Origin of the sequence: Mesorhizobium sp. M0500, assembly GCF_040321165.1 — a bacterium.
Taxonomy (GTDB): Bacteria; Pseudomonadota; Alphaproteobacteria; order Rhizobiales; family Rhizobiaceae; genus Mesorhizobium.
Genome location: NZ_JAMYRB010000009.1, coordinates 1 through 57671, shown reverse-complemented (window position 1 = coordinate 57671; position 57671 = coordinate 1). Strand labels below are relative to the sequence as shown.

Annotated in this window: 50 protein-coding genes and 2 pseudogenes (1 of these 52 running past the window's edge); 16 read left to right on the top strand and 36 right to left on the bottom strand. The window is 61.9% G+C overall.

What is annotated here, in order from left to right:
- From NKI70_RS18125 to NKI70_RS18115, 3 genes are all read right to left on the bottom strand, one after another.
- Positions 1 to 138: the start of a glycosyltransferase gene (locus NKI70_RS18125; protein ID WP_352448862.1), read on the bottom strand. 585 nt of this gene lie to the left of the window's left edge; the window shows 138 of its 723 coding nt (coding positions 1-138); it begins with the start codon at positions 136 to 138; its stop codon lies off the left edge, out of view.
- A gap of 108 nt (positions 139 to 246) precedes the next feature.
- Entirely contained in the window at positions 247 to 1020 is a 774-nt protein-coding gene (locus NKI70_RS18120) for a glycosyltransferase family 2 protein (protein ID WP_352471919.1), read from the bottom strand.
- A gap of 113 nt (positions 1021 to 1133) precedes the next feature.
- Entirely contained in the window at positions 1134 to 2297 is a 1164-nt protein-coding gene (locus NKI70_RS18115; protein WP_051406084.1) for a glycosyltransferase family 4 protein, read from the bottom strand.
- Here NKI70_RS18115 and NKI70_RS18110 point away from each other — a divergent pair.
- Positions 2265 to 3503: a glycosyltransferase family 2 protein gene (locus NKI70_RS18110; RefSeq protein ID WP_198023530.1), complete on the top strand. Its 1239-nt coding sequence runs from the start codon at positions 2265 to 2267 to the stop codon at positions 3501 to 3503. The genes NKI70_RS18115 and NKI70_RS18110 overlap by 33 nt on opposite strands.
- 30 nt (positions 3504 to 3533) lie before the next feature.
- On the opposite strand, the gene NKI70_RS18105 is transcribed toward NKI70_RS18110, so the two are convergent.
- From NKI70_RS18105 to NKI70_RS18055, 11 genes are all read right to left on the bottom strand, one after another.
- Positions 3534 to 4229 (bottom strand): sulfotransferase family protein, encoded by a 696-nt coding sequence (locus NKI70_RS18105; RefSeq protein WP_352568665.1) that lies wholly within the window; start codon positions 4227 to 4229, stop codon positions 3534 to 3536.
- 14 nt (positions 4230 to 4243) lie between these two features.
- Positions 4244 to 5038: a sulfotransferase domain-containing protein gene (locus NKI70_RS18100; protein WP_352568666.1), complete on the bottom strand. Its 795-nt coding sequence runs from the start codon at positions 5036 to 5038 to the stop codon at positions 4244 to 4246.
- A 301-nt stretch (positions 5039 to 5339) separates the two neighbouring features.
- Complete coding sequence (locus NKI70_RS18095) at positions 5340 to 6518, bottom strand: glycosyltransferase family 9 protein (RefSeq protein ID WP_352646114.1); 1179 nt, start codon at positions 6516 to 6518, stop codon at positions 5340 to 5342.
- Entirely contained in the window at positions 6508 to 7695 is a 1188-nt protein-coding gene (locus tag NKI70_RS18090) for a glycosyltransferase family 9 protein (protein ID WP_352568668.1), read from the bottom strand. The genes NKI70_RS18095 and NKI70_RS18090 overlap by 11 nt, the downstream gene beginning before the upstream one ends.
- Positions 7696 to 7704: 9 nt before the next feature.
- Positions 7705 to 8886 (bottom strand): glycosyltransferase family 9 protein, encoded by a 1182-nt coding sequence (locus NKI70_RS18085; protein ID WP_352646116.1) that lies wholly within the window; start codon positions 8884 to 8886, stop codon positions 7705 to 7707.
- Positions 8887 to 8892: 6 nt separating this feature from the next.
- Positions 8893 to 10680 carry an ABC transporter ATP-binding protein gene (locus tag NKI70_RS18080; RefSeq protein WP_198023529.1) on the bottom strand — a complete coding sequence of 596 codons (1788 nt, stop codon included), beginning with the start codon at positions 10678 to 10680 and terminating at the stop codon, positions 8893 to 8895.
- 237 nt (positions 10681 to 10917) lie between these two features.
- Complete coding sequence (locus tag NKI70_RS18075) at positions 10918 to 11460, bottom strand: class I SAM-dependent methyltransferase (RefSeq protein WP_352568671.1); 543 nt, start codon at positions 11458 to 11460, stop codon at positions 10918 to 10920.
- 465 nt (positions 11461 to 11925) lie between these two features.
- Positions 11926 to 12180 (bottom strand): DUF6894 family protein, encoded by a 255-nt coding sequence (locus tag NKI70_RS33985; protein ID WP_023674976.1) that lies wholly within the window; start codon positions 12178 to 12180, stop codon positions 11926 to 11928.
- Between the two features lie 113 nt (positions 12181 to 12293).
- Entirely contained in the window at positions 12294 to 12518 is a 225-nt protein-coding gene (locus NKI70_RS18065) for a hypothetical protein (protein WP_352568673.1), read from the bottom strand.
- A 263-nt stretch (positions 12519 to 12781) separates the two neighbouring features.
- Entirely contained in the window at positions 12782 to 12949 is a 168-nt protein-coding gene (locus NKI70_RS18060; RefSeq protein WP_352593649.1) for a hypothetical protein, read from the bottom strand.
- A gap of 1170 nt (positions 12950 to 14119) precedes the next feature.
- Positions 14120 to 14422: a DUF982 domain-containing protein gene (locus NKI70_RS18055; RefSeq protein WP_084640966.1), complete on the bottom strand. Its 303-nt coding sequence runs from the start codon at positions 14420 to 14422 to the stop codon at positions 14120 to 14122.
- 255 nt (positions 14423 to 14677) lie between these two features.
- On the opposite strand from NKI70_RS18055, the gene NKI70_RS18050 reads away from it, so the two are divergent.
- From NKI70_RS18050 to otsB, 4 genes are all read left to right on the top strand, one after another.
- Positions 14678 to 15739, top strand: a complete 1062-nt coding sequence (locus NKI70_RS18050) for a glycosyltransferase family 4 protein (protein ID WP_023674971.1) — start codon at positions 14678 to 14680, stop codon at positions 15737 to 15739.
- A 47-nt stretch (positions 15740 to 15786) separates the two neighbouring features.
- Complete coding sequence (locus tag NKI70_RS18045) at positions 15787 to 17949, top strand: amylo-alpha-1,6-glucosidase (protein WP_023674970.1); 2163 nt, start codon at positions 15787 to 15789, stop codon at positions 17947 to 17949.
- 179 nt (positions 17950 to 18128) lie between these two features.
- Positions 18129 to 19910, top strand: a complete 1782-nt coding sequence (locus NKI70_RS18040) for an alpha,alpha-trehalose-phosphate synthase (UDP-forming) (protein WP_352636744.1) — start codon at positions 18129 to 18131, stop codon at positions 19908 to 19910.
- On the top strand, positions 19907 to 20668 hold the full coding sequence (gene otsB / locus NKI70_RS18035) for a trehalose-phosphatase (protein ID WP_352593655.1): 762 nt from the start codon (positions 19907 to 19909) through the stop codon (positions 20666 to 20668). The genes NKI70_RS18040 and otsB overlap by 4 nt, the downstream gene beginning before the upstream one ends.
- 17 nt (positions 20669 to 20685) lie before the next feature.
- On the opposite strand, the gene NKI70_RS18030 is transcribed toward otsB, so the two are convergent.
- The 3 genes from NKI70_RS18030 to NKI70_RS18020 are packed head-to-tail and all read right to left on the bottom strand — an operon-like array spanning position 20686 to position 23612.
- Entirely contained in the window at positions 20686 to 21357 is a 672-nt protein-coding gene (locus NKI70_RS18030; RefSeq protein ID WP_352593657.1) for an ABC transporter ATP-binding protein, read from the bottom strand.
- A complete protein-coding gene (locus NKI70_RS18025; RefSeq protein WP_352593659.1) occupies positions 21354 to 22595 on the bottom strand; it encodes an ABC transporter permease in 1242 nt (413 codons plus the stop codon). The genes NKI70_RS18030 and NKI70_RS18025 overlap by 4 nt, the downstream gene beginning before the upstream one ends.
- Positions 22596 to 22601: 6 nt before the next feature.
- Positions 22602 to 23612: an efflux RND transporter periplasmic adaptor subunit gene (locus tag NKI70_RS18020; protein WP_502898067.1), complete on the bottom strand. Its 1011-nt coding sequence runs from the start codon at positions 23610 to 23612 to the stop codon at positions 22602 to 22604.
- A 145-nt stretch (positions 23613 to 23757) separates the two neighbouring features.
- Between NKI70_RS18020 and NKI70_RS18015 the strand changes: the two genes are divergently transcribed.
- From NKI70_RS18015 to NKI70_RS18005, 3 genes and pseudogenes are all read left to right on the top strand, one after another.
- The gene (locus tag NKI70_RS18015) at positions 23758 to 24441 is read left to right on the top strand and encodes a TetR/AcrR family transcriptional regulator (protein ID WP_502898068.1); all 684 of its coding nucleotides are present in this window, start codon (positions 23758 to 23760) and stop codon (positions 24439 to 24441) included.
- 27 nt (positions 24442 to 24468) lie between these two features.
- Positions 24469 to 24861 carry an MmcQ/YjbR family DNA-binding protein gene (locus tag NKI70_RS18010; RefSeq protein ID WP_352568681.1) on the top strand — a complete coding sequence of 131 codons (393 nt, stop codon included), beginning with the start codon at positions 24469 to 24471 and terminating at the stop codon, positions 24859 to 24861.
- Between the two features lie 187 nt (positions 24862 to 25048).
- Positions 25049 to 26499, top strand: a pseudogene (locus NKI70_RS18005) (NCS1 family nucleobase:cation symporter-1).
- A gap of 30 nt (positions 26500 to 26529) precedes the next feature.
- Here the strand turns inward: NKI70_RS18005 and NKI70_RS18000 are convergent.
- The 5 genes from NKI70_RS18000 to tpiA form a co-directional block, all read right to left on the bottom strand.
- Entirely contained in the window at positions 26530 to 27069 is a 540-nt protein-coding gene (locus NKI70_RS18000; RefSeq protein WP_352724791.1) for a DUF1697 domain-containing protein, read from the bottom strand.
- An 11-nt stretch (positions 27070 to 27080) separates the two neighbouring features.
- Positions 27081 to 28709 carry a CTP synthase gene (pyrG, locus tag NKI70_RS17995; RefSeq protein ID WP_023674960.1) on the bottom strand — a complete coding sequence of 543 codons (1629 nt, stop codon included), beginning with the start codon at positions 28707 to 28709 and terminating at the stop codon, positions 27081 to 27083.
- Between the two features lie 147 nt (positions 28710 to 28856).
- On the bottom strand, positions 28857 to 29978 hold the full coding sequence (locus NKI70_RS17990) for a L,D-transpeptidase (RefSeq protein ID WP_352724790.1): 1122 nt from the start codon (positions 29976 to 29978) through the stop codon (positions 28857 to 28859).
- Positions 29979 to 30177: 199 nt separating this feature from the next.
- On the bottom strand, positions 30178 to 30630 hold the full coding sequence (secG, locus tag NKI70_RS17985) for a preprotein translocase subunit SecG (RefSeq protein WP_352568683.1): 453 nt from the start codon (positions 30628 to 30630) through the stop codon (positions 30178 to 30180).
- Positions 30631 to 30793: 163 nt separating this feature from the next.
- Positions 30794 to 31561 carry a triose-phosphate isomerase gene (tpiA, locus tag NKI70_RS17980; protein ID WP_023674957.1) on the bottom strand — a complete coding sequence of 256 codons (768 nt, stop codon included), beginning with the start codon at positions 31559 to 31561 and terminating at the stop codon, positions 30794 to 30796.
- 142 nt (positions 31562 to 31703) lie between these two features.
- Between tpiA and NKI70_RS17975 the strand changes: the two genes are divergently transcribed.
- From NKI70_RS17975 to NKI70_RS17955, 5 genes are read left to right on the top strand one after another with little or no spacing between them, the layout of a single operon-like run.
- Positions 31704 to 33596, top strand: coding sequence for a SurA N-terminal domain-containing protein (locus tag NKI70_RS17975; RefSeq protein WP_352593663.1), 1893 nt, complete (start codon positions 31704 to 31706; stop codon positions 33594 to 33596).
- The gene (gene trpD, locus NKI70_RS17970; RefSeq protein WP_352621814.1) at positions 33593 to 34603 is read left to right on the top strand and encodes an anthranilate phosphoribosyltransferase; all 1011 of its coding nucleotides are present in this window, start codon (positions 33593 to 33595) and stop codon (positions 34601 to 34603) included. The genes NKI70_RS17975 and trpD overlap by 4 nt, the downstream gene beginning before the upstream one ends.
- A 4-nt stretch (positions 34604 to 34607) precedes the next feature.
- Positions 34608 to 35420: an indole-3-glycerol phosphate synthase TrpC gene (gene trpC, locus NKI70_RS17965; protein WP_352699014.1), complete on the top strand. Its 813-nt coding sequence runs from the start codon at positions 34608 to 34610 to the stop codon at positions 35418 to 35420.
- 2 nt (positions 35421 to 35422) lie between these two features.
- Positions 35423 to 35929, top strand: a complete 507-nt coding sequence (gene moaC, locus NKI70_RS17960; RefSeq protein WP_352448833.1) for a cyclic pyranopterin monophosphate synthase MoaC — start codon at positions 35423 to 35425, stop codon at positions 35927 to 35929.
- Positions 35929 to 37134 (top strand): molybdopterin molybdotransferase MoeA, encoded by a 1206-nt coding sequence (locus NKI70_RS17955; protein WP_352724789.1) that lies wholly within the window; start codon positions 35929 to 35931, stop codon positions 37132 to 37134. The genes moaC and NKI70_RS17955 overlap by 1 nt, the downstream gene beginning before the upstream one ends.
- A 7-nt stretch (positions 37135 to 37141) precedes the next feature.
- On the opposite strand, the gene NKI70_RS17950 is transcribed toward NKI70_RS17955, so the two are convergent.
- Together NKI70_RS17950 and kynU are read right to left on the bottom strand one after the other, a co-directional pair.
- Positions 37142 to 37972, bottom strand: a complete 831-nt coding sequence (locus NKI70_RS17950; protein WP_352507314.1) for a hormone-sensitive lipase — start codon at positions 37970 to 37972, stop codon at positions 37142 to 37144.
- Between the two features lie 96 nt (positions 37973 to 38068).
- A pseudogene (kynU, locus tag NKI70_RS17945) lies at positions 38069 to 39317 on the bottom strand (kynureninase).
- 442 nt (positions 39318 to 39759) lie between these two features.
- Here kynU and lexA point away from each other — a divergent pair.
- Positions 39760 to 40494, top strand: coding sequence for a transcriptional repressor LexA (lexA, locus tag NKI70_RS17940; RefSeq protein ID WP_352724788.1), 735 nt, complete (start codon positions 39760 to 39762; stop codon positions 40492 to 40494).
- On the opposite strand, the gene NKI70_RS17935 is transcribed toward lexA, so the two are convergent.
- Positions 40488 to 42953 carry a ComEC/Rec2 family competence protein gene (locus tag NKI70_RS17935; RefSeq protein WP_352724787.1) on the bottom strand — a complete coding sequence of 822 codons (2466 nt, stop codon included), beginning with the start codon at positions 42951 to 42953 and terminating at the stop codon, positions 40488 to 40490. The genes lexA and NKI70_RS17935 overlap by 7 nt on opposite strands.
- 96 nt (positions 42954 to 43049) lie before the next feature.
- Here NKI70_RS17935 and gltX point away from each other — a divergent pair, with 96 nt between their 5' ends.
- Together gltX and gltA are read left to right on the top strand one after the other, a co-directional pair.
- Positions 43050 to 44471 (top strand): glutamate--tRNA ligase, encoded by a 1422-nt coding sequence (gltX, locus tag NKI70_RS17930; protein WP_352724786.1) that lies wholly within the window; start codon positions 43050 to 43052, stop codon positions 44469 to 44471.
- Between the two features lie 179 nt (positions 44472 to 44650).
- The gene (gene gltA, locus NKI70_RS17925) at positions 44651 to 45979 is read left to right on the top strand and encodes a citrate synthase (RefSeq protein WP_352568691.1); all 1329 of its coding nucleotides are present in this window, start codon (positions 44651 to 44653) and stop codon (positions 45977 to 45979) included.
- Between the two features lie 104 nt (positions 45980 to 46083).
- Here the strand turns inward: gltA and lpxB are convergent, their stop codons facing one another.
- The 11 genes from lpxB to pyrH form a co-directional block, all read right to left on the bottom strand.
- Positions 46084 to 47250 (bottom strand): lipid-A-disaccharide synthase, encoded by a 1167-nt coding sequence (gene lpxB / locus NKI70_RS17920; RefSeq protein WP_352724785.1) that lies wholly within the window; start codon positions 47248 to 47250, stop codon positions 46084 to 46086.
- A complete protein-coding gene (locus NKI70_RS17915; protein ID WP_352724784.1) occupies positions 47240 to 48142 on the bottom strand; it encodes an LpxI family protein in 903 nt (300 codons plus the stop codon). Before NKI70_RS17915 ends, lpxB begins: the two co-directional genes overlap by 11 nt.
- A 6-nt stretch (positions 48143 to 48148) precedes the next feature.
- On the bottom strand, positions 48149 to 48982 hold the full coding sequence (gene lpxA, locus NKI70_RS17910) for an acyl-ACP--UDP-N-acetylglucosamine O-acyltransferase (RefSeq protein WP_352474276.1): 834 nt from the start codon (positions 48980 to 48982) through the stop codon (positions 48149 to 48151).
- Positions 48983 to 48995: 13 nt separating this feature from the next.
- Positions 48996 to 49460 carry a 3-hydroxyacyl-ACP dehydratase FabZ gene (gene fabZ, locus NKI70_RS17905; protein WP_023674942.1) on the bottom strand — a complete coding sequence of 155 codons (465 nt, stop codon included), beginning with the start codon at positions 49458 to 49460 and terminating at the stop codon, positions 48996 to 48998.
- Positions 49453 to 50511, bottom strand: coding sequence for a UDP-3-O-(3-hydroxymyristoyl)glucosamine N-acyltransferase (gene lpxD / locus NKI70_RS17900; RefSeq protein ID WP_352448823.1), 1059 nt, complete (start codon positions 50509 to 50511; stop codon positions 49453 to 49455). The genes fabZ and lpxD overlap by 8 nt, the downstream gene beginning before the upstream one ends.
- A gap of 179 nt (positions 50512 to 50690) precedes the next feature.
- Positions 50691 to 53054 (bottom strand): outer membrane protein assembly factor BamA, encoded by a 2364-nt coding sequence (gene bamA / locus NKI70_RS17895; RefSeq protein ID WP_352625621.1) that lies wholly within the window; start codon positions 53052 to 53054, stop codon positions 50691 to 50693.
- A 217-nt stretch (positions 53055 to 53271) separates the two neighbouring features.
- Positions 53272 to 54414, bottom strand: coding sequence for an RIP metalloprotease RseP (gene rseP / locus NKI70_RS17890; RefSeq protein WP_023674938.1), 1143 nt, complete (start codon positions 54412 to 54414; stop codon positions 53272 to 53274).
- Between the two features lie 104 nt (positions 54415 to 54518).
- Positions 54519 to 55352, bottom strand: coding sequence for a phosphatidate cytidylyltransferase (locus tag NKI70_RS17885; protein WP_352474281.1), 834 nt, complete (start codon positions 55350 to 55352; stop codon positions 54519 to 54521).
- Between the two features lie 3 nt (positions 55353 to 55355).
- Entirely contained in the window at positions 55356 to 56078 is a 723-nt protein-coding gene (locus NKI70_RS17880) for an isoprenyl transferase (protein ID WP_352700815.1), read from the bottom strand.
- A 32-nt stretch (positions 56079 to 56110) separates the two neighbouring features.
- A complete protein-coding gene (gene frr, locus NKI70_RS17875; protein WP_084640965.1) occupies positions 56111 to 56665 on the bottom strand; it encodes a ribosome recycling factor in 555 nt (184 codons plus the stop codon).
- A gap of 91 nt (positions 56666 to 56756) precedes the next feature.
- Positions 56757 to 57479, bottom strand: coding sequence for a UMP kinase (pyrH, locus tag NKI70_RS17870; protein ID WP_023674934.1), 723 nt, complete (start codon positions 57477 to 57479; stop codon positions 56757 to 56759).
- Positions 57480 to 57671: the final 192 nt, after the last annotated feature.

Genomic DNA, 57671 nt, shown 5'->3' with positions numbered 1-57671 from the left:
GGCACGCATCTCGTCCTGTTTGATCGGAATGACGGAGACAGGCGCCGACGCATGTTTGAGCAGCGAGTGTCGCGCGACGTCGTACGCGATCGGCTCACGGCTGTCCCATCCGATAAATACCCTAAACGCATCAGTCATATTCACTACCCTGGCTTTCGATTTTTACGGTCGTACACTAACTAGTTGGCGATGGCTCGGCAACAATTGCGGTCAACCAAGCCGGTTTCTCACAGATTTGTCCTGGCCTCAGCGTTGCTTTTTTGGGTGGACCGGGCCTCGCATTCCCAATGCGACACGGGCCCATTTCTGATAGGTGTAGCTGGCCGAATACGCGGCCACCATCGCACCAATGGAACCGTCCAGAAATCCCAGCCGGAAAATATAGCTGCGCACATAGGCCCAGACCGAGCGCAAAACCGCCTTGCCTATCGAGCTTTTTTTGCCCTCGGCAAGCAGTTGCGCGGCGGACGCTTCTGCGTACCGGCCGATCTTGTCGTGGGCATCTGCCAAGTCGGTAATGGAATCGTGCTCGATCGGCTGAGACAATCGGCTGACCTTCCCGTTCACCAATACCTTCTCGTGCACGGTGTCGTCGCTGAACCGCCCGGAGCGGCGACGGAAGAGCCTGAGCACCAGATCGGGCGACCAGCCGCTATGGCGGACAATGTGCCCGCAAAAGCGCGATCTTCTCGGTATTTCGAAGCCGTCATTGGCTTTTGGGTCGGCGATTGCGGCCCTTATTTCCGCGCCGAGCGGCGCCTCCACCCACTCATCGGCATCCAGCGAGAGGATCCAATCCCCCGTTGCCGCGGCCAGCGCACGGTTTTTTTGCGCACCAAAACCGGGCCAATCAACGGTCATCAGAACCTTTGCTCCCAGAGCACCGGCAATCTCCCTGGTTCTGTCGCTGCTGTTGTTGTCGAGAACGACGATCTCATCGGCAAAATGGACCGACCGAAGGCATTGCGCGATGGATGCCTCCTCGTTGCGGGTGATGATAATGACCGAGAGCGCCGGCACGGTCAGAATGCTCCGGCATCAAAGCTGCCACTGTCATTCGAATGCATCTGCAGCATCGGCTCCCGGCCCGTTAGCACACTGAGGGTACTAACCTAATTCAACAAAGTCGAAAATCATTTCAGATCAAGGCCTTCATACAGCGCCATCATTCGCTTGATCATGACATTGAAATCATAGTGTTCGGCCGCCGCTCTCACCCGGGCTGCGGTCTCAGGTCGTGACGACAACTGCAGCGCGTGCGCGAGCGCTGCAGCGAGGTCGCTTTCGCTGGCCGCATCGCAAACGAGCGTCGGCTCGAACCGCTCGACAAGCTCGCGCGCTCCACAGCCGGTGCTTACCACGGCGGGCAAGCCGCTGGCCATCGCTTCGATGACCACTGTGCCGAAAGGATCATAGATGGAAGGCAGCACGGCAATATCGGCCGCGCCGTACCACGGCAGCATGTCTTTCTGCGGCCCCAGCATCTTGAGCCGTGCGCCGAGACCGAGCCTGTCACCGGCCTGCCTGAAGGCGTTGGCGCGCGAATCATGGCCGATGACCCACAATTCAGGCTCGCCATCGAGCCTAGCGACCGCCTTCATCAGTGCAAGAAGTCCTTTTCGCGCAAAGCCCGAGCCGACAAACAGGACGACCGGCCTGTTTTCGTCGACGTCGAGCCGCGCGCGGATTGTCGCCCGATGCTGCTGGCGCAGCTGCGGGTTGAAGCGGTCGAGATCCACCCCGTTGGGAATATGGTGCACATTTTCCGCCGGATAATCGTAGTGACGGACAATGTCCTCTGCCACCATCTTCGAAATGGCAATGACAGCTTTGAGCCTCGGGCTGGCGTAGGTTGCACGTTCAAGGCGCAGCGTCTGGCGGTGAAAGGGGCTCAGCGCCATTGCCGCCCTGCCAAGCCGCGTCTCGAAACGCCGCCGCTCGGCAAGATAGGCGGCATGAACGCCCTCCCCGGCCCGGAAGACATCGCAGCACGGGAGGCGATCGTTGCTCTGCACCAGCGCCGGCGGCATCTCGGCGATCTTGCGGCAGGCAGCTTGGGCAAAGGACGTCGCCCGCAGCGAACGCGGAAACCGGCGGCCGGCACAATGGATGAACTCGATGCCTTCATAACGCGGCCAGTCGCCGGACAGCACGGCCACCCGCCGCTGACGCGCGGCGAATGCGGCCATGATGTTTTCCAACATGATCTCGCCGCCACCGAAAGGCGCATAACGCTGGCGCACGAACAGGAGCGGCCTGTCGAATTGAATTTCGGTGCCACGAATGCCGGCGTACATGGGGTCTGGGCTCCGGCCTTGTTGCCATCTGACGATGTCTATAGAGGCCAGCTCGCATCGGCAACACTTGGAAAGCTCACCCGCCGGAACTCAGAACAGGCCTGTGTCCATTGTCCGCAACTGCTTGCGATTTGCCTAACGGTGCTGCATGTAGAAATTAACTGCAAACAGCGGATCAGCGCCAGCTCCAGCCGGGCGGTGACCGCCATGAGGGGAATCGATGGCTTGAGCAAAGCAACCTGGCCCGCCATTGTCCGCCGGACGATTACCGACACCGCCATATATCGGCTGAGACACACCTTCGGAAGACGGGCAGAAGTGTCATCGCTGCGGCCGATAACGCCCCTTAAAGCGAATGACCTGCCTTTGATCCTCGTCATCCGCAACGAGGCGGACAGGCTACGCCCGTTCCTGAAGCACTATCGCGAACTCGGCGTCACCAGATTCGCCGTCCTCGATGACCGCTCGACAGACGGAACAGCTGAGCTTCTGGCCGAGCAGCCAGATGTCGATCTATTCAGCTCGCCGATCACCTATTCGCAGTCGGACCTGGGAAACCTTTGGCGTCAGCGGATTGTGCAGATCTATGGTCAGCCTCGCTGGTATCTGACCGTGGATGCGGACGAATATCTTGTCTATGACGGTATGGATCAGCATCCGCTCGGTGCGATGGCCGACTGGCTCAAGCGGCGCGGAATGACACGCCTGCTGGCGCCGATGATCGACATGTATCCGAGCGGAAACATCTGGGACGTACCCTTCGATCCCATCGTGCCGCCATGGCAAGTTGCGGACCATTTCGACGGCAGCGGCTATGAGGTGACGAGGAGCCCTCGGCATCTCAAGATCACAGGCGGCCCGAGAACCCGGCTTTTCGCCAGGCAGCACAAGTTGACCAAGTTTCCTCTGATATATGTTGATCGCCAGACGATTTTTACGTCGATTCACTCACCGCTGCCCTACTGGCGAAACTATATAAAGGGATTGGCTGGCCTGCTTCATTTCAAGTTCTTCGCCGATTTCAACGACAAGGCGCAGGTCGCGGTGGCGGAAGGTCAGTATTGGAACGGCGCTTCCAAATATCGCCAGTATCATGAGGTATCGAGCGGTAAAGCCGCTCTCAGCGCGATGAGCGAACAGTCAATGCTGTACGAAGGAGCTCACAGCCTGTTCAAAACGGGTTTGATCGACAAAATTGATTGGTAGACGGCATTTCAAGCAGATGCCGAACCGACATCATGCATAACCGAATGCTTTCATAAGCTGGGCACCTCGTCCTTGGACCAGGTCCTGTAGCTCGGCGTTTCCAAGTTCGGAGCGCCATCTTCCGCTCCCGTCATAGATCGGCTGATTGACCTGTTGGTTCCGGAGCACCGCATGCGGCGTCTCGCCGCTGGCGTCGGTCGGCTTGAACCACTGCTGCGGGTTCTTGTGATAGTCGAGGAGATCCGGGCTGAAGGTTACATCGAGAAAGCCGCATATCTGCTCGACGACTTTGGCCGGATTCTCGACCAGGTCCTCATAGCGATAGATCAGCACATCCGGCTTTCCCCGTTCCGCAAGAACCAGCGCATTGTCGTTGATCCAGCGGTCGAGAGCCTCCGTTGGGTCGCCAAGTCGTTTGATCAGGGACGCTACGACGTCGCGCCCATCTCGCACCGGCATGACGAAACGCGCACCGGGCACGAGCCGGCGAATGCGGGCGACACGGCGGATATGCCGCGGTGTCTTTTCAAGCAGCAGGTTCTTTCCAGCATCGAGCGCCGCCCGCTTCAGTTTCCAGAAGCGGAACATGGCCAGTGGCGTCCACTTGAAGAAAATGTTGGTTTCCTGGAGCGGCAGGTAGACGTCGGGATGCGACGCAAGGATCGTCGCAATCAACGTCGTCCCGCTATGGCCGCAGCCGCAAATGAATCCGGTCCGCATCACCATGTCGGCAATGCTCCCTAACCCAAGGCGACCCGGGCGCGGTTATCGACGCGAGCGTAGCACAAGCCGTTCGTGCTAAAAACCTTGTCCAGCTTCTCCCAATATTCGAACTTAGCCAACTGCTCGTCACAATAGGCCACGTCGTCCTCGGAAAGATATTCCCCGTAACCGCCTATCTTGCCCTTGCGCACCTTGAAGCTTTCGGGATCATTCGCATCGCGCGGCTGTAATATCTTGCCGTATCGATCGGACAGATCACCGGTCGATTCACTCACTTTCATCTTGTCGAACGTTCGGTTGTTCGCCACCTCGACAAGCGTCCGATCGTCAGCCTGCTGGTTCAGGAATCCAAGGATCGCGCGAAGGACACCAGCCGTATCCCGATGCATATCTTCATATTGAAGATACCGGATTTCGCGCATCCGGGGCATGGCCGCGAACCAATGCAGATTAAATCTGATGATCTTTTCAATCCCATGATTGTCGCTTCTGATAAAATCGCTGAACGATCCCGCTGGAAGCATGTGGCGCTTCTGAACCTGAAAGTACCCTGAGACCACCGTATCTCTTGGATCGCGAACAAGCATTATTGTTCTTCTCTTCTTGTATCGAGATTTATTCTCCTTGAGGCCCGATATCGGTCGAAGTAACTTGTGGTCGGTTCCGTCGTGAATGTATTGAACTTCAACTCCGAGATCGTCCAGCATGACACGCAGCCACGTGCGCCCCGATTTTGGAAAGGATACGATAAGAGGAAGAGGCGGCTCTTTGGCCTGGAAAAATTTTAGAAAGGACATGTTTAGAAAGGACATGGAGAGACCTCCTTTAGATTATCAGAGCTGGCGCCCGAACCGCTGCCGGCCAGACCAACCCCATTACTGGGCGCCTAAGCCTACGGCTAATTCGAACACAAGGCAGAAATGCCGGCAAGAATTGCGATCCTCTGCGGGGCGAATTGGCCTTTACTATATCCCGGTTCGGAATGCCTTATGTTTTTTGGCCTGTTGCGACGACTGTTCGACACGGGCGCTCCATTCCGCGGTCCGTCGGCCGAACTCCTTAATGCGCATCGCGTCGAAGCGTATTCAGTGACGCGCTTTTGGACGACATGCATTAGCCACTCACTTTTGTGAGCCATGGCGCCAGAATGGACTCGGCCTCGCCCATCACCACGGACCAGGGGCGTTCCCGTTTCGAGACCAGCACGGCCGATGGATAGTAGGGCGTGCGGTCGCCCTCGACCGGCCAGGAGCGTTTGAAGCCGTCGCCCAGAATGAAAACCGAGGGGATGCCGAGCGCGCCGGCCAGATGCGCTCCGGTATTGCTGATGGTCACCACGGCGTCCATCGCGGCAACCTGCGCGGCGAAAAGATCCATGTCGACGAGCTGATCGACCGATCTGTCATGAAGAATTCGCTCCGGCTCACCGTCGGTCAGGATCTTCAGATCGGTCTCGATCTGGCCGTACTGCAGCGAGACGAACCGGAGGTCCGGTCGGCCGATCAGGTTTCGCCAGGCGGCAAGCGGCGGCAGGTCTTTGCCGGGATTGGAGCTGCCCCATGCGATACCGACCAACGGCCGTCCTTCCTTCCGGTAGCGGGCGCGAAGTTCAGCGACCCGGGCCGGATCCGGCTTAAGGGGCACGAAATGCTCGCGGATCGTCGCCTCGTCGGTTTCGAAAACGGCAGTCAGATGCTGGACGCCGGCGAAGGCCTGCGCCTCGGCATAGGCGGCCTTGCCGCCAGCGCCGACCGGCCGCACATCGGCGGTCGGAAAAGTGCGCTGAAAGAGCGGTACCAGGCGGCGCTCGACCAGCACGATCGAGCGGGCGGCGCGCTCCAGGGCACAGCCGACGGAACTCGCATGATGGATCGCGGTGGCCAGACCCTGCTTTTCGGTTTCCATCAGATCAATCAGCAGTGTCTGGCCAGAAATATCCTGGCCCAGCCACTCGCCATCGACGCGGCCGTTGACGATGTGGCGTCGGGCGATCCTGAGTTCGGCGGCTGCGCCATAAGCGCCCATCCGCATCAGCGCCTTGCTGAGCTCGTCGATCAGGTGGACCTCGCCCCTCGACTTCGCAATGGATCCAAGAGCCAGGGCTTTCGGCAGGGCCGCCGGCCAATCGCGGGACTCGACGCTTCGCCGATAATCCGCCATCTGATCGGCAATGTCGCCGTCGCGCCAGCGAAGGAAGAGCTGCCGGCGGTGACGTCGGAACCAGACCTTGTATTTGTAGCCTGCAAGCGCGACAGCGCGGCGCAACCGGCCGAGAAGTAGGCTACCTTCCATCGCCAGCTCCGCTGATGATTTGCATGACCCGTCCGCCTGCTTCCTGCACTGCCGACGCCCAGGCTCGGCCGCCTTTTCGGGCCAGTCGAACGCTCGGATATGCGGCGACGGTCTCGCCGAAGGCAGGCCAGGACAGTCGAAACCCGTCGTCGAGCATGACAATCGTCGGCACGCCGAGCGCTCCGGCCAGGTTGGCGCCGGTATTGCTGATCGTCACCACCGCGTCGAGCGCCGCAATTTGGGCGGCAAAGCGGTCCATGTCCGTCAACTGGTCGACGGAAGCGTCATGGATGATGCGCCCCGGCGCGTGGCGCTCGAACTCGGAGAGGGCCGGCCCGACATCGCCATATTGCAAGCTGACGAGGCGCCCCGGCAGACTGCTGAACAGCGTCCGCCAATCGTCCAGGGCCGGCAGATCCTTGCTCTTGTTGAGGCTTCCCCAAGCAAATCCGATCAGGGGACCTGGGCCGCCATCGAGATAGGTGCCGCGCAGCTCGGCAACCAGTCGGCGGTCCGGCTCCAGCGGAACGAAGGGCGCGCGTGCCGCCGGGTCGTCCGGCCAGAAATGCTTTGCGAGCGTCTCGAAACCGGCAACGACATCGGCGTCCACCGCCGCCATGTCCTCTTCCCCTTCAATCCTGACATCGAGCGCAGGATATGTTCTGCGATAAAGCGGTGCCAGTCGCGGCTCGACGAAGACGATGCATCGACCGGCAGCCGCAGCTGCTGGACCAAGCAAAGACGCGAACTGGAAAAAGATCGCCAGGTCGCCTTCGCGACGATCGACGAGAAGCGTGCGACCCGCAAGATCACTGCCATCCCAATCGGGCCTGCCGCGCAGCTGCTTGCTCGCCGCCATCAACTGCCAGATGCGATTTCCTCCGTCGAGACGCCTCAGTCCACGCCCCGCTTTCTTGATCAGGCCGAGATCGCCAAGCTGCTCACCAAGCACGCCAAGCGCCAGTGCATGGTCGCGAGCAGTTTGCCAATCACCACGCTGCACGCTTTCCTCCATCAGCCTCATATGCCGTTCGGCGCTTTCGTCGGCGTGGCGCGAAGGACGTCTAAGAAGTTCCTTTGCCCGCTCGAGAACCTTCTGCAGCCGCTTGCCGACGGCGCCTTGCGGGCGCAGATCGGCGGTTTTTGCCTTCTGAAGGATGGTTCGTCTGTTCTGCACGGCGATGTTCTATCGTCCCCGGGGAGCGTCGGAAAGCGTCGTCAGGATCGACGAGAGCCGCCGGCCGGCCTCGTCGAGCACCAGCGACCAAGGGCGCCCCTCCTTGCGAATGACAATGCCCTTCGGATACCAGGGTGTCCGGTCGCCAGTCACTGGCCATGCCGTCTGAAAATTATCGTCGATGAGGAAAACAGTCGGCACGCCAATGGCTCCCGCAAGATGGGCCGCCGTATTGCTGATCGTCACGACAGCATCGAGTGCGGCGAGCTGTGCGGCGAAACGGTCCATGTCGACCATCTGGTCGACGCTGTCGTCAAAGATCAGACGCGCGTCGTTGCCGTTGCGAAGGCGCCGCAACGCCGGCTTGATCTGCCCGTACTGGAGCGAAACGAATGTCGCTGGCGTCTGGGCGATGAACCGTGCCCATTCAGGAAAATCAGGCACGTCCTTGGTATGGGACTTGCTGCCCCAGGAGAGACCGACCAGCGGCAGATCCGTCATCGCCCGATAGCGCTTGCGGAATGCCTCGACGAGTTCAGGATCTGCCCGCAGCGGTACGAAGTCGGCAGCAAGCTTTTCGGCGTCGCGTCCGAACACCCAGGCGAGATCTTCGAAAGTCGCGTGTTTGTCGCCGACCACATCCCGCTGCGCCGGGACCACGGTCGCCTTCGGGAACGTTCGCTGCAGAATTGATACCAGGCGCGGCTCGACCCGAATTGTTGCACTTTGGGCATAGGCAGCGGCAGCGCCGGCCAGTCGCGCGTGGCGGATAACCCGGCCAAGGCTGCGCGGGTCATCCTCCACAAGATCGATCAGCAGTGTATCCGATCCGAGATTCTCGCCGGTCCACTCGTTGGCGCTCTTCCCTTTCCGCAGCCGGCGAGCGGAAAGCCGAAGCTCAGCTGCCCGCGCAAAGTTGCCAAGGCGTTCGAACGCCTGGCCCGCCTTCTGCATCAGCTCCGGGTCGCGATTATGATCGGCCGTGACAGCCATCTCATTGGTACCGGCTTCAAGGCCTTTCCAGTCCCTGCGCACGATCAGGGCCTCAACCTTGGCCTGTAGCTCAAGAATGGAACGAGGCTGCTTGGGACTGAAAAACAACCTGCGCACCGCCTTTTTGTACCGGCGCACCTGAAGGCCCAGTCCACCAATCACATACCGGACATAGGAACCGTGATAAAAGCTGGTCATCGGCCTTCAGCGCAATACGCTCTGCCGCAGCTTTTTGCCGCTTTCGACCATCGGATCGGGCGTCTCCAGGTGGAATATCGAACGATATATCTCGCTGTGCTTGGCAAGCTGGTCATGCGTTCCAGCATCGACAAGCTGTCCGGCGTCAAACACGAGAATACGATCGGCCGCCTTGATTGTAGACAGCCTGTGCGCAATGCAGATCACCGTGCGCTGAAATGTGTTGTCGAAGGCTGCCTCCATGACCGCCCGTTCGTTTTCACCGTCGAGCGCGGATGTCGCTTCATCATAGACGATTACCGCAGCATTCTTGAGCAGGGCGCGTGCGATGGCAACGCGTTGTTTCTGCCCGCCCGACAGGTTGGTGCCGCTCGGCCCGACAAGCGTGTCGAGCCCGTTTTCGAGCGCAGACGCAAAGCTGGTGACCCGGGCGAGATTCGCAGCGGACTCGATTTCCTGATCGGTGGCGTTTGGGCGACCGTCGCGAATGTTGTCGCGGATCGAGCCTTCGAACAGGAAGACGTCCTGAGATACCAGTGCGATGTTATCGCGAACGTCGGCCAGGCTGATCTTCGAAATGTCCTTTCCGTCGATCAGGATCCTGCCCTTGTCCGGCTCCATCAGGCGCAGGATCAGATTGACGATGGTGGTCTTGCCGGCGCCGGAGCGGCCGACGATCGCCAGCTTCTCACGAGGTCGCACGTCGAAGGAAACACCCTCGAGCGCGGGGCTGTTGCCGTCATAGGAAAAGGCCACATCTTCAAAGCGGATACCACCATCGACGTCGGTCAGACGCTCGCCCGCAATCGCGAGTCGCCGTTGCTCGGGCGTGTCGATCAAATCATACATCTGCTCGACGGCGACCATTTGCTTCTGGATGTCGACATTGACCCGGGCCAACCGCTTGGCAGGCTCATAGGCAAGCAGGAACGCGGTAATGAAGGCCATGAATTCGCCGGGCGTCTTGCCGTTGCCGAGGGTCTGCCAGCTGGCGTACATAACGAAAAGCCCGATGATCACGCCGCCGCCGGTCTCCATCAATGGGCTCATCAATGCTGACGTCCGGTTGATCTGGATGCCACGTCTTTCCATCTTGCGGACGGCCTTTGCAAAGCTGGCAACCGCCTTGTCCTCGAGCTGGAAGGACTTGATGGTGCGGATGCCTTCGACGGCTTCCGTGCCGATCGACTGGACTTGTGCGGCCAATTCCGTCTCGCCCCTCGCCAGCGCCTTGAGCTTCCTTGTTATCGCGCCGACTGACAGGAACAGCATCGGCAGAACCGCCACGGATATCAGCGACATCACCGGGTCCTGCTTGACCATGACGCTGGCCAAGGCAATCAGGGTCAGCAGATCAGAGACGGCGCTGCTCGTGAGGGTGAGAATAACGGTCGCCCCGGCGCGCGCGTTGAACATGATTTTGGAGATGAATTTTGCCGGATGCTGGTTCGCGAAACGGCTGATGTCGAAATACACCATTCGGGAAAATTGCCGGTTTTGCAGGTCCGAAACGATAGCCCGGCGAATCTTTCCCGTCGTGATGGTCTGGCAGTAGGCAGCTATGCCCTTGACCAGGAAAATGCCGATGATGACGGCGCTGATACCCGATACAGCGGCAGCGTCTCGCTCGACATAGATGGTGTTGATCATGACTTTCATGATCCAGGCCGCCGCGCCGGTCGCCGCAGCAGCGGCGATCGAGCACAGCAAACCTGTCACATACAGCATCTTGTGCGGCGGCAGATTTTCGCCAATCAGACGCTTGATCAGCGGATATGCTGGGGCCGTTGACACTCGTTTCTTTGTAATCATCTCGTCGCCGCCCGTTGCGATCCCGTCCGGTCTTCACGTTATCTTGAAGCGCGAGACGGTTTCGATCACCTGTCTGTGGCTTCGTTCCCGACCGCAGTCAATGCCGAACCGGATCCTTGCACGTCATCGGCCTATGACCGTCGGTTCCTCGCATGCGAGCATAGCGGACCCCAGCCACGCGGCTCTTGCGCCATTCGTCGTCGGCCGCGCTATGCCTGGTCAGTGTTTCGCGAGGACCATGAGATGGCTTCCAAGAGGCGATGTGTGATTGCTTTTGATTGAAAAGCCCACATCCGAAAGCACCGCGATCATCTCCTTATCCTTGCCAGGAGGGACGCGGGCAACGATCGTTTGAGCACGCCCGGCGATATCGCACAGCACGCGTCGCGCCTTGTCCGCGCCGAGGCTCCACTGCATGTGATGGTAGACCGCCAGCAGCATGACGATGTCGTACTGCGGTTGGAGAACATTTTGCAGCTTCCGGCTGCCAAGATCGAGACAATCGAACCGGCTTTGGACCGGACAACCCAGGAAGATCATCCTGGCCGTCTCGATATGCGGCTTGAGAATGTCGATCCCATGGATCGAACTCGGTCCTAGCTTGGATATCTCATAGGCGACAACACCCATGTTGCAGCCAACATCGAGAATGGATTTCCCGGCGTAGTCGACCTCTGCTGAGAATAGGCCGTCCAGTCGGTCGTCCCACGTTCCCTTGAATCTCTTTTGCTTATTTGACCACCACAAATCATTGTTCTCCAAAAACGGCGCCGGACTGGTTACCTTGACGGAGGGGGACTGTGCGCCCGGCCTAACTCGGTCCAGTTGCTGGCGCGCAAACGACACTGTCCTGAGCGTCCTGTAAACGCAACCGCGGGAGAAAGGAACTCCTGATCACAGCATCCTGCGAAGACGTTTCGGTAAGTTGACGAACACCCGGCCCGACAAATCGACATACTGGTTGGAAATGGCAACGTCGCTTGGTGCCCCCTACCCGTGCCTGCCCTCGAGTTCCTGAAACGCACGATAGCCCGGGCCGGCACACGCAGGGACATAAGTAATGCCCCGTAGGCAAGGCAAGCCCATATTTGTTCTTGCTTTGTGCCGGCAGCTATGCTACTAATTTGCCTATGGTGCTGATTTGCACCAACGACCGTCTTGCCGCGACATGCGGTTTTTCAGCCAGGCTCGATCAAAGCTCGCCCGCATCGCGGGGCTTTTGGCCAATCACGGCCGAGTGCCGGCCTTTTCGGCAGCTTCCGAGAATGGAAATCGGAAAAGCAGGTTCCGGTTCTCGTCGCAGATTTCGAAGGAAAGGCCTGTCAGGACCGGGCTGCCGCTGAGCAGGCCCTCGGCCAGGATTTCCTTGGCCGAAGCCATTGCGTTATCCTGAGCCGCGGACAAACCGTCCAACTCCTGACCCTCGAAATCTTCCGTCAAGCGGCCGTCATTGTTTCGGAAATGAAAAAAATATCTCGGCATGCCTGCTCCGGTTGGTTGATTTATCTAGTCGCAAGCGGTCTCAGGAACAGCGTCGGATTTGTGCACGACAGCACCGTGCGATTTTGGCGTTGGGATTCATGGCGTTTAGGCCTTCATGCGTCAGGTCGATCGAACAGTACCCCCAGCCCGTGTTCGAACGCACATGCCGCAATCATGTCGTCCAGGGCTTTTCCGGAGGCCGGGCAATTCGGCATGACAGCCCTGATCGCGATCTCAGCCGCTGCGGTGGAAACCGCATCGTGGCGCCTCTTCCTGGTCTCCATGTATTGCTCGAGCTGACTTTTCAGGCGCCGCGCGGCAATCTCGTCAACGACCATCGTTCTCCCTCGATTCGGCACAATGTCCGTCTTCCGGGTCTGTCCTCCGGATAAAGGTCCGCTGCCATCGGGTAGCAGCGGACCACTCGGCCGGGTGAGCCAATGACCCGAGGCGGGGGTGTCTCGGACCGCCACCACAATAGCTTCGGCAGGCCACTCGTTCCACAGAACGCTGTCGTTGGTAATTTTCGTACACTGAGCATTGCCGCAGACAGTCTGCGACCGTGGGATTTTTGCGCTATGCCCGTAGCCTGATAACTGGATCAGCTTCGGCTTCGATCGACATAGCTGTAGATGCCCGCGCCGATCGCGACCGCTCCTACAGTGATCAGAATCGATGGCACCCCCATCGACGTGGCGACGATCCCCCAGACAATGGCGACGGCAATTGCGCCGGCCGTTCCCAGCACCAGTCTAAGCCGTTTCGACATTATCCATTCCCCCAAAAGTGCATCTTTGGCCTTTTCCGGTCGAAATACCGCAATGCGGCACCATTGTCTGCGTTTCGTCCAACTTTTTATGCCGCCCCTGAGCCCCGACCGCTGAGGCGTAAGCGATCCGTATGCGGCCTTGTCGCAAACATCCACTCGACAACGAGGAAGCTTGGGCGCGAGCCCGAGAAGCGAGGCGTCAGAAAGCGAGGTATCTATGCAAAATTTTCGGAATTTACTCCGGTTCACGATCACGGGCATGGCGGCCACGACAACCGCACTAGTCATCACGGGCCTTACCCCCGAGACAACCGAAGCGACGTTGATTTGCCATGGGTTGGTCTGCCAGAAGGCGAGCAATGAAGGCAGTGCCTTCGGCGCCAAATATCAGCGCAAATGCACCTGCGAAAATGTAAGCGAGGGCGCTAACAATCATCCCTCCCCGCACAATGTCAACAAGGGGCCCATCGGCGGCTCAAGCAGCAGAGCGGATCGAGCGGCGCCAGCGGCTCAAGCGGTACTACCAGTTCGAGCGGCAGCAGCGGTTCGAGCGGCAGCAGCGGATCCAGTGGCGGCAACGACGGAACAAGCAGCGGCGGGTCTAACGGCAGCGGCGGAGTGTAGCGGCTGCTCAAGCGGCTCCGGTGGCGGCGCCACTCGAGTTGAACCGTGGCGGCGACCACGCGGCCGGCAACGACGATCGATCCTCACGACAACGGGAGTAGTAGTATGACGCTCCGACCGAAATCGGCGACCGCGCCCCTCACTGGCCTTGCAGGATTGCTTGGTCTTGCGCTCACCGTCGCGATGCTCGCCGACAGAAGCTGGCCTGTGCATTTGCAGGCCATGACTGTCATTGCAGCTACTACTGCAGCAATGATCGCGGTCGACACGGCTTATTTCCAGACGTTTCGAAGGCGTTCAACGGGATTGCAGGCGAAGCCGATGCGAGCGCTTGAAGTCGAGCGTGTCGTGCGCAAGCTCATCGGCTTCATCGTTACGCTCACGACCATTGCCGCAGTCTACTGGATAGTGCCGGAATACCGGCGTGAGTTTTACGCCCCCTACTGGGCAGCGCTCTACGACACCTTGCCGGCGCTGCTCGTCGGTCGCCGATCGGGCGCTCCGGCTGAATGCCACCCTTGCTCGGACCATCTGCGGCAGTCGGCGCTATCGCCTCAAGGCGTGATCGCGATGCCGATCCTCGCCGCTCATCGGCAACGGCCGATCGCCCTCGAGCAGGCGGGTGATCCGGGCGAAGCCGGCAAAAGCCTTTCTCGCTTCCTCGGCCGACATCCGGCCGGCCATGGCCGCAGCGCAGCAATTCACGGCGCACTGGTAAACCGGCCCGCGCCGCCCCGCCGGCCATTTTCGCAAGAATGCCATTGCTTCGGCAACGCTGTCGATCTCCTCCACAGGCTGTCCCTGTCCGCGCAAAACCCGCACGGGCGAAAAGAATTGCAAGCGGTCCATCATTTCCTCCCCGTCGACCGGATGCGTGCGATCGAACCCCACTAAACTCGCGAACCCGACTTTGGTTCCCGGCAAAAGAGGGCTTGGCCTGAAAAATGTTGGCTGCACGAGACGAGCAGCGGTGGACGCGCCCGGCAGCTCCAATTGGGTGACATCTTGCCCCAATTGGGTGACATCTTGCCATTGTACGGGAACGTTAGCGCGGCTGATGCATTTCGATGCCACGAGCAGTCTTTTTGAGGGAAATGCCAAAACATGAGAATAGCCCATGTGGCGCCGCTCCATGAATCCGTGCCACCCCGGTTCTATGGAGGGACGGAGCGCATCGTCTCCTATCTGACCGAAGGATTGGTCGAGCTTGGCCATGACGTGACCCTGTTCGCCAGTGGCGATACCAAGACGTCGGCGAAATTGGTGGCGTGTCGCGAGCGCGCGCTCCGTCTCGATCCGCGCCCGCACAAATCCGAAACCGCGGCGCATCTCTCGATGCTCGCCGAGGTGAGGAGCCGTGCGCAACAGTTCGACATCATCCATTTCCATCTCAGCCACTTCCTGCATTTTCCTTTCTTCGAACACATGCCCGACCGGACGGTGACGACACCGCATGGCAGGCTCGACTATGTCGACCTAGCCCCGGCCTACGAACATTTTCCGCGCTTTCCGATGATCTCCATTTCCCGCAGCCAGAGAACCGGGCTACCCAGGGCCAATTGGCTGGCGACCATCCATCACGGGCTGCCGATCAATATGTACGAGCCGACTTTCGAGACGAATGCGGACGAGCCGTATCTGGCCTTTCTCGGCCGGCTGTCGCGCGACAAGCGCCCGGAGCGTGCCATTGAGATCGCCTTGCGCTCCGGGCTGAAACTGAAGCTTGCAGCAAAGATCGGCGACGACGACCGCCCTTTTTTCCACGACACGGTCGAGCCGCTGATCGACGGCGACCGTGTCGACTATATCGGCGAGATCGAAGAGGACAGAAAAGCGGAATTCCTCGGCAAGGCGGCCGGCCTGCTGTTTCCGATCGATTGGCCGGAGCCGTTCGGTCTTGCCGCGATAGAGGCTATGGCCTGTGGCACGCCGGTAATCGCCTGGAAATGCGGTGCCCTGCCGGAGATCATCGACTACGGCGTGACCGGTTTCCTTGTCGATACGGTCGATGCCGCAGTCACCTCGATACCGGAATTGCTGCGCCTCGACAGGCGACAGGTGAGAGCCGTGTTCGAAAACCGTTTTTCTGCCACGAGAATGGCCCACGACTATGTGGCTGCCTATGCGCGCCTGATCGGTACTCCCGGTGAAGCGAGAGCGTCCTGATCGGCGTCATTGTGGACGTTGGAACGAAACGACAGAGCTTGTGACGTATGAATCAACTCGACGAGCGTAAGCTTGATCCCGCCGTAGCCCTTGCCTCCCTCGACGAGGTTGCGCCCCGGGAGCCGCACCGGCTGTTCGCCCTCAAGCAAGCCGACTGCTTCGCGGTGGCCGACGCCTATGGCGACATCCGCGGCGCCGGCGATGGCTTTTTCCGAGACGACACGCGTGTGCTTTCGGAATTCCGGCTGACGGTCGGTGGCCGGCAAATGTCGTTGCTCGGCGCCTCGCTCAGCCAGGACAATGTGCTTTTCACCTCGAACCTGACCAATCTGCCGATCCAGAGTGTCGGTGGTCGCGACATTCCGCAGGGCGCGATCCACATAGAACGCGTCAGGCTGCTTTGGCAGGACCGGCTGTTCGAGCGCATCACCCTTTCCAACTACAGCCAGGAATCGTCGGCCATTCGGGTTTCCTTGCATTTCGCAGCAGATTTCCGCGACATGTTCGAGGTGCGCGGTTCGACCCGGCTCAAGCGCGGAATAGCCCACGCCGCCGAGACCAGTCCGACATCCGTGGTGCTTCGATATGACGGGCTGGACCAGCTCGTGCGCCTGTCGGCGATCTCGTTCTCGCAGGCGCCGGACAATTTGACCGCCAGCCGCGCGGATTTCCTGGTTGCGGTGACGAAGCGCAGCAGCGAGGTCCTCTATATCGAGGTCGGCCCGGAAGTGGCGGAGACACCCGACCGCGACCGTTTTCGGGCTGCTGCCGCCCGCGCTCGCTTCGGCATGCGCGCCAAACGCCGCCACGGCGCGACGGTGCACAGCTCCGGCCGCGTCTTCAACGACTGGATCGAACGCGCGCGCGCGGACGTGGCGTTGCTGACCACCGAGCTTTCAACCGGACCTTACCCCTATGCCGGCATACCCTGGTTCTCGACGGCATTTGGCCGTGACGGGGTGATTTCCGCACTGCAGATGCTGTGGTTGAATCCTGGGCTGGCGCGCGGCGTACTCGCCTTTCTCGCCCAGCATCAGGCGACCGAAACGTCGCCGTTCAGCGATTCGCAGCCGGGCAAGATCATGCACGAGACCCGCAAGGGCGAGATGGCGGCACTGCGGGAGCTCCCGTTCGGCCGCTATTACGGCGGCGTCGATACCACGCCGCTCTACATTCATCTCGCTTGCGCCTATGCGGATCGTACCGGCGACATGGCGTTCGTCGACAGCCTGTGGCCATCGCTCTGTGCAGCGGCCGAATGGACGGAGGAGACAAGCCGCGCGACCGGCTTCGTTACCTACCAGCGCGGCGCCGAGACCGGCCTTGCCAACCAGGGCTGGAAGGACAGTTTCGATTCCGTCTTCCATGCCGATGGCCGCATGCCCAAGGGGCCGATCGCCCTGGTCGAGGTGCAAGGCTACGTCTTTGCCGCGTTCCGTGGGCTGGCGGCGCTCGCCCGCCGCCGCGGCGAGGACGACAAGGCCGATCATTGGGAGGAACGCGCCGAAACCATGCGCGCCGCGGTGGAACGCCATTTCTGGATGGACGATCTCAATTTCTATGCACTGGCGATCGATGGTGCAGGCGAGCTCTGCAAGGTACGGACGTCGAATGCCGGCCATCTTCTCTTTGTCGGGCTGCCCGAGCCGGAACGGGCGCAGATGGTCGCCGATCAGCTGCTCTCTGCGTCGTTCCACTCTGGTTGGGGAGTGAGGACGCTGGCCGACGATGCGATATTCTTCAATCCGATGTCCTACCACAATGGTTCGATCTGGCCGCACGACACCGCCATGTGCGGTGCCGGCCTGGCACGTTATGGCGTGCGCGACAGCGTAGTCAGGCTGATGAGCGGCACGTTCGAATCGGCTGTCCATTTCAACATGCGGCTGCCGGAACTGTTCTGCGGCTTTACCCGGTCGCCGGGCGAAGCGCCCATCGCCTATCCCGTCGCGTGCCTGCCGCAGGCCTGGTCGGCGGGATCGGCCTTCATGCTGATGCAGGCCTGCCTTGGGCTCGAAATCGACGGCTGGAACAGCGAAATCCGGGTCACCCGCCCAAGGCTGCCGATCGGCATCGACACGCTGACATTGCGGCATCTAGGTGTCGGCTCGACAGTGGTCGACCTCACATTCCAGCGTGTCGGCGACCGGGTCGTCGCCTTTCTCGCCGATCGGTATGAGGGGATGGTGCCGCTCATCGTGCGCACTTGATGCCGCCGCACTGCGGCGCGTCGAAAATGACGCGCGGCATTGCAATCGTCCGGAACCGATAGCCTCTTTGTGCGTTGCAAAAATGGGCGGCGCGGGAACGCTGCAGTTGTTATACGGCGGCGAACCAGAAAACAAATAAAAAAACAGCTATCGGCCGGCCGGAGGCGAGATCACATTCCATGTCAGATTATACTGTAAACCTGCTCTGGGTTTTGCTGATTGCAAGTTTTGGCTTTTCCGCTTTTGCCATTCTCCTGTCGATATCCCGCCAGCGTCGCGGCCGCGCAACGGCGGCCGCATACACGCCGAGCGAGGATGTCGCGTCGGAAGCGGCACGCAAGGTGCTGCGCGAGTTCGAAAAGAACGGCCAATCGGCCGATGCGGCACTGGTCACATGGTCGCCCGACACTTTGCGCAAGATCCTGGCCGACGACCTGCCGGACGCACAGGTCATCGTGGTGTCCAACCGCGAACCCTACATCCACAACATCAAGGATGACGGGGTCCAACTTTTGGTGCCGGCCAGCGGGCTGGTTTCGGCACTCGAGCCCATCACCCGCGCCTGTGCCGGCACCTGGATCGCCTTTGGCGGCGGCACGGCAGACCGCCTCACCGTCGACAAGGACGACCGGGTGCAGGTGCCGCCAGGCAATCCGTCCTATACGCTGCGCAGGGTCTGGCTGACGGAGGAGGAATATCAGGGCTATTATCTGGGCTTCGCTAATGAGGGCCTATGGCCGCTTTGCCATATCGCCTTCACCCGCCCCGTGTTTCGCGCCTCGGACTGGGACGCCTACGAGGCCGTCAACCGCAAATTCGCCGATACGGTGGTTGCCGAAGCCCGCAACGAACGGCCGATCGTGCTGGTGCAGGACTACCATTTTGCGCTGCTGCCACGCATGATTCGCCAGCGCCTGCCGGACGCGATAGTCATCACCTTCTGGCACATCCCTTGGCCCAATTCGGAAGTGTTCAGCATCTGTCCGTGGCGTGAGCGGATCCTGGAAGGACTGCTCGGCAGTTCGATCATCGGCTTTCATACCCAATTCCATGCCAACAACTTCACCGAAAGTGTCGACCGCTTTCTGGAGAGCCGGATCGAACGGGCAGACGCGGCAATCTCCTATGGTGGGCAAACCACATTGGTCCACGCCTATCCCATTTCCATAGAATGGCCGGCCCAATTGCTGGCAAAACTGCCGTCTGTGGAGGAGTGCCGCGCCAGCGTGCGCGACAGATTCGGCCTGTCTGCGGATACCAAACTATGCGTTGGCGTCGAGCGCCTCGACTACACGAAAGGCATTCTCGATCGCTTCCATGCCTTGGACGAATTGTTCACGAGATATCCCGAATGGATAGGCAAGGTGGTTTTCCTGCAGATCGCCGCGCCGAGCCGGGGGACATTGCCCGCCTACCAGCAACTCCACGACGAATGCCGCCGCTGTGCCGAGGAGCTCAACCGGCGCTATGGCAGCGAGACATACAGCCCTATCCTGATGGTCGCCGAACATCATCGGCAGGAGCAGGTCTACGAGGTCTATCGCGCCGCCGACATCTGTATGGTCACCAGTCTGCATGACGGCATGAACCTTGTCGCCAAGGAATTCGTCGCAGCGCGCGACGACGAACAGGGCGTGCTTTTGCTCAGCACCTTCGCCGGTGCCTCGCGCGAACTGCTGGAAGCGCTGATCGTCAACCCCTACGATGCGGCCATGATGAGCGAGGCGCTGTTGCAGGCGCTGACGATGACGCCGGAAGAGCAGCGCGAACGTTTGCGGCCGATGCGCGAGATGGTCCGCGACAACAATGTCTACCGCTGGGCCGGCAGTATGCTGCTGGACGCCGCGCGCCTGCGCAAACGCGGCGATCTCGACAGGGTGACCGGAACCGGCGAGCGCCCGCCATCGAACACCAACAACGTCATCTCGATGTTCGAGCGGGCTCGGAAGGCAGCGTCGTGAAAAGCTTTGAACAACCGCCGGCGTTGAACCTGTCGGAAGGGCAATGGGCGCTCTTCCTCGACATCGACGGAACCCTGCTGGAACACGCTGCCCATCCCGACGCGGTGTTCGTCGGCGAGGAATTGCGCAATCTGCTCGAACGCATCGAGCGGCGGCTGGATGGTGCGGTCGCCTTCATCACCGGCCGGTCGATTCCCGCCGTGGACAAGCTGTTCCATCCGCTGAAGCTGCGGATCGCCGGACTGTATGGGCTGGAGCACCGGCTGACGCCGAGCGGTCCGATCGATGCCGCCGACGCGCCGGCCGACATCGCCGCCCTTGCGGACGAGATCGAGGCCGAATTGGGCAGCGGCAAGGTCTATGTCGAGCGCAAGGGGCCGGTCCTTGCCGTTCATACAAGAGCAGCACCGCAACTGCTTGCACCCGCAATCCAGCTCGTCGAACAGGCATTGGCCCGGCTTCCGAAGGGTTATCGGGTGCTTCCGGGAAACGCCGGCGTCGAGCTCATGCCTTTGGAAGCCGTCAAAGGTGCTGCCATCCGGCGTTTCATGGACATTCCGCCCTTTGTCGGCCGGCGGCCGATATTCCTCGGAGACGATACGTCGGACGAACACGGTTTCGAGGCGATCAATGAAATTGGCGGCATCTCCATCCGCGTGAAGCCGAACGGACCGACGGCCGCAAACTATGCCCTCGACGACGTGACCGGCGCAATAGCCTGGCTCGAGGCCAGTTTCGAGACGTCGGCGGTGGCCTGATCGCGCCGTGGCCCGGTTCAGCTGATCTTCCCGTCCACCATGTGAATGCGGCGATCCATGCGTGCGGCCATGTCGAGGTCATGCGTGACTGCCACGACCGTCTTGCCGCGTTCGCGCACCAAATTCTGCAGGATTGTGAACACCTGCTCCGAGCTCTTGCTGTCGAGGCTCCCCGTCGGCTCGTCTGCCAGGATAAGCGGCGGGTCGTTGGCGAGCGAGCGTGCCACCGCGACGCGCTGACGCTGGCCTCCCGAAAGCTGGTCCGGCCGCTTTTCGAGATGTTCGCCGAGCCCCAGCGATGACAGCAACTCGCCAGCCCGTTCGCGCATCACGGGTCGGGCCAGCCGACCAAGCTTGCGCATTGGAATTTCTACATTTTCGCGCGCCGTGAATTCCGGCAGAAGGAAATGAAACTGGAAGACGAAGCCCAGCGTCGAAAGCCGTGTCTGCGCCCGCTCCCTTTCATTCATAGGCTCGCTATCGCGTCCGCCTATCCTCAAGGTCCCGCCTGTCGGCCGGTCGAGCAGCCCAAGCAGATAGAGCAGCGAGGACTTGCCGGAGCCGGAGGGACCGGTGACGGCGACGAATTCGTTGTCGTTGATCGTGAGCGTGATGTCCTTGACCAGCGTAACGGGGACCGTCTCTGGCAAGATGCGGGTCAGTCTCTCGGTCTCGATGAGTGCGCTCATGTCGCGCCTCTTATTATGTCGACCGGATTCAGGCGCGCTGCACGGCGCGCCGGCAGGTAGCCAGCCACCGCCGCCGAGCCCAGTGCGAAGGCCGAGGCGATGATATAGTGGGTCAGGCTCCAGGCTATCGGCAGCCGGGTCATCTCCTGGCCAGTCGCGGCGATCTCGAAACGCACCAGCGACAGTGCATAGGTCATGGAGAAGCCAAGCACCCCGCCGAGCACAGAGCCGGCAGCGCCGATCGCCACGCCTTCCAGCAAAAAGAGCCGGCGCATGTCGGACTCCGGGAAGCCAAGCGACTTCATGATGGCGATGTCGCGCGCCTTCTCGTGCGTGATGGTGGAGATGATGTTGTAGATGCCGAAGCCAGCAACCAGCATGATCGCGCCGACGACGGTGTACATGATGACGTTGCGCACGACGAGCGCTTCAAGGATCGATTCATTCGCCTCCTGCCACGCCACGGCCTTGTAGCCCAGTTCGGCCTCGGCTCGATGCGCCACCGCCGCAGCGCGGTTGGGGTCGTCGAGCTTGATGCGGATCTCGTTGATGGCATTCGGACGCGCGGAGAGGATTTGCGCGTTCTTCAAAAGCACATAAGCTTCGCCTTCGTCGCGCGCGGTAGTGCCGGTGTGGAAAAGTCCGGCGATCTTGAAATTGCGCGTCAGCCCTTCGGAGGAAACCGCCGTTATCGTGTCGCCGAACCCGGCGCCGAGCCGGTTCGCCATCGTGTCGCCGATGAGCACGTTGTTGCCGCCCGCGGCAAGTGCCGAAAAGCTGCCTTCGACGAACTCTCCGACGATCGGTGAAACGCCGGTCTCGCGCTGCGGATCGACCCCGATGATAGCTGCGCCCACTTCGCGGCTGGAATAGCGGATCACGCCCTGCGTCTTTAGGCTTGCTGCGAACCGGCCGGGAATCCAGCTCTCCAGCCAGGAGGTCGCGGCGGTCGGGTTGATGATGCCGCGCCGATCGTCGCGTGGCCGGAGCCCCGAGATGGCGGCGGTCTCGAAGTAGTCCTCGGCCGGCTGCCGGCGGGCGGTGCGCTGCTCGTCGGTGATGTCGACATGCGGCATCGTGTCGACGAGCTGCCTGACGAAATCGTCCTGCCCGCCCTGCATCAGCGCCGCCATCGCAATTGAGAAGCCGACACCCACCGCGACGCCGACTATGGCGACCAGCGTCTGGCGGCCGCGGCCGGCGATATGCGTTACGGCAATGTCGACGATCAGCGCCATCGTTGCCTATCTCTCCTGCGCGGCGGCGATGTTCACGCGCGCACCGTCGCCGAGGTCAGCGGGATAGGGCGAGATGACGCGAGCCTTCTCATCGACACTAGAGATAACTTCGACGCCATTGGTGCCGCGAATGCCCGTTCGGATTTCACGCCGCCAGGCCTTGTCGCCTTCGACTACGAACACCTTGTTCCCATCCACCGCAACCGACGGGATCAACAGCGCATTTTTCGAAACGCGGATGACGATGTTCACGTCGGTCGACATGCCTATACGAAGCGGCGTATTGTCCGGCAGGCGGAAGCGGACGCGATAGGTCTTCGTCACCGGATCGCCCTTGGGCGTGATGCTGTCGACCACCGCTTCCAGATTCTGCCGAGGGAACGCATCGGATTTAAGCAGCGCGCGCTGGCCGATCTCGACCCGTGGAATGTCCTCCTCGTTGACCTCGGCGACCACCAGGAGCGGCTTCGGCTCGCCGACCCAGAACAACACGGCGCCGAGTTCGGCGATCTCACCGACCTCGCCGTCCTGCCTGAGCACGATACCGGCGCTCGGCGCTCGTAAGACGTAGGTGTCGAGCCGCGCTTTCTGTCCGGCAACCAGCGCTTCGATCTGGCCAAGCTCGCTTTGCGCGCGATCGAGCGCCTGCTGGCTTGCCGCACGCCTTTCGGCAAGCACGGTCAGCCTCCGGAGCTCTTCCTGGGCAAGTGCTTGACGCGCTTCGATCTCGCCAAGCACGGCCCGGGCCTCGCTGTCGTCGAGCTTGGCGAGCACATCGCCTTGTGCAACCCTCGACCCCTCGCAATTACACTGCTCGACGATCCTCTCGCGGACAACGGGAGTCACCTTGGCCCAGGTTCGCGGCTCGACTGAGCCACTCGCGTAAACGATCTCCGCCGCGTCGCCGCGTTGTGGCGTCACGATCGAAACCTTGGCCGGCTGCCACACATACCAAGCGCCGAAAGCAGCAGTCGCCGCGACAAGAACGATGCCGACAGTCCAGCGTATCCGTCGCAAGAAGCTCTCCTTCCACCATCGAATGCGAACGTCGGAGCGGTGGCAGACATAGCATTAGACCGACCGTCGGTCTATAAAAGTTGCATAAAGAAACGGTTCGTGCTCCTCTTGCCCCCTGTACTTTGTGAGGTCGATTTTGCCCCGAGTGATAAAGCCCCCGGAGATACGATCCACCGAGCTCCTCGACTGTGCCCAGCGGCTTTTCTTCGAGCATGGCTACGACAACACGACGGTGAACGACATCATCCGCGAGGCCGGCTTGTCGAAGGGTGCGTTCTATCACTATTTCGCGTCGAAGGAGGCCCTGCTGGAGGCGCTCGCCAGACGTCTCGCACGTGACAGCCTTGCCGAGCTGCAACCCCTCCTCGACGATCCGTCACTCGATGGGATTGGCCGGCTCAATGCACTCTTTGCCGGCTCGCGACGGCTGAACGTCGAGCTTGCCCCGCAATTGCGAAAAACGTTCTTCGTCGTGTTCCGGCCCGAGAACCTTGCCCTCTTCCATCGGGTCGACCAGGCGGCCAGGGAACTGGCCGAGCCGATAATCACAAATCTGCTCAGGAAGGGAAGCGAGGAAGGCATTCTCGACGTGCCCGACCCGCAAGCTTTTGCCGAGATGTTCCTGCAACTCCGGCTGACCTTTCGGGACGTGATGCACCGCGCCCTGCTACAGGCCGAACAGGGTAATATCGACGAAGCAGCGCGGCTGCTCGAGGGCCGATTGCGGCTCTACGGCATCGCAATCGACCGGCTTTTGAAGTTGCCCGATGGAACGATAGAAGCCGTGCAGCCCGGTTTTGCCCGGGCTTTTCTCGAAGCCGGACCGTAAACCGCTGACAGCGATGGAGGAGAGTTGATGAGTAGGAAATCGCGCGCTTCGACCGATGCCGTTCTCAAGGAACTGCGCGCCTTCGGCCTCACCTATCCGGGCGCCGAGACAAAGACTCCGTGGCCTGGTCACGACGATCTCGCGGTGAAAGGAAAGACCTTTGCTTATTTGAGCCTTGAAGGCGAACCGTTCAGCATCTCCCTCAAACTCCCCTACAGCGGCGACGAGGCGAGAAAGCTCCACTATGCGTCGCCGACAGAGTATGGCCTTGGCAAGAGCGGATGGGTGACGTTCGAACCAGCACCGGACGAACTGCCACCGATCGGACAACTGAAGTCATGGCTCGATGAGAGTTATCGCGCACAAGCGCCCAAAAAGCTTGCCGCCCTGATCACGCACAAGGTGGACTCGCGAGCTTAGGTCGAGCGATCGGTGTCACCCCACGAATCGTCGGCGCTAGAAGCTCAACGACGCCACGCCGATAAGCGCCTTTTTCATTGAATGTCTTTAAGTCCAAAGCCGGCAAATCGTCTGCTTGCCGGTTCCCCTGCGTCAGGCTTAACCTGCGTGCCATGCGTGGAGGCGCGTGCGGTAACAAGGGGAGGACATACAAGGCGCATCACCGGACCTGTACAATGAGGATCTCGCACCGGCGAAGGTTCGAAACTGGGGACCGTTCTCGATCTTCAACGTCTGGACGTCGGACGTCCACAGCCTGTGGGGCTACTATCTCGCTGCCAGCTGTTCCTGTTCTGCGGCGGCTTCGTCAACTTCATCATCGCCATCGGTATCGGTTCGCTGATCATCTATGCGTTGATGAACATGGTCGGCTATGCCGGTATGAAGACCGGGGTGCCCTACCCGGTCCTGGCGCGTGCCTCCTTCGGCATCTGGGGCGCCAACATACCGGCGCTGGTGCGCGCCATCGTCGCCTGCTTCTGGTACGGCGCGCAGACGGCGGCCGCCTCCGGGGCGATCGTAGCCCTGCTGATCCGCTCGCAATGGTTCGCCGACTTCAACCAGAGCACCCATTTCCTCGGCCACTCCGGGCTCGAGGTGATCTGTTTCGTCATCATCTGGGCGCTGCAGCTCCTGATCATCCAGAAAGGCATGGAAACGGTGCGCCGCTTCCAGGATTGGGCCGGACCGGCGGTGTGGGTGATGATGCTGATCCTGGCGATCTATCTTTGCATCAAGGCAGGCACCTTCGCTTTCACCAGCGACATCCCGATGGATGTGCTGCTGGAAAAGACAAAGGACGCGGGCGTGCCGGGCACGCCAGGCTCCTGGACCTCGCTGTTCGCGGTGGCCGCGATCTGGGTGACCTATTTCTCCGCGCTCTATCTCAACTTCTGCGATTTCGCGCGCTACGCCCCGGACAAGGCATCGCTGCGCAAGGGCAACATCTGGGACCTGCCGGTCAATCTTATCCTGTTCTCGCTGGTCGCCGGCGTCACGACGATCGCCGCCTTCGACGTCTATGGCGAGGTGCTGCTGCATCCCGACCAGATTTCGGCGAAATTCGACAGCTGGTTCCTGGCGGCGCTCGCAGCCCTGACCTTTGCGGTGGCGACGCTCGGCATCAATGTGGTGGCGAACTTCGTGTCGCCGGCCTTCGACTTCTCCAATGTCTTTCCACGCCAGATCGACTTCAAGAAGGGCGGCTACATCGCGGCGCTCATCGCGCTGGTGCTCTATCCATTCGCGCCCTGGGAAGGCAGTGCCGCCTCCTTCGTCAACATCATTGGCGCGACGATGGGGCCTATCTTCGGCGTGATGATGGTCGACTATTACCTGATCCGGAAGGGCAAGGTCGACGTCGAGGCGCTCTACAGGGAGAATGGCGAATTCCGCTTTCAGGGCGGCTGGCATGTCAATGCCTTCATCGCCGCCGGTATCGGCGCGGTCTTCTCCTCGATCCTGCCCAACTTCACCAGCCTGCTGCCGTCATGGTGGGGCGTCTATGGCTGGTTCTTCGGCGTGGCAATTGCCGGCGTCATCTACTACGTGCTGCGCACGATGGCACTCGCTGCCGGAGCCAGGATAGCCAAGGCCTGAACGGAGGCGGGGCGGCGCGAGCCGCCCCGTTCATTCTGCGACCATCTTGGCCAGGCGGCGCACGGTGTTCCAGTTGCGCGACGTGCCGACGCCGAGACGTCTGTGGCTCACCGCCGCAAGCAGCCGCGAACTCGGCGTCTCGCGGGAAAAGACGATCCAGATGTCGCCGCCGACAATCCGCAGCCTCTCGTCCTTGCCGGCATATGCCTCAAGCGCCGCGGCGGTCTCGGCGGGAACGGGCGCCCGCATCACGCGCACCGCCACCTGGTCCGCGGCCTCGGCCGATTCGGCTGGGAACGGATTGCCGGCCGCCAGCCTTAGCCAGCCGTCGGCGCAGCGCACGACGATGTCGACGTGGCGGCCGAAAGTCTTTGCGAACGCCGCCTCCAGCCGCTGCTCCAACGCCGCAAGTTCTGTTTCTTGCGCCTCGAAGACCAGATTGCCGGTCGCTACCAGCGTGCGCGGGTTGTTCAGACCCAGGCCTTCGGCCATCGCCTTCAGATCGGACATGACGACCCGCCGCCCCTCGCCCAGGACAATGCTGTAGAGCAGCGCGACGTAAGTTTGCATGGGCGGCTAGTCTAGACCAGCCGCGACTGCTCTACCGCCGCCTCGATGAAGCTGGCAAACAGCGGGTGCGGATCGAGCGGCCGGCTTTTCAACTCGGGATGGTACTGCACGCCGATGAACCAGGGGTGGTCGGGATATTCGACCGTTTCCGGTAGCACGCCGTCCGGCGACATGCCGGCAAACACCAGGCCGCAATCCTCGAGCCGCTCCTTGTAGTCGACATTGACCTCGTAGCGGTGGCGATGGCGTTCGGAAATCTGGGTATCGCCATAGATCTCGGCGATCTTCGATCCCTTGGCGAGGTCGGCCTGGTAGGCACCGAGCCGCATGGTACCACCAAGGTCGCCGGTTTCCCTGCGCTTTTCCAGCATGTTGCCCTTCAGCCATTCGGTCATCAAGCCGACGACCGGCTCCTCGGTTGGACCGAACTCGGTCGATGATGCGCGCTCGACGCCGGCCAGCGAACGCGCCGCCTCGATGCAGGCCATCTGCATGCCGAAGCAGATGCCGAAATACGGCACCTTGCGCTCGCGCGCGAACTTCGCCGCCAGGATTTTGCCCTCCGAGCCGCGCTCGCCAAAACCGCCGGGGACGAGAATGCCATGGACCTTCTCCAGCCACGGCGCCGGGTCTTCCTTCTCGAATATCTCGCTTTCGATCCAGTCGAGCTTGACCTTGACCCGGTTGGCGAGGCCGCCATGCGACAGCGCCTCGATCAGCGATTTGTAGGCGTCCTTGAGGCCGGTATATTTGCCGACGACGGCAATGGTCACTTCGCCTTCCGGATTGTGGATGCGGTTGGACACCGCTTGCCACCGTTCCATGCGCGGCTTCGGCGCCGGATCGATGCCGAAGGCCGCCAGCACTTCCGAATCCAGCCCTTCATTGTGATAGGCCATCGGCACGTCGTAGATATGCGGGACGTCGAGCGCCTGGATGACGGCGCTTTCGCGGACATTGCAGAACAGCGACAGCTTTCTGCGCTCTTCCTTGGGGATCGGCCGGTCGGCGCGGACCAGCAGTATGTCGGGTGCAATGCCGATGCCGCGCAACTCCTTGACCGAATGCTGCGTCGGCTTGGTCTTCAGTTCGCCTGCCGTCGGAATGTAAGGCATCAAGGTCAGGTGGACGTAGACGGCGTTGTTGCGCGGCAGGTCGTTGCCGAGCTGGCGGATCGCCTCCAGGAACGGCATCGCTTCGATGTCGCCGACGGTGCCGCCGATCTCGCACAGCACGAAATCGTAGTCGTCATTGCCGTTGAGGACGAAATTCTTGATCTCGTCGGTGACGTGCGGAATGACCTGCACGGTAGCGCCGAGATAGTCGCCGCGCCGCTCGCGCTCGATGATGTTCTTATAGATCCGGCCTGTGGTGATGTTGTCTTGCTGGTTGGCCGAGCGGCCGGTGAAGCGCTCATAATGGCCAAGATCGAGATCGGTCTCGGCCCCGTCATCGGTCACGAAGACTTCGCCGTGCTGATAGGGCGACATCGTGCCGGGATCGACATTGAGATAGGGATCGAGCTTTTTGATGCGTGCGCGATAGCCCCGCGCCTGCAAGAGAGCCCCAAGGGCCGCGGCAGCAATGCCTTTTCCAAGTGAGGAAACCACGCCGCCTGTGATGAATACATATCGCGCCATGGGAGTCATCGCTTAACGCGGCCGAATTGATTCCGCCAGAGAAAAAACCGCCGCGAAGGCTTTTTCCCAAGAAGGCGCTCTGGTCGTTGGCGTATCAAAACAAAAAGGCCGGCGAGGCCGGCCCTTTTGGCACGATCTGTCAAAGCGTCAGATGATGACGACTTTGGTGCCTACTTTCACCCGGCGGTAAAGGTCCATGACGTGCTCGTTGATCATGCGGAAGCAGCCATTGGAGGCGCTGGTTCCGATCGACTGCGGCGCGATGGTGCCGTGAATGCGCAGGTGGGTATCTTTCTTGCCGTCGTAAAGATAGATGGCGCGCGCACCGAGCGGATTGTCGCCGCCGCCGGGCATGCCGTCCTTGTACTGGCCATAGTGCTTGGGTTCGCGCTTTTGCATATCCAGCGTCGGAATCCAGCGCGGCCATTCCTGCTTGTCGCCGACGGCAACCGTACCTTTGAACTGCAGGCCTTCCCGGCCGACCGCGATGGCATAACGGCGGGCGGTTGACGATGATTCGACGAGGTAGAGACGACGGGCGCTGGTATCGATGACGATGGTGCCGGGGTTGTAGCCGGTGAATTCGACCTCCTGCGGCACGAATTCCGCCTTGACCTTGAACTGCCGCTTGGCCTGCTTCCTTTCGAGCGCGGCGTCGAGCGCGCGTGTTTCCGGAAGCAGCGACATCGACGAAGAGGATGTGCCGCCGAACAGTCCCGCGAACAGCCCGACGCTCTGCGGCTTCTGCCCGACCGGTTCGCTGCGCAACTCGCCATTGTTGCCGGTCAGCGCAACGTTCATGGCCTCGGCCGGGATCGCCTCGGCCGACTGGATCGGCGCAATGGGCGTAATCGGTTCGATGATGTTGACGGTCTTCTTCTTGGCCGGCGTGGCGTCAGCCACCTTGGCCGTTGCGAGCGGCTGGCTCTTCTTGGCAAGGAACGCCTGCCGTTCCGCATCGGCTTTGGCTTTCGCCGCCTCGCGCATCGCCAGCTTCCTGGCTTCGAGTGCCTTGGCGCGAGCGGCTTCCTTGTCGGCTGCGATCTTGGCTTCGATCTTGCGGATCTGCGCAAGGTCGTCCGGCGTCGGATCTTTCTTCTTCTTGAGAAGCTTCAATTGCGCTGCATCGCTTTTGGCAGCGACCTTGACGACGTCGGTTGTTGTTGCGGCTTTGTGGGCCGAGTTTGCCGTCGGCATGGCCGCGTAAGCGGGCGCACCTAGGCTGAGCACGGCACAAAGGCCGGCAAAAATGAAGCTGCGAAGCTGCATGGGGAAGATCCGATCGTTCAATGCTTGTTGCCCACGGCGTCGCCCGGCGCCCCCCAAGGACGCCGAGAATGCCGCGTGCAACGTATAATCGATTAGCCGGAAGCGCCTCAAGCGTGAGGCGCAGTCGAATCTTCGTGATCGTGCGGCATTTGCCGCGACTGTGTTCAAACGACAACAGATCGCGGCATAAGTTGCCCTATTACTGGTTGGGGACCTGCGGCGTGGCCGGCGCGGTGGCGCCGTTTGTCGCTGGCGGCGTCGCCGGAGCGGTTGCCGGCGGCGGCGTTGCCGCGCCATTGCCGGACGGCGGGGTCGGCGCCGTGGTGCCCGAAGGCGGCGTCGGCGTCGTGGTTCCAGGCAATTGGTTGAGTACGCCCTTGCCTACTCCGTCCGAGGTCGCCGGCACGCGATCGAGAATGTCGATCGGCTTCTCGCCATAGCGCGCAACGATCGACAGTGTCAGCGAAGTGACGAAGAAAGCGGCAGCCAGGATCGCCGTCGCCCGCGTCAGCGCATTGGCGGCGCCACGCGCGGTCATGAAGCCCGATCCGCCGCCGATGCCGAGGCCGCCGCCTTCGGAGCGCTGCAGCAGCACCACGCCGACAAGCGCGAGCACGACCATGAGGTGGACGACGATCAGTACGGTTTCCATAATTTACCCTGGCAAGGCCTTGTGCGGCCGCTGATTTGGAGGCGGCTCAATACAATGCTTTGACGGCATTTCCAAGCCCGTGGCCGGAATATGGGAAGCAATGCGTCCTTTGCAACGATTTCGGCGCCGGCCGTCCGCTCAAATGCAGCAAGCAGCCCTTGTATCAAGCAATGTTTCGATAGGCTTCCGCGATGCCGAGGAAGTCCGCCGCCTTTAGGCTGGCGCCGCCGACCAGCGCGCCATCGACATTCCTGACGCCGAGCAACTCGACGGCGTTGGACGGCTTGACCGAGCCGCCGTAGAGAATGCGCATCTTGGCCGCCGTATTGCCGAGCTTCCGTGCCAGTTCTTCGCGGATATGCGCATGTGCCTCGGCGACGTCGGCGGCGGTCGGGGTCAAGCCGGTCCCAATCGCCCATATTGGCTCATAGGCAATGACGGTGTTGGAAGCCGTGGCGTTTGGCGGGACCGAGCCAGCGACCTGGCGCGACAGCACGTCGAGCGTGGCTCCTGCTTCTCGTTCGGCTCTTGTCTCACCAATGCAGATGATGGCCACCAGCCCGGCGCGCCATGCGGCGGAGGCCTTGGCCTGGACCAAGGCATCGTCCTCCTTGCGATCGGCGCGGCATTCGGAATGGCCGACGATGACATGGCTGGCACCTGCATCCTTCAGCATCTCGGCCGAAATGCAGCCGGTATAGGCGCCGCTTTCCTCGGTGTGGCAATCCTCTCCGCCGGCCCGCACCGGCGTGCGCGACAGAATCTCGGCGGCGTGCGCAAGCAAGGTCGCCGGCACACAGACCACCGCTTCGGTCTCGGCGTCGAGCCCACTCATGAAGCCGTTGCCGATCATCCTGAGCTCGTTGAGCGAGGCGCTAGTGCCGTTCATTTTCCAGTTGCCGGCGACGAGCGGGCGGATTCCAGGCGTCATGGGATTTGTTTCTCCGGGCAATTTCCAGCTGGCCCTCACTATCAAAATCAGGCCACAAAGCAATCGACAGTGGGCAGGAAGGGCGCTATTGCGCTTGTTTCAGACTCGGCGCATGCGAAATGCGCAAAAATCGGAAGTACACATGCTTGGTATGTTGAGAAGCGCGGCGGGGACCTGGGTCGCTAAACTGCTGCTGTCATTGTTGGTGTTGAGCTTCGCCGTCTGGGGCATCTCGGGCCGCCTGATGGGCGGTCTTGCCGGCCATGATGCCGTGATCACGGCCGGAGGCACCAAGGTCTCGATCAACGAATACCGCCTCGCCTACGATCGCCAGCTCAGCGTGATGTCGCAGCAATTCGGCCAGCGCATCAGCCGTGAGCAAGCGACGGCGCTCGGCATCGACAACCAGGTGCTGGCGCAACTCGTGTCGGGCGCCGTCCTCGACGAGCAGGCCCGCAAGCTCGGACTCGGCCTGTCAAAGGACCGGCTCGCCGAACTGACGCGTGAAGACCCGGCGTTCAAAGGGCCTGCCGGAAGCTTCGACAGGAGAACCTTCGAGTACCTGCTTCGGCAGATCGGCATGCGGCCGGAAGACTATTTGAAGAACCGCGCCCAGGTCGCGGTCCGCCAGCAGATCGTCGAGGCGGTTTCGGACGGCCTCAAGGCCCCGGATACATTCTTCAAGGCGGTCGCGCTCTATCGCGGCGAAGATCGCACCATCGACTACCTGACCTTGCCGAAATCGCTGGTCGAACCGATAGAAGCGCCGTCCGACAGCGCGCTTTCGGCCTATTTCGAGGAAAACAAGAAAACCTACGCCGCGCCCGAATACCGCAAGTTCTCCTATGTCAGGCTCGAACCGGAAGACATCATGGATTTGAGCGCGGTGACCGACCAACAGGTCAGCGACGACTACAATAAGAACAAGGCGCGCTACACCACGCCGGAGATGCGCACCATCGAGCAGCTTGTGTTCAAGACACCTGATGCCGCAAAGGCGGCGCTCGATTCGCTCAGGACCGGCGCGACCTTCGACAAGATCGTCGCTGCCGAAGGCAAGACGCCGGCCGACACGCTGCTCGGCACGCTGGCCAAGGACAAGATCGCCGACAAGGCGGTCGCCGATGCTGCCTTCAAACTAAACGTCAATGAGGTCAGCCCGGTCGTACAGGGCGCCTTTGGTCCCGTTCTGCTGCGCGTCACCGAGATCAAGCCCGAAGTGGTGAAGCCGCTGGCCGAAGTGTCCGAGCAGATCCGCAAGGACCTGGCACTGGGCGAGGCAAGCCGCATCTTGCTGGACGTGCACGACAATTACGAGGATACGCGCGCCTCGGGCAGTTCGCTCGCCGAGGCAGCCGCCAAATTGAAGCTGAAGGTCGTCACCATCGATGCCATCGACCGCACCGGCCAACGGCCGGATGGAAGCATCGTCAAAGACCTGCCGGAATCGCCGGCACTCATCAAGGCGGTGTTCGAATCCGAACCCGGAACCGACAATGAAGGCCTCACCACCGCCGATAACGGCTTCGTCTTCTACGACGTGAGCGCGATCACGCCTGCCCGCGACCGCACATTGGACGAAGTCCGCCAGAAGGTCGTGGCCGACTGGACCGCGGCGGAGACCACCAAACGGCTCACCGCAAAAGCACAAGAGCTCGAGAAGCGTCTCAAGGCCGGCGCCACGCTCGAGGTGATCACCGGTGAGCTCAAGCTCGAAAAGCAGACCAAGCGCGGCGTCAAGCGCGATGCTGACGACGTCGATTTCGGCAAGGAAGGGGCCGCCGCGATGTTCGGCGTCGGCGAAGGCGGCACCGGGCTGATCCCCTCACCTACGGGCGACGGACAGATCCTGTTCAAGGTTGCCGAGGTGTTCGAGCCTGCCGGGGCCGATGCCAGCTCAGTACCCGAGGACGCACAGAAGTCCTTCACCTCCGGCATGTCCGACGACCTGCTCGACCAGTTGGTGGCGCAGTTGCAGACGCAATATGACGTCCGCATCGATCAGACGGCCGTAACCCAAGCCCTGGCCAGATGAGCGCGCTGAAGATCCACATCGCCAAGGTCGCCGCCGGCAGCGCTCTTTCTTTCGAGGAGGCGCGCGAGGCCTTCGACATTATCATGTCGGGCGATGCTACCCCCGGCCAGATCGGCGGCTTCTTGATGGCTTTGCGCGTGCGCGGTGAGACCGTCAGCGAGATCGCCGGCGCCGTCGCCACCATGCGCGCCAAGATGCTACGTGTCGAAGCCCCCGAGGGCGCCATCGACATTGTCGGCACCGGCGGCGACAATTCGCACAGCGTCAACATTTCGACCGCATCCGCTTTCGTCATCGCCGGCAGCGGCGTGCCCGTCGCCAAGCACGGCAATCGCGGACTGTCCTCGCTGACCGGCGCCGCCGATGTGCTGATCGCATTGGGCGTCAAGATCGACATCCCTCCGGAGACGATCGGCCGCTGCATCCACGAGGCCGGCGTCGGCTTCATGTTCGCGCCGGCGCATCACCCGGCGATGAAGCATGTCGGCCCGACCCGGGTCGAGCTCGGAACCCGCACCATCTTCAACCTGCTGGGCCCGCTTTCCAATCCGGCGAGTGTCAGACGGCAGATGGTCGGCGTGTTCTTGCCCGAATGGATCATGCCCGTGGCAGAAACGTTGAAGGAACTTGGTGCCGACCATGCCTGGATCGTCCATGGCGACGGCTATGACGAGATCACCACCACCGGCGAGACGCTTGTCGCCGAACTGGCCGGCGGCGAGATCCGCAGCTTTACGCTGACCCCGGAAGCCGTCGGACTGAAGCGGCACACCAAGGACGAGTTGCGCGGCGGCGACGCCGCCCACAACGCCCAGGCACTGCGCGACATGCTGGGCGGCGCCGCCGGCGCCTTTCGCGATACGGTGCTGATGAATGCCGGCGCCGGGCTGGTGGTGGCCGGCAAAGCGACGACGCTTGCCGACGGCATGGTAACGGCGGCGCAGGCCATCGACAGCGGCCGCTCGCTGAAAGTGCTCGACAGGCTGATCGAAATTTCGAACGGTTAAAACCATGTCCGACATCCTGCGCAAGATCGAGGCTTACAAGCGCGACGAGATCACGGCGGCCAAGGCGCGCGTGCCGCTCGCCGAGATCAAGGCACGGGCGACGGATGCCGACGCGCCGCGCGGCTTTCTTTCCGCCCTTGAAGCAAAGCGCAAATCCGGCAGGTTCGCGCTGATTGCCGAAATCAAGAAGGCTAGCCCATCCAAAGGCCTGATCCGCGCCGATTTCGATCCACCGACGCTGGCCAGGGCCTATGCGAAGGGCGGTGCCGCCTGCCTTTCGGTGCTGACCGACGCACCCTCCTTCCAAGGCGCGCCCGAATTCCTCACCACTGCGCGCGCTGCCATCGAGCTGCCTGCATTGCGCAAGGATTTCCTGTTCGACCCCTATCAGGTCTACGAGGCCAGGGCATGGGGCGCCGATGCCATCCTGATCATCATGGCCAGCGTCGACGACGCGTTGGCAAGAGAACTCGAAGCGACAGCGTTCGGGCTCGGCATGGACGCGCTGGTCGAAGTGCATGACGAGGCTGAAATGGAACGCGCGCTGCGGCTGTCGTCGCGGCTGATCGGAATCAACAACCGCAATCTCCGGACCTTCGAAACCAGCCTACAGACCTCGGAGCGGCTGGTAGCGATGGTGCCGGCCGACCGCCATCTGGTCAGCGAGAGCGGTATCTTTTCGCACGACGATTGCCGCCGGCTGGAGCAGAGCGGCATTGCGACTTTCCTGGTCGGCGAGAGCCTGATGCGCCAGCAGGACGTGGCCGCGGCAACGCGCCTGCTGTTGACGGGCAAGGCGCCGGCAGAGGTCGTTTGAGGATGGCGGCCGCCCTCACCCATCTTGGCGCGCAGGGCGAAGCCAACATGGTCGATGTCGGCGACAAGGCTGAGACGGTGCGCACGGCAGTCGCAGAAGGTTTTGTCGCGATGCGGCCCGAGACGCTGGACATGATCCTCGCCGGCGACGCCAAGAAGGGCGACGTGCTGGGCACCGCGCGCATTGCCGGCATCATGGCGGCCAAGAAGACGCATGAACTGATCCCGCTTTGCCATCCGCTGCTGCTGACCAGGATATCTGTCGATATCGAGGCGGACGCCGCGCTGCCCGGCCTGAAGGTGACAGCATTGACCCGCGTCACCGGCAAGACCGGCGTTGAGATGGAGGCTCTGAGTGCCGTCTCGGTCGCTTGCCTGACCATCTACGACATGGCCAAGGCGGTCGACCGCGCCATGGTCATCTCCGGCATCAGGCTGGTTGAAAAGACCGGCGGCAAATCCGGCGACTACAAGATCACCGGAGACGGGGCCACCGAGGCAGGCCGATAATGGCGCTGGTCCCAGTTGCCGAGGCGCTCGAGCGCCTGCTGGACGGCGCAGCAGCGCTGCCGGGCGAACGCGTCGCACTGCTGGATGCCGCCGACCGCGTGCTGGCGGAGCCGGTTGTGGCGCTCCGCACCCAGCCGCCGTTCAACGCCTCCGCCATGGACGGCTATGCCGTGCGGGCGGCCGATATCGCGTCCGTACCGGCAAAGCTTTCGGTGGTCGGCATGGCGCCGGCCGGACGCGGCTTTGCCGGAACGGTGCAGCAGCGGCAGGCCGTGCGCATCTTTACCGGCGCGCCGCTTCCCGAAGGCGCCGACACTATCGTCATCCAGGAGAACGTCCGCGATCTCGGTGGCGGCAGCGTCGAAGTGACGGAACCGACGGTGCAGGGGCGCAACATCCGCCGCCTCGGGCTCGATTTCGCCAAGAGCGATGTCCTGCTGCCCAAAGGCCGCCTGCTCGACCCGGCGGCCTTGTCGCTGGCGGCATCGGCCAATCACCCCGAGGTGCGCGTGGTCAAACGGCCGCTGGTCGCCATCATCGCCACCGGCGACGAATTGCTGCCGCCGGGCAGCGATCTTGGCCCCGACCAGATCATCTCCTCCAACGCCTATGGTGTCGCCGCTGCCGCACAGTCGGTCGGTGCGCGCGCGCTCGACCTTGGCATCGCGCCGGACCGCAGGGAGGCGATCGCTGCGCTGGTTGAAAAGGCCGTGAAGGCTGGCGCGAACGTCATCGTCACGCTGGGCGGTGCCTCGGTCGGTGACCACGACTTCGTGCATGACGTGCTGACCGGGCAAGGCATGACGCTCGATTTCTGGAAGATCGCCATGCGGCCGGGCAAGCCACTGATGTTCGGGCGGCTGGGAGACATTCGCTGCATCGGCCTGCCCGGCAATCCGGTGGCAAGCCTGGTCTGCACTCAGCTCTTCCTGAAGCCGCTGCTGGCGCGGCTCGGCGGCCGCGCCTTTCAGCAGGATATACGTCGGGCACGGCTCGGTGCCGCCATGCCGGCCAACGATCTCAGGCAAGATTATGTGCGGGCTGTTGTCATAGATGACGCCGGTACGCTCGTGGCGACGCCGTTCGGCATCCAGGACTCCTCGATGCTGAAAATGCTGGCCGATGCCAACGGGCTGATCGTTCGCGCGCCGTTCGCGCCTGCCGCAGCGGCGGGCTCCCCCTGCGACGTGCTGATGCTACGCTGAACCTGCCTCACTCCGAGATCAAGGTCCGGGTCAGCGGATGGTCTGGATCGGCCAAACCGTCGATGATGTTGAAATGATGCCGGTCAGGCTCGACGACCGAGCTGGTCGCGGTACCCAGGCCGATCCAGATGTTGGCCAGCAACGCGCTCTGACGCAGGAATTCGGCGCGCTCGCCGCCGCCGGCCCAGCAGGTCAGGCGGGCCTTGTCCATCGGGCGCAGCAGCACCGGGCTTTCGGCCTGCGCCTCGGCCTCATCGATCGCGATCGTCTTGTTCATGCCGGTGCGCATGATCGGGCGCAAATCATGCACCCCCGAGATCGACACCACGTGACGAACGCGCCGGACGACTTCGGGCGCCAGCGGCGTCGTCGCCGTAACCATCCGGCTAACAAGATGGCCGCCGGCCGAGTGCCCGGTCAGCATCAGCGGCCCTGGGACCATCGCCGCCGCCTTGCCGATCGCCGCGCCGACTTCCTTGACGATGCCGCCAATGCGTATCTGCGGACAGAGCGTGTAGGACGGCATCGCCACCGCATAGCCGCGATCAACAGGGCCAGCGGCAAGATGCGACCAGAAATTCTTGTCGAATTCCATCCAGTAGCCGCCATGAACGAACACCACGAGTCCCTTGGGCTTGATGGCCGGCAGGAAAAGATCGAGCCGGTTGCGTGGGTTGTCGCCATAGGCCATGTCGAGCCGCGCCCTGCCCTCGGTCGAAAGCACGTCGCGGAAAACCCGCGCGGGCTCGATCCAGGCCGCCGGCCAGCGATCGCTGCCGGCTATGTTGGCGCCGTTGGCATAGGCGTTGTCCCAATCGGCAATGTGACGTTCGAACACCCTGCGCCCTCCCTGGCAATATGGCCTTGCAACGTAGCCGTGAGCATCGCGCGGCACGTCGTCGCCAGCCTCACGATTCCAGCTCTCGCATCAATCTCAAGTGACAGCTGCTTTGATGGCGAAGCGCGCATCCTTCCACGCACCGGTGCGCAGGATATCCTCAAGCACTTTGACGGCCTGCCAGACATCGGCATAGCCGACATAGAGCGGGGTGAAGCCGAAGCGCATGGTCGATGGCGCGCGAAAATCGCCGATCACGCCACGTTCGATCAGCGCGCGCATGACCTGGTAGCCATGCTCATGCATGAATGAAATCTGGCTGCCGCGTTTTTCCCCATCGCGCGTGCTTTCGAGCGTGAGCCCGTAAGTGCCGCACTTTGCCTCGACAAGCTCGATGAACAGATCCGCCAGCGCGATGCTCTTCTTGCGCACCGCCGTCATGTCGACATCGTTCCAGATGTCGAGCGCGCCCTTCAGCGTGCGCATCGACAGGACCGGCTGGGTGCCGCACAGAAACCGGCGGATGCCGGTGCCGGCCGCATAGCCTGGCTCGAAGGCGAAGGGCCGTGCATGGCCCCACCAGCCGGTGAGCGGCTGCTGGATGTCGGAAAGATGCCGCTCAGCCGCATAGATGAAGGCAGGCGCGCCCGGGCCGCCATTCAGATATTTGTAGGTGCAGCCAACGGCAAAATCGGCGTTTGCCTTGTCGAGCTCGACTGGCATCGCGCCGGCGGTGTGGCAGAGATCCCAGACGATCATCGCCCCGGCTTCCTGAGCCCTGCGCGTCAGCGTCGGCATGTCGCGCAGTTCGCCCGACTTGTAGTTGACGTGGTTGACCAGCACCACGGCGGTGCGTTCGTCGATCAGCTCTTCGATGGTCGGCGCGTCGACCCCCGAGAGGCGCAGCAGCGTATCTTTTCGCGTCGAAACCACACCCTCGGCCATGTAGAGGTCCGTCGGAAAACTATCGCCCTCGGCGACGATGACCTGCCGCTCCGGTCGCATGGCCATGGCGGCGTGCAGCAGCTTGTAGATGTTGACTGATGTCGTGTCGCAGACCACCGTCTGGCCGGCCGCGGCACCGATCAGGCGCCCGAGCTGGTCGCCAAGTTCAAGCGGCATGTTGAACCAGCCGGCCGTGTTCCATGCGCGGATGAGATCATGCGACCATTCTTCGGGTCGCGGCCTTGTGCAGTTCATCGAAAGCGGCACGTGAAGCAGCTCCTAGCGAATTGCCGTCAAGATAGATCACTCCTTGCGGCAACACAAAGCGGTCGCGCATCGCGCGCAGCGGATCCGCGGCATCCATCGCTTTTATGGCCACGAGATCGGGAATTCCTGTCATGATTTGTCTGCTCCCCCAAGATCCAACGCAACGCAGGACACGCATCGACTGTTCTTCCATTACCTGGTTATGCGCAGCAAGGCTCCACCGGCGAGAAGCAGCCTGACCAGGCGGTGGAAACTTAACCGCGAGGTTGGCGTTTTGAGTTCGTTTCGTTCACGGTGCATTGACCAAACCGCACAGTCGATAGGGGTTCACTTCCGTGCCCTTTGCCGACCGACGGCCGATGCCAGTGCCGCCTTCTAGGAGGCCAGAAGGGCGCAAACGAAAGCAGAATCAAGGCGATGAGGCTCGCGGCGGTGAAAATGCGGTACGCCGGTAGGGGACGTCGTTTGTTTCCCGAGCCTTAACGCATTCATTAAACTTTAAACAGTTGCGGAACACAACTGGAACAGATAGTGTTTGTTCTGGGTTTGTTTTTCTGATTCTGTTGGGGGTCGCTATGCTGACACGCAAACAACACGAACTGCTTATGTTCATCCACGAAAGGTTGAAGGAAAGCGGTATCCCGCCTTCATTCGACGAGATGAAGGAAGCGCTCGACCTGGCTTCCAAATCCGGAATCCACCGGCTGATTACGGCGCTGGAGGAGCGCGGCTTCATTCGCCGTTTGCCCAATCGGGCCCGTGCGCTGGAGGTGCTGCGCCTGCCTGACTCGATCGCCCCCGGCCTCAATGCGGCACGCAAGTTCTCGCCGAGTGTCATCCAGGGCAGTCTTGGGCAAGGCGGTTCTCGGCAAGGCAAGCCGTCATCGTCGCGCGTGCCCGCAGCCGGAAATGACGACGATGTCGTCGCCGCCGTTTCGATCCCGGTGATGGGCCGCATCGCCGCTGGTGTGCCGATCGATGCCATCCAGCACCAGACGCATTCGATTTCGGTTCCGCCGGATATGATCATGGGCGGCGAGCACTATGCGCTCGAGGTCAAAGGCGATTCGATGATCGAGGCCGGCATTTTCGACGGCGACACGGTGATCATCCGCAATGCCGATACGGCGAGCCCCGGTGAGATCGTGGTGGCACTGGTCGACGAGGAGGAAGCGACGCTGAAGCGGTTCCGCCGCAAGGGCGCCTCGATCGCCCTGGAAGCCGCCAATCCGGCCTACGAGACGCGCATCTTCGGACCAGACAGGGTCAAGGTGCAGGGCAAGCTCGTCGGACTGATCCGCCGCTACTGAGCTCCGCCCTTGGCGCCGGCTTTGGGGTTGTCGGCCCTGCGGTATGGCGGCAGGCCCCGTGCCGCGCGTGAAAATTTCCGCTGCACGTGCCAGGGCCGGTATGATTTTTCGACGGCAAAGCGGATCTCGGCGCGCGTTGCCGCTTGTGGATCGAAATAGACGGCGGCACTTCCCGCGCGCGCCAGTTGCCGTTTGGTGACGACGAGGACCAGCCGGTCGTAGTAGCAGGGGTTATGGGCGGTGGCGTCGTCGATGACGATCAAGCTGGCAAAGGCGCAGGCTGGCCGCGCAATATCGCGGTCCTTGGCTTGCGCGATGATCGCGCCGGATGGATGCCTGGCAAGGCAGAGGCCGTCCGTGCAAATGAACGGCATGCCCGGCGGTAGGTCGGCCGGATCGGCAATGTCGAATTGCGGGTCGTTCTTTCCAGGTGTTTCCGGCGCGACGATAGCCTCTGATGTGAGCGCGCGTTTCCAGTTGTCGATGGTGAACTCATTCGGGCGTGCCCGGTTGACCGCGAGTTCACCGCTGCCGATCGGCAGCGCGACCAGCCGTGCGTCCTCCGAGACCAATACGTCGGGTATGCGTGTCTGCGTTGTCGTCAGCAAGCCGGCGAGCGCAAAAGGAAGTGCCGCCAGCCGCAACCAGGTCGTCGCCATGCTGGCAATGACGAGGGCGATCGTCACCAGAAGGACGGATCTCAGCGAAATCAGCCCGACCGCATCGATCGGCGAGCGCTCCGAGATCCACCCGGACAGGGCGATCATCGCCGTCAGCCCCTTGCCCATGACATAGAGGAAAGGGCCATCCGCACCGAACGGCATCGCCAGCGCGCTGAGAACGGCGAAGGGCATGACGACCAGTGAGACGATGGGCATGATGGCCAGATTGGCGAACAGGCTGAGCGGCGCCACGCGCTGGAAATGCCATATGGCGAAAAGCGCCGTGGCGCTCCCTGCAATGATCGAGGTCATGGCCAGACCGCACATGCCCAGCAGGACCTTTCGAGTGGCAAAGCGTAGCGGCGACCGCCGCGGCGGCGGCGTGGTGGCCCTGCCGGCGCGGTAATCGGACCAGCCTGCATAGGCGCCGACAAGGGCCGCCGTCGCGGCGAAGGACATCTGGAAACTCGGACCGACCACCTCGTGCGGCGACACCAGGATGACCGCGATGGCCGAGATCGCCAGGTTGCGCATGGTGAGCGCGGCCCGGTCGAACAGCACGGCGATAAGCATCACCGCCAGCATGATGAAGCTGCGTTCGGCTGCCACGACAATGCCCGAAAAGACGAGGTAGGCCGCAATCGAAAAAAGCGCGGCGGCCGCGGCATATTTCTTGACCGGCCGTCGCGATGAGAAATCGGGAAACAGCGCAAAGGCACCCCGCAGCAGCGCCATGATGGTGCCGGCGACCAACGCCATATGCAGCCCCGAGATGGAGATGATGTGGTAGATGCCGGTGCGCCGCATCGCTTCGTTGATCTCCTCGGGAATGCCGGCGCGCACGCCGACGATCAGCGCAGCAGCAATCTCGCCCTCGGCACCGCCGATGCGGCTGCGGATATGGTCGGCGATGGATTCGCGCGCGTCTTCGATCGCGGAAGAAAGCTGCGCGGCAAGCGGCATGCTGCCCGACGACACGACTTTCGGATTGCCGAGAAAAAAGCCGCTGCCGCCGATACCGGCGAAATAGCTGTCGAAGGAGAAATCATAGCTGTCGGGCCGCACCGGGCCGGTCGGCGGCAGCAGCCGCACATAGCCGGTGATCTCGGAACCGGCGGTCAGCTCAGCCGGTATCTTCATCGCCGAAACGCGGACCCGTTCCGGCATGTAGCGCAGTGTCGGCCTGGCGGTTGAGATCACATCGATTGTCAGCCTGATGCGGCCGCTCGCCATGGGCTCGTACGATACGACGCGACCCGTCAGCCGCGTCGAGATTTCGGAACCGAGCATATGCGTTCCGACACGCCATGTCTCGAACTTGGCGGCAAGTACGCCAAGCGCGCAGAGCAGTGCCACCATGAAGCACAGGCGCGTCCTGGGCCATGACCGCGAGACGACGGCACAAAGGGCCGCGAGGAGCGCGATTGCGATCGGCTGTGGAAAGGCCGGCTCCACCGACAGCCCGAAATATACGACCACCCCGCATGCGAGGAACACCGGCACCAGCAGGAAGGCGATGCCGCGGTCGAGTTCCAGACCGGCTGCCGTGGTTACGCTGTTGCGGATACGGGACGGTGACGGGAGGCGGAAACGCCTGGGCAGGCGTACGATGGGCTCGCCCGCGGGCACGAGAACCGTTGCTGGGTCGCTGGCCGGCAGCGACGGAGCATCGAAGCGCGGAGCGGGTAGCAATGCCGGTGCCGGCAGGACAGGCGGGGGAGCGGCAAACAGCAAGCGTTCGCTGACGCCGCTGCCAACGTCCTCGCCCTCGCCCGCACCACGGCCTCGCACAGCCATCGGGTCTGCCCCTTGCGCCCTCGACCTCCTATGCTACATGAACGCGCAACGCGCGAAAGTCCGCAAACCCACTTCCTTCGCCCGCCTGAGAGTTCCATGCCCGATAAGGTCGTCACCCGTTTTGCCCCCTCGCCCACCGGCTATCTGCACATTGGCGGCGCGCGCACGGCGCTGTTCAACTGGCTGTATGCCAAGCACACAGGCGGCACGATGCTGCTGCGCATCGAGGACACCGACCGCGAGCGCTCCACCGATGCGGCGACGGCAGCCATTCTCGACGGACTTTCCTGGCTCGGACTCACCTGGGACGGCGCACCTGTCTCGCAGTTCGAGCGCGCGCCGCGCCATCGCGAGGTGGCCGAGGAGCTGGTGCGCTCGGGCAAGGCCTATTACTGCTACGCGACGCCGGCGGAGCTGGAGGCGATGCGCGAGGCAGCGCGAGCCAAGGGGCTGCCGCCCCGCTATGATGGGCGCTGGCGCGACCGCGACCCGTCGGAGGCGCCGCCCGGCGCCAAGGGGGCGATCCGCATCAAGGCGCCGACAGACGGCGAGACGGTGGTGCATGACCGCGTCCAGGGCGACGTGCGCTTTCCCAACAAGGATCTCGACGATTTCATTATTCTGCGCTCGGACGGCAATCCCACCTACATGCATGCCGTCGTCGTCGACGATCACGACATGGGCATCACCCACATCATCCGCGGCGACGATCATTTGACCAACGCCGCACGCCAGACCGTAATCTATCAGGCCATGGGCTGGGAGGTGCCGTCGATGTCGCATATCCCGCTGATCCACGGTGCCGACGGCGCCAAGCTGTCGAAGCGGCACGGTGCGCTTGGCGTCGAAGCCTATCGGGCCATGGGCTACCTGCCGGAGGCGCTGCTCAACTATCTGGCGAGGCTTGGCTGGAGCCACGGCGACGATGAGATCATGTCGATCGCCGACATGATTACATGGTTCGACATTGGCGACGTCAACAAGGGCGCCGCCCGTTTCGACTTCGCCAAGCTCGAGGCACTTAACGGCGTGCATATGCGCCGGATGAACGACGCGGCGCTGCTCGACATCTTCATCGCCACTCTGCCCTATCTTGAAGGCGGCCCAGCAATCGCCGCGCGCCTCGACGACAGACGCAGGGCGCAACTGCTTGCCGCTTTGCCGGGCCTGAAGGAGCGCGCCAAGACGCTGGTCGAACTTGCTGAAGGGGCTGCATTCCTTTTCGTCGAGCGGCCGGCGCCGGTCGACGAGAAGGCGGCGGCGCTGCTCAGCGGTGAGGCGCGCGCGATCCTGCGGGGCGCTCATGCGGCACTAGCCACGGTTTCGGAGTGGTCTGCCGCCTCAGCCGAAGCCGCGATCCGCGACTATGCGCAGGCCGCCGGCCATAAACTCGGCGCCGTGGCCCAACCTTTGCGCGCCGCGCTCACCGGCAAAAGTACCTCGCCAGGTGTCTTCGATGTGCTGGCCGTGCTTGGCCGCGAGGAAAGCCTGGCGCGGATCGCTGATCAAATCGATTAGCAAACTGGCCCAAGAAGATTGGCATTGAAAGGTGTGTTTCGCAGTGCAACATTGGGTCTTGGCCTAATCTGCCGCGCAGATTCAATTGCGGGCGCAAATGTGCGTATTCCGATGCTTTTGACGTGTTGGGTTCAGATATTTTGCCTTTGCCGGCCTGAGGAAACAAAAAGGAGTTTGCTATGACCGAACCTGCGACAAAAATGGAATTTGGCGGCAAAACCCAGGCATCGACGGCCAAGCTGGAACTCGGCGGCAAAATCCATGAATTCAAGATACGAAGTGGTTCGGTAGGACCTGACGTTATCGACATCGGTTCGCTCTACAACACCGCCGGCGTCTTTACCTACGATCCCGGTTTTACGTCGACTGCGAGCTGCGAATCGGAAATCACCTTCATCGATGGCGATGCCGGCATTCTTTTGCACCGCGGCTACCCGATCGACCAATTGGCCGAGCACGGCGACTTCCTCGAAGTCTGCTATCTCTTGCTCTATGGTGAACTCCCGACCAAGGCGCAGAAGGACGATTTCGACTACCGGGTGACGCGCCACACCATGGTGCATGAGCAGATGTCGCGCTTTTTCACCGGCTTCCGCCGTGATGCGCATCCGATGGCGGTGATGTGCGGCGTGGTCGGCGCGCTGTCGGCCTTCTATCACGATTCCACCGATATCTCGGACCCCTATCAACGCATGGTCGCGTCAATGCGGCTGATCGCCAAGATGCCGACGATCGCGGCGATGGCCTATAAATACCACATCGGCCAGCCATTCATTTACCCGAAGAACGAGCTGAATTTCGCAGCCAATTTCCTGCATATGTGCTTCGCCGTGCCTTGCGAGGAATACAAGATCAATCCGGTGCTGGCGCGCGCGATGGAGCGCATCTTCATCCTGCACGCCGATCACGAACAGAACGCCTCGACTTCGACCGTCCGCCTGGCCGGCTCGTCGGGCGCCAATCCTTTTGCCTGTATCGCTGCCGGCATCGCCTGCCTGTGGGGTCCCGCACATGGCGGCGCCAACGAGGCAGCCCTGAACATGCTGGGCGAGATCGGTCATGTCGATCACATCCCGGAATTCATTGCGCGCGCCAAGGATAAGAACGATCCGTTCCGATTGATGGGATTTGGCCACCGCGTTTACAAGAATTACGATCCGCGCGCCAAGATCATGCAGAAGACCGCGCACGAGGTCCTGGGCGAGCTCGGCATCAAGGACGATCCACTGCTCGACATCGCCATGGAGCTGGAAAGGATCGCACTGACCGATTCCTATTTCATCGAGAAGAAGCTCTATCCGAACGTCGATTTCTATTCCGGCATCACGCTGAAGGCGCTGGGCTTTCCCACCACCATGTTCACCGTGCTGTTCGCGGTCGCCCGCACCGTCGGCTGGATCGCGCAGTGGAAGGAGATGATCGAGGACCCGCACCAGAAGATCGGTCGCCCGCGCCAGCTCTATACCGGCGCGCCGGAACGGGACTACGTGCCAATCGCGAAGCGGTGAATGGTGAATGGTGAATGGTGAATGGTGAATGGTGAATGGGAGTAGCGAAGCGTCGCTCCCTGTCCATAGAAACCACTATTCACAATTCACTATTCGCAATTCACTCACTTCCTCACCATCCCCATCACCAACCCCGCGGCAATCTCGCCTGACGGCTTGGCGGTTGCCATACGCCCGGCAATGTCGGCAAAACCATGCTTCTGCCAGGTGCGGTAGGCGGTATCGGAGAACAGCGCCTCCAGCTGCCGCGCCAGATAATGCGGCCGCACATATTGATTGTAGTGTTCCGGCACAACCGGCCGGTCGGCAATGAGATTGGGCAAGGCTGCGCTCCATACTTTGATCAGCGGCTGCGCCATGCGCATGACCGGATCGAGCCGGTAGCAGGAGATCATCGGCACACCCGCCAGTGCCAGTTCCAGCGATACCGTCCCCGACGCGATCAGCGCCGCATCCGCCTTGCCGAAGGCCTGCCATTTGCGTTCGGCATCAAGGATGATCTCCGGCTTCTCGTCCCAGCTCGCGACCGAGGTCCTGACCAGGTCGGCGACGTGCGGCACCGTCGGCAATAGCAGGCGCAAGCGGTGCCCGCGCGCCCGCAGGATCGACAGCGTTTCGCCGAACGGCCCAACCAGGCGCCGCACCTCGCCGCGACGCGAACCGGGCAATACAAGCAACGTTTTCACACGGTCAGCGGAGAGGTTACGCGGCTGCGCCTGCGCCCTGGCGGCACTGACTATGCCCGGATCGTGTGCAAGGCGATGCCCGACATAGGTGCCGGGCGGCCCGCCCAGGCGAGCGAGTTCCTTCACCTCGAACGGCAGGATGCAAAGAATGTGATCGACATATGGCTTCATCGCCGCCGCCCTGCCCGGCCGCCAAGCCCACACGCTCGGGCAGACATAGTGGACGATCGGGATAGTCGGATCGGCGGCACGCACCTTCTTGGCGACGCGCAGCGAGAAATCCGGACTGTCGATGGTGATAAGGCAATCGGGCTTTTCACCGGCAATAGAGTTTGCCGTCTGGCCGATCCGACGCATCAGGCGCGGCAGGTCGCGCAGGATGGCGCTAAGCCCCATCAGTGCGATCTCGCTGCCGTCGAACAATGGCGCCAGGCCGAGCGCCTGCAAATGGCGGCCGCCGATGCCGACAAGCCGAACTTCGCGCCCGGTCATGCGCTTGAGCGCCTGCACAAGGTCGGCGCCAAGCAGGTCGCCGGACTCCTCGCCGGCGACGACGGCTATCTTCAACGGCCGCTCATTCGCCATGCGCCGGCTCCGCAGCAGGCAGGCCGATTACGAACAGGCCGAGCGCATTGGCACGTCCGATGGTGGCGGGACCTTCGAGCACTAGCGAGCGACCGGCTTCGACGGCAATGCCGGCCAGTCCGGCGGCATGCGCCGCCTCGACGGTCAGCGGGCCGATGGAGGGCAGATCGGCACGCAGTTCCTGACCGGGCTTGGCGCATTTGACCAGAACACCTCGGCTCCCGCCGGCCAGCCTGCCGTGCCCGCGCAACTCCCTTGTCCGCTCGAGCAGCCCGTCGGTGCCTTCGACGCCTTCCAACGCAATGGCGCGGCCGCCGACCGCAACAGCCGCTTGGCCGATATCCAGCGCGCCGATGGCTTTTGCCGCCGCGTGCGCCGCCTCGATGTCGCGCCAGTCGGATTTGCGTGGCGCCGCCTTGGTCAGCAGGCCTTCGGCGGCGACCAGCTCCGGCACGATCTCGTGAGCGCCGACGACCTTGATGCCGCTGCGCTCGATCCTGCGCACGAACAGTTTCAGCACCGTATCGTCCCCCCGGGTTACACCGACGAAGAGGCTGGGTAGCCACGCGAGCAGGCCCAAATTGAGGCGCATGGCGCTCAGCTTGGGGCGGCGCGTGATATGACCCGCGGTTACGAGATGCGTAACGTGATGCCGCTTAAGGATCGGCAGCAGCGAACCGACGTCTTCCAGCCTCAAGGTTGCCTGCTCATAGGGCTCGAAATCGGGTATGCGATCGACCTCGCCGGCCGCCATCACGACGAAGGGCAATTTGCCTTGCCGGGCGAGCGCTCGGGCAATTTCGACCGGGAGACTGCCGCCGCCGGCGATGATGCCGACCTTGGCATCTGGCGCGAGATCAAGGCCCTTTCCGGCAGCCTCAATCTTCGTCATCTGCCCTCAGTCTTCATCATCGGTATCGTCGCCGTCGCTACCCTTGAGCGACGGCACGGCGTAGTGCCGCTTGCCGCGACCGGCGATGAAGTCGACGATCTTCATGGCAGTCGGCGACGAGGCGAATTCCGCCTTGGCGAATTCGATGTTTTCGCCGACGGTCCGGGAGCGATCGAAGATCGTCTTGTAGGCTTTGCGCAGCAAGTGGATCTCCGAACGCGGCAGGCCGGCGCGCTTCAGACCAATGATGTTGAGGCCGCGAAGGCTGGCACGGTTGCCAACGGCGATGGCGTAAGGAATGACGTCGCCGACGATCGCCGAGCAACCGCCGAGAAAGGCGTTATCGCCGATGCGGACAAACTGATGAACCGCGGTAAGGCCGCCGATGTAGACATTGTCACCGACTTCGCAATGCCCGCCTAACGTCGCTTGATTGGCGAAGGTGGCGTTCTTGCCGACCACGCAGTCATGGGCAATATGGGCATAGGCAAGGAAATTGCCGTTGTCGCCGATCGTCGTCTCGCCGCGGCTGGAATCGGTGCCGACATGCATGGTGACACCTTCGCGGATCGTGCAGTTCTCGCCGATCACCAGCGTGGTACGGCCGCCCTTGTGCTTGGTGTTCTGCGGCGGCCCGCCCAGTATCGCCATCGGATAGACCTTGGTCGATGCACCGATGGTGGTCGCGCCAATCACCGAGACATGGCTGACCAGTTCGACGCGGTCGCCGATCACGGCGTCGGGGCCGACGTGACAGAAGGGCCCGATGCGGGCGCCTTCGCCGATTTGGGCGCCTGCCTCGATGACCGACGATGGATGGATGACTGTCTGGATTTTCATTAGCATTCGTTTGTCAGCCGCTTGCGACCATCATCGCCGAGATCTCGGCTTCCGCCGCCTTGGCGCCATCGACGAGGGCCTCGCAAGCGAATTTGAGAAGATTGCCGCGTTTCTTGATTTTCTTCACATGAATTTTCAGCTGGTCGCCTGGAACGACCGGCTTGCGGAACTTGGCATTGTCGATGGTCAGGAAATAAACCAGCGACGGCTTTTCCGTACCAAGGCTGCGGATGCAGATGGCGCCGGCCGTCTGCGCCATCGCCTCGATGATCAGCACGCCGGGCATGACCGGCTGGTCGGGGAAATGACCTTGGAAATGCGGCTCGTTTATGGTGACGTTCTTGATGCCGATGGCGGATTCGTCGCCATCTATGTCGACAATACGGTCGATCATCAAGAACGGATAGCGGTGCGGCAGGAGCTTCATCAGCCGCATTATGTCAACCGCTTCGAGCGTCGCCGCTGCGATGTCAGCCATTTCCCCCCTCACCCTGTTTGCGCGTCCGTGCAAGTCTGCGCAAGGCCGCTATCTCGCGCATGGCTTCCGCCATCGGCTGCGCCGGATATCCTCCCCAAATCTCACCGGCAGGCACATTGCTCATAAACCCGCTTCTTGCCGCAAGCTTGGCCCCGGACCCGATGGTCAAATGATCCGCAAGGCCGACACCGCCACCCATGGTGACGTTGTCGCCTACCGTCACGGAACCGGAAATACCCGAAAGCCCGGCTATTATGCAATTGCGGCCGATGCGAACGTTGTGCGCGATCTGCACCAGATTGTCGATCTTGGTGCCCTGGCCGATGATCGTGTCGGACATGGCGCCGCGATCGACGGTCGTATTCGACCCGATCTCGACGTCGTCCTGGATGATGACGCGGCCGATCTGCGGAACCCGCTCCGGACCCTTGGCGCCGGCCACGAAACCGAAGCCATCCTGGCCGATCCTGGCACCGCCATGGATGATGACGCGATTGCCAATCAACGCATATTGCACGCTGGCACCTGGACCGACATAGCCGTCGCGGCCAATCTGCGAAGACGGACCGATGACCGCATGCGGGGCAATGACGGTCCCGCTGCCGATGGCAGCGCGAGGTCCGATGATCGCACCCGCTTCGATGATCGCGCCGGCCTCGACATGGGCGGTCGCATCGATATGGGCGTGCGGCGAGATACCGGTTTCGCCGGTCATCGGTCCAGGCGTTGCAGCCGCCGGAAAAAGCAGACGCCCGACCATTGCGAAGGCCTGCTGCGGGCGCGGATGCACCAGCACCGCGATGCCCGCCGGCGCCTTGCCGGCAAATTCGGCAGGGCAGAGAACCGCCGCCGCCCGCAGTGACTGCATCAGGGCGAAATTGCGCCTGCCATCGACGAAGACAAGGGCGTTCTCGCCGCCTTCGTTGGCGGGCGCCAGAGCCTCGATCGATACATCGGAGAGACCGGAATCAACAAGCGTCGAGCCAGTCAGATTCGCGACTTCGCCGGCCGTATACCGGCGTGAGGGCGCGAAGAACACCGGATCGGTCATTCCAGAAGCAATATCCAGCTAGCGCATGACTCGAAAATCGGAAATCGACCCTCGGAAAGGATCATGCGCAAATCAAAGTGCTACACCGTCCTTTGCGCGTCCGATAGGACGCGCTGCGCTGTAGTGTCGGATCACTGCCATCCGGATCCAAACGAGCCGGAAGCATCATTGCCCGCACATCAGAAGCGGGTCGATATGCCGAAGTTGAATTCCTGCACGTCGTCGGTCTTTTCCTTCTTGACCGGGATCGCATAGTCGATGCGGATCGGGCCGAAAGGCGATGCCCACATCAAACCGACACCGACGGAAGCGCGCCATTCCATGCCGGTTGTCGAAGAATTGACAAGGCCACTTGCGATTTTGCTGCCGTAGAGCGTTGCCGCATCGGCGAACACAGCGCCACGCAAACCGAAGCTTTCGGGGATGACCGGCAGCGGGAACTGCGCTTCCGCCGAGGCATTGAAGTAGGTGGTGCCGCCGAGATGGTCATTGCTGTTGTCCGAAGCAACCGGGCCGATGCCGCCATATTCGAAACCGCGGATCATACGGTCGCTGCTCTGGAAATGGTCGAAGACGCGCAGATCGCCGTTGCCATATCCCTGGACATGGCCAGCGCCGCCCGAAACGAGGCCCACCAGGTCCAATTGTTCGGACAACGTCTGATAAATGCTGCCGCGCGCCGTGACCTTGATGAACTTGGCATCGCCGCCGACGCCGGCCACTTCGGTGCCGACATTGGCATAAATACCGTCATGCGGGTTCTTCATGTCGTCGATGGTATTGTAGATCAGGCCGAGGCTGACCGAGGACTTGAGCCATGGGCTCTCTTCAACGCCGTTTACGATCGCCTGGGAGACGTCGCAGGTGCCACCATTGATAACGGGAACGCAGCCCTCGTCGAACTCGTACTTCTCTTGCGCAATATTATAAGCCAGCTGCGTTGAGATGTTGTCGGTGATCGGCAGACCGAAGCGGACGGTCGCGCCTGTCGTGTCGCTGTCGTAATGGTCGTAGTTTCGGCTCTGCTTGTAGATGTCGAAGCCGGCCGCGATCCGGCGGCCGAGGAAATAGGGTTCGGTGAAAGAGAAGCTGTAGTCGCGCGAGTTCTTGCCACCGCCCGCCGCCACCTTGATGAATTGGCCGCGACCGAGGAAGTTGCGCTCACTGACGGAACCTTCGACGGACGGACCTGACGTTTCACCGCCGCTCGAATAACCGGCGCCGACCGTGAACTCACCGGTCGATTTCTCGACCACATCGACCACCAGCACAACCTGGTCCGGCTCAGAACCCGGAACGGTGGAAATTTCGACTTTTTCAAAATAATCGAGCGCTTCCAGCCGCCTCTTCGCGCGCTGGATGAGCACCTGATTGAAAGCATCGCCTTCGCTGACATCGAACTCGCGGCGAATGACGTAGTCGCGCGTCCGATCGTTGCCGCGAATCTCGATGCGCTCGATATAGGCCTTGGTCCCCTGATCGACCGTATAGACGACCGAGATCGTGTGGTTCTCGAAGTTGCGGTCGCCGCGCGGCGTCACCTGGGCGAAGGCATAGCCGGATCCAGCGACCTTTTCGGTCAAGGCGATGATCGTGTCCTCGACGTTCTTGGCGTTGTAGACATCGCCCTTGTGGGTCTCGACCACCGATTCAAGCGACTTGGCGTCGACCTCGGGGATCGTGCTTTCGACGCTGACATCCCCGAACGTATAACGCTCGCCCTCCTGTACCGTGATGGTGACGGTGTATTTGTTGGTGGTGTCGTCGAGTTCGCCGACAGCCGAGACGACCTGGAAGTCGGCATAGCCGTGATTATAATAGAAGCGGCGCAGCAGCTCCTGGTCGGCGCGCAGCTTGTCCTCGTCATAAACGTCGTCGCGCAGCACGAACGACAGGAAGGACGAACGCTTGGTGGAGATGATGTCCGACAGCCGGCGGCTCGAATAGGCGCTGTTGCCGACGAAATTGATCGCTGCGATCTGGGTGCGGCCGCCTTCGTTGATGTTGAAGACCACGTTTACCCGGTTGTCGCCGAGATCCATGATCTGGGTGGTCACGGCGGCATCGTCGCGGCCGATACGCCGGTATGCGGCCTTGACCGCCTCGACATCGGCATCGAGCTGCTGTTGCGAGAAGGTGCCGCGCGGCTTCAATTGCACCGCGGCCTCAAGCGCGTTGTCCTTAAGCTTCTTGTTGCCCTGGAACAGCACCTGGTTGACGACCTGGTATTCGGACACCTTGATGACCAGCGTCGATCCGACCTGGTTGATCTGCACATCCGAAAACAGCCCGGTGCCAAACAGCGCCTTGACCGCATCGTCGATATCCGAACTGGAAAACGCCTTGCCGGGCTTGATCGTCACGTAATTGCGGATGGTGTCCGCGTCGACACGCTGATTGCCGGTGACTTCGACTCTGGAGACGACAGCCGCCTCGGCGGCCGATGTGGCAACGAACTGCACTGCGAGCGCGCCTGGTACAACCAGAGCGGCGGACATAGCCACCGCGGACGCGGCGCTCAGAAACTTGGATGCTGCCTTCATCGGGCTTTTGTACCTTTTCTCGAAGTCCCCACGGCGAGAAAACCGGACGTGCGGTAATTTCCCCTACCGTATTAACCGGATTTTCCCTACACGCAAGGCTTCTGGTTAATTTGTATTTACTTAACCCTGAGGCGTGGCTTTCGCGTCACGCATATCCCCACGCATGGTAAACGGCGTCTCAACATTGCTCGTGCCGAAGCCAAATTCCTTCATGATTTCAGCACCCAAACAGATCGTTCCAGAAAACAAAGCCCATGAACCCGAGCACCAATATGAGGCCGCTTCGGTAAGCCATTTCCATCATGCGTTCGGACACCGGCCGCCGGATGACAGCCTCCACGCCGTAGAACAGAAGATGCCCTCCGTCGAGGGGGGGAATCGGCAAAAGGTTGAGAATCCCTATCCCGACTGACAGGAATGCAACAAGCTGCACGAGCCATTCAAAGCCGAGCTTTGCCGCCTGACCCGACATCTTGGCGATCTTGATGGGGCCGCCCAGCTGGCACTTGTCCTCGCGACCGACAACGAAACGTTGCAGGAACTGGCCGGTACGCTGGATGACGTGTCCGGTTTCCTGGACCGCTGCCCCGACCGCCCCGGCCGGACTATAGGTGATCAGCCGTGGCTGGCCGAGTTCCTTGTTGTTGACGACGCCGATCACGGCCACCTGGACCTTGTTGCCCAGTGCGTCTTGTTGTTCCATCAAGCGCGGCGTCGCCGTGACGGTGATTTCCTTGCCGGCGCGTAACATGACGAAGGTGATGCTGTCGCCGGCGCGGCCAGAGACCAGACGCTGGACGTCGGCAAAGGTCTCGACCTTGCTGCCGTCGACGCTGACGAATCGGTCGCCGGGCATGATGCCGGCCGCGGCGGCCGGACTGCCGACGGTGACCTCAGCCACCATCGGCTCCAGCACGGGCCGGCCATGGACGGAAAACAGCACGGCAAAGACGGCGATCGTCAGCAGGAAGTTGAACAGCGGCCCCGCCACGACGGTCGCCGCCCGCTTCCAGATCGGCTGCGTGTGGAAGGCAACCTTGCGTTCTTCGTCGCTCAGCGCCTCGATCTCCTCCGAGCTGGGCTGGCTCGACGTCGCGTTCATGTCGCCGACGAACTTGACGTAGCCGCCGAGCGGTATGGCGCAAAGCTTCCAGCGCGTGCCGCGGCTATCGTTGAAGCCGATGATCTCTGGGCCGAAACCGATCGAAAAGGCTTTTGCGCCGATACCGCACCAACGCCCGACGAGGTAATGGCCCATTTCGTGGACAAAAACGACCACGGTCAGCACGAACAGGAAAGGCACCAGCGTGCCGAGGACAAAGCCCTCTGTGCTGAAAACCGCGTGAAAAATCTCGTTCAATTCATGCCCTCAAATTCATCCACGGCACAGATCACGCCGCGACTGTGACATCAATCCAGGCGAATCCATGACGCAGCCCCGCGCCGGCCCACCGACGATGCCGTTCAAACCGGAAACAGCCCCTGTGCCGGATGGTCGGCGGTCGCGGAAATCCAGCCGATGACGTATAGGGCGAAAGCCGCCGCGACAAGCCCATCTACCCGATCCATGATGCCGCCATGGCCGGGTATCAGCGTGCCGGAATCTTTACGGCCGTGGCGTCGCTTGACCCATGATTCGAACAGGTCGCCGGCCTGCGCGACAATCGAAAGCACCAGTGCGACCACGCCAAGCACGACGAGGTTGCCCGTTCCGGCTACGGCGGCCAGAAGCAGCCCGGCCACTACGCCGCCGACCACCCCACCGAGCGCCCCGCTCCGCGTCTTGCCCGGCGAGATCGACGGCGCCAGCCTTGGACCACCGATGGAGCGGCCGACGAAATAGGCAAAGATATCGGTCGCCCAAACCACGGCGAATAGGAACAGAATGGCCAGCAGCCCTGAATGGTCGCCGTCACGCAAGAAGGCCAGCGACAAGCCGGACACGGCCGCATAGGCAAGGCCGGATGCTTCCCACGGTCCTGCCCTGCGCATGGAAGAAGCGACGGCAGTGACAGCAACCAGAGCCGCGACGAGCGGCAGCAGCAAAGACGCAGGCAGGCCGGCGACGAGGGCACCAATAAAGACCACGATCAGCGCCTCGGGCAGAAAGCCGAGACCTGCCGTGGCACCAGCACCTGCCGGGGCAACGGGGCGGCTCATCCGCGTCCACTCGTAGAAGATCACCGCCGCCATGGCGGCGCAAAGCAACCGGAAGGACAGTCCGCCGAGCCAGGTCAGGGCAAGCGTGACGATGGCAAGCACGACGGCCGAAATGACCCGGAGTTGGAGGTTGCTCATTCCTCAGCCTGAGGCGACATCTTGGGCGGCAAGTCCGCCGAAGCGGCGCTCGCGGCCGGCGAAATCGCGCAGTGCATCGGACAGGTGCTCGCGACTGAAGTCGGGCCAGTAGCAAGGCAGGAAAACGAGTTCGCTATAGGCGGCCTGCCATAACAGGAAGTTGGACAGCCGAAGCTCGCCGCTGGTGCGGATGACCAGTTCCGGGTCCGGAATGCCCTCTGTATCGAGCGAGCTGGCAAAGGAATCGGCCGTGATCGCGTCGCTCTCGATCTCACCGCGCGCCGCCGCCGCTGCGAGCTTGCGCGCGGTGCGCACGATCTCGTCGCGCCCGCCGTAATTGAAGGCAATGACCAGTGTCAGCGCCTCGTTGCTGAGAGTGAGCGTTTCGGCTTCCTCGAGCAGCCCCCTTATGTCGGGCTGCAGCCCTGCCCTGTCACCGATGACCCTGATCCGCACCCCACTCTGGTGCAGCTCGGCGAGGTCACGTCGGATGAAAAGCTTCAGCAGGCCCATGAGGTCGCTGACTTCGGATTTCGGCCGTGACCAGTTTTCCGACGAAAAAGCGTAGACGGTCAGGAAGGAGATGCCGAGGCCGGGGGCGGCGCGAACTGTCTTGCGCAGCGCCTCGACGCCGGCGCGGTGACCGGCCAGCCGCGGTAAGCCGCGCGCCTTGGCCCAGCGTCCGTTTCCGTCCATGATGATCGCGACATGCGCGGGCGTTGCCATATTCTCGCTTCCGGGCCAGGCGTGGCCAGACCCTAGACCTGCATGATTTCCGCTTCCTTGTCGGAAAGCAGGTGGTCGATGGTGCTGATTGTCTCGTCGGTCAGTTTCTGAACCTGGTCGGCCCGTTTGCGATGGTCGTCCTCACTGATGTCGCCGTCCTTTTCCGCCTTTTTCAGAAAGTCCATGCCGTCCCGGCGAACGTGGCGTGCGGCGACGCGGGCATTCTCGGCATAACCGTGCGAGATCTTGACCAGCTCCTTGCGGCGCTGTTCGTTGAGCTCGGGCAGCGGAATCCTGAGATTGGTACCGTCGACGATAGGATTGAAGCCGAGATTGGCTTCACGGATGGCGCGGTCGACTGCGCTGACCATCGACTTGTCCCAGACCGAAACCGAAATCATGCGCGGTTCCGGCACCGACACTGTTGCCACCTGGTTGATCGGCATGGTGGTGCCATAGGCCTGCACCTGGACGGCATCGAGCAGGTTGCTCGACGCGCGGCCGGTGCGCAGCGAAGCCAGATCATGCTTGAACGCGGCGATCGCCCCGTCCATGCGCCGTTTGAGATCGTCGTACTCGCCACTCATCATCGTCTCCTCGACCCGTTAACCCGGGTTCACTGCTTAGGCCCTGTTCGAGCCTCATCCGCAACCGGTCCCTTTCGGGTTCATGGTCCGGTCAATCGTCTGCGACAACCGTGCAACGGCCACCGCCCCTCAGGATATCGCCGAAGCCACCCTTCTCGTGGATCGAATAGACGATTATCGGAATGTTGTTTTCGCGCGCAAGTGCAATCGCCGCCGTATCCATGATCGAAAGCCCGCGTTTGATGACTTCGTCATGGCTGATCCGCTCGAAACGTGTCGCATGCGGGTCCTTCTTGGGATCAGCCGAATAGACACCATCGACCTGGGTGCCCTTGAACAGAGCATCGGCGCCGATCTCGGCGGCGCGAAGGGCCGCAGCCGAATCGGTGGTGAAGAACGGATTGCCGGTGCCGCCGGCGAAGATGACGACCTTGCCCTGGTTCATGTAGGCGGTCGCCTGACGCTGCGAAAAACTTTCGCAAAGCTCGGGCATGGCGATCGCCGACAGCACCACGGCGTCGACGCCGATCTTGTTGAGCGAGGTGCGCAGCGCCAGCGAATTGATAACCGTGGCAAGCATGCCCATATGGTCGCCGGTGACGCGGTCTCCGCCTTTTGACGCAACCGCGACGCCACGGAAGATGTTGCCGCCGCCTATGACGACACCGACTTCGATGCCCAATGCGCGGGCCTCGGCGATGTCGGCGGCGATGCGGTCGACCACCGATACGTCGATGCCGAAATGCTGCTCGCCCATCAACGCTTCGCCCGACGCTTTCAGCAAGACACGTCGGTAGAGGGGCTTCACCGTCATCTGGTCCTCGTCATCGTGCGTGTGACGCGTTTCGGTGCGCCCCGAAACACTGGGCGTTCCGATACACGAAGGGCGCCCCCAAGTAACCCCGCGCCCCCGCCCGGAAATTTTGATAGGGGGCCGGGAAAGCCCTCACCGAAACCCCGCAAAAATTGCACCCATGATCACATACCGCACATAAAGTTCCGGCGT

What these genes read in the sequence shown, in the direction of transcription:
- lexA (WP_352724788.1), top strand. Translation starts at nt 39,760, where the DNA reads ATGCTGACACGCAAACAACACGAACTGCTTATGTTCATCCACGAAAGG.
- lpxA (WP_352474276.1), bottom strand. Translation starts at nt 48,982, where the DNA reads ATGAAAATCCAGACAGTCATCCATCCATCGTCGGTCATCGAGGCAGGC.
- NKI70_RS18010 (WP_352568681.1), top strand. Translation starts at nt 24,469, where the DNA reads ATGAGTAGGAAATCGCGCGCTTCGACCGATGCCGTTCTCAAGGAACTG.
- NKI70_RS33985 (WP_023674976.1), bottom strand. Translation starts at nt 12,180, where the DNA reads ATGCCGAGATATTTTTTTCATTTCCGAAACAATGACGGCCGCTTGACG.
- NKI70_RS18065 (WP_352568673.1), bottom strand. Translation starts at nt 12,518, where the DNA reads ATGGTCGTTGACGAGATTGCCGCGCGGCGCCTGAAAAGTCAGCTCGAG.
- trpC (WP_352699014.1), top strand. Translation starts at nt 34,608, where the DNA reads ATGTCCGACATCCTGCGCAAGATCGAGGCTTACAAGCGCGACGAGATC.
- NKI70_RS17935 (WP_352724787.1), bottom strand. Translation starts at nt 42,953, where the DNA reads ATGGCTGTGCGAGGCCGTGGTGCGGGCGAGGGCGAGGACGTTGGCAGC.
- NKI70_RS17880 (WP_352700815.1), bottom strand. Translation starts at nt 56,078, where the DNA reads ATGGCAACGCCCGCGCATGTCGCGATCATCATGGACGGAAACGGACGC.
- pyrH (WP_023674934.1), bottom strand. Translation starts at nt 57,479, where the DNA reads ATGACGGTGAAGCCCCTCTACCGACGTGTCTTGCTGAAAGCGTCGGGC.
- NKI70_RS18000 (WP_352724791.1), bottom strand. Translation starts at nt 27,069, where the DNA reads ATGCAAACTTACGTCGCGCTGCTCTACAGCATTGTCCTGGGCGAGGGG.
- NKI70_RS17975 (WP_352593663.1), top strand. Translation starts at nt 31,704, where the DNA reads ATGCTTGGTATGTTGAGAAGCGCGGCGGGGACCTGGGTCGCTAAACTG.
- tpiA (WP_023674957.1), bottom strand. Translation starts at nt 31,561, where the DNA reads ATGACGCCTGGAATCCGCCCGCTCGTCGCCGGCAACTGGAAAATGAAC.
- NKI70_RS18030 (WP_352593657.1), bottom strand. Translation starts at nt 21,357, where the DNA reads ATGAGCGCACTCATCGAGACCGAGAGACTGACCCGCATCTTGCCAGAG.
- NKI70_RS18050 (WP_023674971.1), top strand. Translation starts at nt 14,678, where the DNA reads ATGAGAATAGCCCATGTGGCGCCGCTCCATGAATCCGTGCCACCCCGG.
- NKI70_RS18105 (WP_352568665.1), bottom strand. Translation starts at nt 4,229, where the DNA reads ATGGTGATGCGGACCGGATTCATTTGCGGCTGCGGCCATAGCGGGACG.
- lpxD (WP_352448823.1), bottom strand. Translation starts at nt 50,511, where the DNA reads ATGACCGATCCGGTGTTCTTCGCGCCCTCACGCCGGTATACGGCCGGC.
- NKI70_RS18095 (WP_352646114.1), bottom strand. Translation starts at nt 6,518, where the DNA reads ATGGAAGGTAGCCTACTTCTCGGCCGGTTGCGCCGCGCTGTCGCGCTT.
- NKI70_RS18040 (WP_352636744.1), top strand. Translation starts at nt 18,129, where the DNA reads ATGTCAGATTATACTGTAAACCTGCTCTGGGTTTTGCTGATTGCAAGT.
- NKI70_RS18060 (WP_352593649.1), bottom strand. Translation starts at nt 12,949, where the DNA reads ATGTCGAAACGGCTTAGACTGGTGCTGGGAACGGCCGGCGCAATTGCC.
- NKI70_RS18055 (WP_084640966.1), bottom strand. Translation starts at nt 14,422, where the DNA reads ATGGACCGCTTGCAATTCTTTTCGCCCGTGCGGGTTTTGCGCGGACAG.
- NKI70_RS18085 (WP_352646116.1), bottom strand. Translation starts at nt 8,886, where the DNA reads ATGACCAGCTTTTATCACGGTTCCTATGTCCGGTATGTGATTGGTGGA.
- gltA (WP_352568691.1), top strand. Translation starts at nt 44,651, where the DNA reads ATGACCGAACCTGCGACAAAAATGGAATTTGGCGGCAAAACCCAGGCA.
- pyrG (WP_023674960.1), bottom strand. Translation starts at nt 28,709, where the DNA reads ATGGCGCGATATGTATTCATCACAGGCGGCGTGGTTTCCTCACTTGGA.
- secG (WP_352568683.1), bottom strand. Translation starts at nt 30,630, where the DNA reads ATGGAAACCGTACTGATCGTCGTCCACCTCATGGTCGTGCTCGCGCTT.
- trpD (WP_352621814.1), top strand. Translation starts at nt 33,593, where the DNA reads ATGAGCGCGCTGAAGATCCACATCGCCAAGGTCGCCGCCGGCAGCGCT.
- NKI70_RS18025 (WP_352593659.1), bottom strand. Translation starts at nt 22,595, where the DNA reads ATGGCGCTGATCGTCGACATTGCCGTAACGCATATCGCCGGCCGCGGC.
- NKI70_RS17915 (WP_352724784.1), bottom strand. Translation starts at nt 48,142, where the DNA reads ATGACGAAGATTGAGGCTGCCGGAAAGGGCCTTGATCTCGCGCCAGAT.
- NKI70_RS18100 (WP_352568666.1), bottom strand. Translation starts at nt 5,038, where the DNA reads ATGTCCTTTCTAAACATGTCCTTTCTAAAATTTTTCCAGGCCAAAGAG.
- frr (WP_084640965.1), bottom strand. Translation starts at nt 56,665, where the DNA reads ATGAGTGGCGAGTACGACGATCTCAAACGGCGCATGGACGGGGCGATC.
- NKI70_RS18045 (WP_023674970.1), top strand. Translation starts at nt 15,787, where the DNA reads ATGAATCAACTCGACGAGCGTAAGCTTGATCCCGCCGTAGCCCTTGCC.
- gltX (WP_352724786.1), top strand. Translation starts at nt 43,050, where the DNA reads ATGCCCGATAAGGTCGTCACCCGTTTTGCCCCCTCGCCCACCGGCTAT.
- bamA (WP_352625621.1), bottom strand. Translation starts at nt 53,054, where the DNA reads ATGAAGGCAGCATCCAAGTTTCTGAGCGCCGCGTCCGCGGTGGCTATG.
- NKI70_RS17955 (WP_352724789.1), top strand. Translation starts at nt 35,929, where the DNA reads ATGGCGCTGGTCCCAGTTGCCGAGGCGCTCGAGCGCCTGCTGGACGGC.
- fabZ (WP_023674942.1), bottom strand. Translation starts at nt 49,460, where the DNA reads ATGGCTGACATCGCAGCGGCGACGCTCGAAGCGGTTGACATAATGCGG.
- lpxB (WP_352724785.1), bottom strand. Translation starts at nt 47,250, where the DNA reads ATGGCGAATGAGCGGCCGTTGAAGATAGCCGTCGTCGCCGGCGAGGAG.
- NKI70_RS18115 (WP_051406084.1), bottom strand. Translation starts at nt 2,297, where the DNA reads ATGTACGCCGGCATTCGTGGCACCGAAATTCAATTCGACAGGCCGCTC.
- NKI70_RS17990 (WP_352724790.1), bottom strand. Translation starts at nt 29,978, where the DNA reads ATGCAGCTTCGCAGCTTCATTTTTGCCGGCCTTTGTGCCGTGCTCAGC.
- NKI70_RS17885 (WP_352474281.1), bottom strand. Translation starts at nt 55,352, where the DNA reads ATGAGCAACCTCCAACTCCGGGTCATTTCGGCCGTCGTGCTTGCCATC.
- moaC (WP_352448833.1), top strand. Translation starts at nt 35,423, where the DNA reads ATGGCGGCCGCCCTCACCCATCTTGGCGCGCAGGGCGAAGCCAACATG.